The following is a 55,083-nucleotide window of genomic DNA, read 5'->3' as shown; positions in this document are numbered from 1 at the left end:
CGAACGCAGCGCCCAGGGCATCGCGCTCACGCCCGCGGGGCATGTGGCGATGCAGCATGCGATGCGGCTCTTCCAGGGCTTCGAGCAGTTCAGCAACGAGCTGGGCGACTACGCCAGCGGCGTGCGCGGCCATGTGCGGCTGTGGGCCAACATGTCGGCGCTGACGGAATTCCTGCCGACCACGCTGGCGGCCTTCCTCGGGCAGCATCCCGACATCCGCGTCGAGGTCGAGGAGCAGCTGAGCGGCGACATCGTCCGCGCGCTGGTCGACGGCCTTGCCGACGTCGGCGTGTTCGCCGAGAACACGCCTGCCTACGGCCTGGACGTCGCGCCCTTCCAGACCGACGAGCTCGTGGTGTTGTGCGCCAAAGCGCACCCGCTGGCACGCCTGCGCGTGAAGAAGATCGATTTCAAGACCTGCCTGGCGCACGAGTTCGTGGGGCTGAACCGCAGCAGCTCGCTGCTCGAGCTGACCTCGCGCGCGGCCGAACAAGCCGGCATTCCGATGCGCCTGCGCGTGCAGGTGCGCAGCTTCGATGCGATGTGCCACATGATCGCGGCCAACCTCGGCATCGGCGTGGTGCCGCTGGCCGCCTGCAAGGCGCAGGTGGCCGCGCTCGACCTGAAGGTGGTGCACCTGAAGGACGCCTGGGCCACGCGGCGCCTGCTGATGGCGACGAAGACCGGTGCGGCGCTGTCGCCGGCGGCGCAACTGCTGGTACGGCAGCTGCTCGCTTCGTCGAACTGAAACGCGATCAGCCCTGCTTCGCTGCCTCGGCCTCGAGCACCGCCCACTCCGCCTCCGTGAACAACCGCGAGCGCGTCAGGAAGCGCACGCCCAGCGGCCCCTCCAGCGAGAACATCCCGCCGCGCCCCGGCACCACGTCGATGATCAGCTGCGTGTGCTGCCAGTACTCGAACTGCGGCCCGCTGATGTAGAACGGCATGCCGCCGAGGTGCCCCAGCAACCGGTCGTGGTCGCCCACGATGAACTCGCCCTGCGCGTAGCACATGGGCGCGCTGCCGTCGCAGCAGCCGCCCGACTGATGGAACATCAGCGGGCCGTGCCTGGCGGCGAGGTCGTCGATGAGCGCAAGGGCCGCATCGGTCGCGGTGACGCGCAGGACCTCGCCGGTCATCAGAAGAAGCCCAGCTTGTTCTCGCTGTAGCTCACGAGCAGGTTCTTGGTCTGCTGGTAGTGGTCGAGCATCATCTTGTGGTTCTCGCGCCCGATGCCCGACTGCTTGTAGCCACCGAAGGCTGCATGCGCCGGGTACTGGTGGTAGCAGTTGGTCCACACGCGGCCGGCCTGGATGCCGCGGCCCATGCGGAAGGCGCGGTTCATGTCGCGGCTCCACACACCGGCGCCCAGGCCGTAGAGCGTGTCGTTGGCAATGGACAGTGCTTCTTCCTCGTCCTTGAAGGTGGTGACCGACACGACCGGGCCGAAGATTTCTTCCTGGAAGATGCGCATCTTGTTGTGGCCTCGGAACACGGTCGGCTTCACGTAATAGCCGTCGGCCAGGTCGCCGTCGAGCTGCTGGCGCTCACCGCCGATCAGCACCTGCGCGCCCTCCTGCCGGCCGATGTCGAGGTACGACAGGATCTTTTCCAGCTGTTCGCTCGAAGCCTGCGCGCCGATCATGGTGGCCGCGTCGAGCGGGCTGCCTTGCTTGATGGCGGCCACGCGCTTCAATGCGCGCTCCATGAAGCGGTCGTAGATCGACTCCTGAATGAGCGCGCGGCTCGGGCAGGTGCAGACCTCGCCCTGGTTCAGCGCGAACATCGTGAAGCCTTCCAGCGCCTTGTCGAAGAAGGCGTCGTCCTTGTCCATCACGTCGGCAAAGAAGACGTTGGGCGACTTGCCGCCCAGCTCCAGCGTGACCGGAATGAGGTTCTGGCTCGCGTACTGCGAGATCAGCCGGCCCGTGGTGGTTTCGCCGGTGAAGGCGATCTTGCCGATGCGGTTGCTCGATGCCAGCGGCTTGCCCGCTTCCACGCCGAAGCCGTTGACCACATTGAGCACGCCAGGCGGCAGCAGGTCGCCGATGACCTCCATCAGCACCAGGATCGACACCGGCGTCTGCTCGGCCGGCTTCAGCACCACGCAGTTGCCGGCCGCCAGCGCGGGCGCGAGCTTCCACACGGCCATGAGGATCGGAAAGTTCCACGGAATGATCTGTCCGACCACGCCGATGGGCTCATGAAAGTGGTACGCGAAAGTCTCGTGGTCGATCTCGCTGATGCCGCCTTCCTGCGAGCGGATGCACGAGGCGAAGTAGCGGAAGTGGTCGATGGCCAGCGGCAGGTCGGCGGCCATGGTCTCGCGGATCGGCTTGCCGTTGTCCCAGGTCTCGGCGGCGGCCAGCATGGCCAGGTTTTCCTGCATGCGGTCGGCGATGCGGTTCAGGATGTTGGCGCGCTCGGTGGTCGAAGTGCGGCCCCAGGCGGCCTTGGCCTTGTGGGCGGCGTCGAGCGCGCGGTCGATGTCGGCGGCGCTGGAGCGCGGCACTTCGCAGAAGACCTTGCCGGTGACGGGCGTGATGTTGCCGAAATACTGGTTCTCCACCGGCGCGACCCATTCGCCGCCGATGTAGTTGCCGTAGCGCGCCTTGAAAGGCACTGCGGTACCGAATTTGCCCGGTTCGAGCATGTCCATGGGTTGTCTCCGTTGGGTAAGGTGTGAACAGGCGGCACCGCGACATGCGGCGGCCCGCACAGGCACCGCAAGCGGCATACCCGTGCGGATCGGGACAATCCCCAAGCCCCGCGCCAGAGGGGAACGGCCCGCGCAGAGGGTTTCCATTCGCAATCTGCGACAGATGCGCGCGACGGCCGCGACTACGATGTCGCACAAGGCGAATCGCCGGCAATCCCGCCCACGGAGTTCCGCAAGATGAGTGAAGCTTCCGCACCATCAACCAGCATCGCGCAGGCCCGCGATCTGTTCTTTGCGCAGGGCCGCGACCCGGCGCCGTGGATCGCGCCGCACATCTCGCGCTCGTGGCAGCGCAGCCGGCCGGTCGACCCGCAATGCATCGACTCCACGCCGATGGCGCCGTCGCTGCTCAACGAACGGCGCGAACAGGCGATGCGCCTGCTCAGCTGCGCGCAGCCCGAACTCGACGGGCTCGCCGAGCATGCGGTGGGCAACGGCTGCATCGTCGCGCTGTCGGATGCGAGCGGCCTCATCCTCGAAGAAATCGGCAGCCCCGACTTCCTGCCCAAGGCGCAGCGCGTGGCACTGCAGCCCGGCGTGGAATGGTCGGAGCGCCACCGCGGCACCAACGCCATTGGCACCGCGCTGGCCGAGCGCGAGGCCGTGATGGTGCTGGGCGGCGAGCACTACCTGGCGCAGAACGGCCGGCTGGGCTGCGCGGCGGCGCCCATCTTCAGCGGACGCGGCGAACTGGCCGGCGCGCTCGACATCTCGGGCGAAACCGCGCGCGTGAACCACCACGCGCTCGGCCTCGTGCGCATGGCGGCGCAGCAGGTCGAGCACCGCATGCTGCTGGCCGAGGCCTCGGGCCACGTGCTGCGCTTCCATGCGCGGCCGGCGCTGATCGGCACGGCGCGCGAAGGGCTGATGGTCATCGAGGGCGGGCGCATCGTCGCGGCCAACCGCGTGGCGCTCGACCTGTTCGGCCGTTCGTGGGAGGGCCTGCTCGATCTCGATGCCGAAGAATTCCTGGGCGCGCAGTGGCCGCGCATGGAACACAAGCGCAGCCTGCTCACGCTGCCGGGCGGACGGCAGATCGCGACCGTCATGGAGCGCACCGGCACAGCCAACAGCGGCACGGGCCGATCCGGCGCGCGGCATGCAATGGCCGCCGCCCCGATCGACAACGACGACGTGGTGCGCCCGCTGCTGGCGCGCGCCGTGCGCGTGCTCAACGAAGGCGTGCCGGTGCTGGTGAACGGCGAGACCGGCAGCGGCAAGGAGGTGTTCTCGCGCCGCCTGCACGCCGCCAGCCGCCGCAGCGCGGGCCCCTTCGTGGCAGTCGATTGCGCCTCGCTGCCCGAGACGCTGATCGAGGCCGAGCTGTTCGGCTATGAAGAAGGCGCCTTCACCGGCGCGCGCCGCAAGGGCATGCCGGGCCGCATCCGCGAAGCGCACGGCGGCGTGCTGTTTCTGGACGAGATCGCCGAGATTCCGCTCGCGCTGCAGACGCGCCTGCTGCGCGTGCTCGAAGGCCGTGTGGTCACGCCGCTGGGCGGCGGCCAGGGCGTGGCGGTCGACTTCGATCTGGTCTGCGCCACGCACGCCGGCCTGCCCGCGTTGGTCGAGGCCGGGCGCTTTCGCGCCGACCTGATGTACCGCGTGGCCGGCTTCACCGTCGCCCTGCCCGCGCTGCACGAGCGTGCCGACCGGCGCGCGCTGATCGCGCGGCTGTTCCTCGAATCGGGCGGTGCCGCCAAGCACCTGTGCCTGGAAAACGACGCGCTCGAGCGCCTGGCCGCCTACCGCTGGCCCGGCAACGTGCGCGAACTGCGCAGCGTGCTGCGTGCACTCGTCGCGCTGGCCGACCCGGGCGATGCGCTGACCGCCGATGCATTGCCAGCCCATCTCCACGACGCCGCGCCCGTTGCCGACTTCAGCGAAGCCACGGCGTCGCAACCCAATGCGCCGCTGCAGACCATCACGCGCCACGCCATCGATGAAGCGTTGCGCGCCTGCGACCACGACGTGGCGCGCGCCGCCCGCCGGCTCGGCGTGCACCGCAGCACCGTGTACCGCCACCTCGCGCGCCAACGGCCGCCCACGGGCAACACCAAAGACTGACTTGCCCGCACGCGTGGGACCGGCCAGACTTTGCGCATGGCCCTGTTCCCGCCTCCATGACCACCGGCAAACCCGCGCGCAAGCTCTCGGCCGTGCCGTCCACCTTGCGGATTCCGCTGGCCGCGCGGGCCTCGGGCGATGCGCTCTTTCCGCAGATGGCCGTGCGCGACGCCTACGCCGCCGGCATCCTCGAGCAGATCCGCGACGACGACCACGCCCTGCCCGACGACCGCACGACCATCTTCGGCATCCTCGCGCGCACGCGGCGCTTTCGCAGCCTGGCGCAAGACTTCCTCAAGGCGAACCCGGGTGCGCGCGTCGTGAACATGGGCTGCGGCCTGAGCCATTACTTCCAATGGCTGGACGACGGCAAGTCGCGCATGACCGACGCCGACCTGCCCGAGGTGCTGGCCTTGCGCCGCGAACTGCTGCCCGACACCCATCCGCGCCACGACGTGCGCGAGCTCGACCTGAGTGCCCCCGACTGGTGGGAGCAGCTCGGCCTGCCGCGCAAGCGCCAGGCGCAGCCGGTCTTCCTGTTCACCGAGGGCGTGCTGATGTACCTCACGCCCGCGCAGGTGAATGCCGTGCTCGCCACCTTCGGCGAACGCGCGCCGCCGGGCTCGGTGCTGGCCTTCGATGCGATGTGCTGGCTCGCCGTGGGCCGCGCGCGCCAGCACCCGTCGGTGCGTGCAACGGGTGCGGAGTTCCAGTGGGGCCTGCGTCGCTGCGACGATCTCACGCGGCCGCATCCGCGCCTGCAGCTGGATGGCACCTACCGCGTGATGGAAGGCATCGGCTGGCCCTACACGCTGTTCGCGCCGGCGGTGCTGTTCTTTCTCGGCGTGCCGATCTATGCGGTGTACGCGCTGAGCGTGAAGGACTAGCTTCTTTTCAGGCGAAAGGCACGCTGCGGTACGGGCTGCGCGCGTCGCTCAGCAGCAGGCGGTTGGTGCGCAGCAGGTGCTCTTCGCGCGCATCGGCGTACTGCCAGATCAGGCCGCCCGCGATGTATGCCGCGCTCACCTGCGACCAGTCGGCATAGGCCGCACGCACCTGCGATTCGAGGCCGCCCGCGAAGCCCGTGAACTCCGCGCGATCGATGTAGCCCAGCTGCACCGCCCAGCGCGACAGGTTGGCCAGTCGCACTGCATCCCAGGCCACGAGGCTCGTCAGCTGTTCCGGCGCCACGCCGAAGTGCTTGCGTAAAGCCTTGACCCAGCTCTGGCTGCCCGTCATCAACTGGCCCAGCTCGGCGTTCGAATGCCCGGTCTGCGCGGACAGCGCACGCATGTCCAGGTGCTCGCGCGCCTTGATCTGGAAGAACGCGGGAAACCACGCGTCCATGACCAGGCGCAGCACGCCCGGCGTGGACTGCACCGCCTTGTCGATCGCGCCGATGGCCTTCCACGACGGCAGGTACTTCGCGCGCTGTCCTTCTTCGGTCAGCCAGCGCGCGGTCTGCTCGAAGCTCGCGCGGTCGGTCACGTTCCACACCTGCGCGACGCCTTCGCGCAGGGTGTCGTCGTCCTTGCCGGTGAGCACGGCATTCACACAGTCGCCGTTGAAGGCCGACAGCGGCGTGCTCAGCGTGACCAGCCATTGCTCCTGCGCGGAAAGCGCCGGCGCGGCGGCGTCGAACTTGAGCTTTTTGTTGTCGAGCATCGAGTGCGCGAGCGTGTCCTTGAACCCCATGAAAACTCCTCCCGAAGTGTTGACGTGTTGAAGTTGTTGACTGAAGCGCGAGCCGCTCAGGCCCGCGATTGCAGGCGCACGACTTCCTGCTGCAGGAACGCGAGGAACGGCGCGCGCAGCGCTTCCGTCATGTGCGCGGGCAGGGCCATCGGCGGCGTCGAGCCGGTCAGCAGCTGATCGCCCTTCTCTGCGATCTGCAGCGAGCGCGCCTCCACGCGCTCCAGCGCGATGCGCAGCGGCGACTCCATCAGGTCCTTGCCGTACAGCGCCTGCGCCGTGAGCGCCACGCCGTAGGGGCCGCCGAACAGCGGAAAGTCGGCCAGCGCGAACTGCAAGGTTTCGCCCGCGGAGATCTGGAACTTGTCGCTCACCTTGCCCAGCTTTTTGGCCAGCTTCGGGTTGGCGGGGTCGAGCAAGGTGTCGGCCGCGCCGTACTCGGCCACCAGCTCGGCCAGCGTCCAGACGCGCCGTTGCGCCTGCCGCTGGCTGCCGTTCTCCGCGTGGTACGAGACCACCGCCGCAACCGCTGGCGCCAGCAGCTCGCCGCAGCGCTTGAGCAGCACCGGCTCGGGTTCGTCGGCCACGCCCGACCAGTCCTTCCAGGCCTTGTAGCGCGCGAGCAGCGTCGAGACGAACGACGGCGCGTCGTCCGCGCGCGCGGGCAAGGCATGGCCCTGTGCCGGCGGCGGCGCGGCCAACAGCACAGTGAAGTCGTCCTGCACGTACATCGCCTGGTCGGTCAGCAGCAGCCCTTGCGATGTGCGCTTGCCGCTGAGCCGGTTCATCGCGTGGTAGCCGAGGAAGAACAGCGGGATCTCGTCGCCCAGCCAGGGCTTGGGCAGGTACATCTGCTCGACCGCTTGCGCGAACACCTGCGGCGCATCGTCGTGGTCGGGATGGTCGGACTGGTCGGGCAGGAAAGCGAAGGCCGACAGGTCGGCATGCAGCGGTGCCTGCACCTGCTGCTGAACGCGTGCGCGCAAGGCATCGCCGTGGCGCGAGCGTTCAGGCGGCAGCGCGCCCAGGTGATCGGTGAAGGACGAAAAAACGAATGACATGCTGAATCTCTCCCTGAAACCGTGGACTTGTGAATGGGTATGCGGTCGACCTCTGCTTCCGTTGGCCATGCACGGCAGATCGGTCGTGATCGCGGCGTGTCCTGCAAGGACACCGCCGCAATGCCAGCCCAAGGGAAGTGTTCCCCGGCGGCTCACGGACTGGATGATCACGCGCCCCTTGTTCAGAGGCGCAGCCATGCGACTTGGAAGCGTCGCTTGGCATTCTGACGAATTCTGCGAGGGCGCGCGATCACGCTGTCGGGTCGCTAGCATCACTGAATCTGCAAACCGTGGCCACGCCACACACGGGAGTCATACGAATGGGTACATGGTCGACAGCAGGCTTCGGCAACGACGAGGCTCTCGATTGGCTGGCTGAATTGCAGGAAGCGGATGACGCGCTCGCGTTCATCCGGGAGACATTGGCATCCGGCTCGACGGAAGGCACCGTTGCCGCCGCCGAAGTGCTGGCGCTGCTTGCCGGCCAAGGCAGTGCCGACGTGCACCCGGAGGCCGTCGACTGGTGCGCCGGCAAGGCCGCGCCACCTGCCGACTTGCGCCATGCCGCCGCCGACGCCCTGCAGGCCATCCTCGACGACCCCGATGCCGACGGGCACGACACCTGGGCCGAGCTGGGCGAGGACGACGAGGACTACCTCGCGTGGCTTGCGAACCTGAAAAGCCTGCAGGCGCGCCTGCGCAGCTGAGCATCGACGAACGCCCTCGACGTTCCGGCAAGAAATTGCGCCGTGTTACGTAACGAGTGGCGACAGCTGCCCGTTTTGCACGACTGCCCCGACCGCGCCCTTCGAAAAAAATCGTTTTGAATCAACGAGATAAGGCGTTTTCAGCCGGGCACTGACAGCCGAAAACGAAGGCGGCACGCATGTTGCCCTCTGTAGTCATTTATTTGACGAGGAGGCCGCATGACCACCACCGTATCGCCGATCGATTCGATCCCCGCAGCCGCCGAAAGTGGTGCTCCCGTGGTGCTTGCGCAGGCCAGCGTCACGCCCCTGGGCCCCGTCGGATCGGGCCCCGCCATGGCCGCGCCCGCCGCGCCGACCAGCCTGGGCACGCTGTCCAATGCCACGCCCGGCACGGTCGTCATGCGCGACGGATTTCGCATGCCGGTGGACGGCAACCAGAACCTCATTGCAGGCGACCGCGTGATCGTGCCCGACGGCGGGCAGGCCAACGTGCTCTTCCCCGGCTCGGCCACCAACAAGGCGCCGCTGGCCGGCGTGTTCGCGAGCGGCACCGACGCCACCATCACCTCGACCAAGCTGTCCAGCGGCCTGGAGCAGGTGAACGTCGACGTGGCCGCGGGCAACCTCGATGTCACCTCGCCCGACAGCGACGCGGAAGCCGCAGCACTCGCCGTCAGCAAGAAGACCGCGGCCGGCAGCGGCATCGGCCTGGGCGAATTCGCACTCGGCGCACTGGGCGCCATCGGCCTGGGCGCGGCGCTGGGCGGAGGGGGCGGCAGTGACGGCGGTGGGTTCCCCCTGTTCCTCTCGGGCGTCGGCGACGGTGACGCGGACGCCGACTCGGATGCCGATGCAGACGCCGACTCGGACTCGGATGCCGATGCGGACGCCGATGCCGATTCGGACGCGGACGCTGACTCGGATGCCGATGCCGATGCCGATGCCGATGCGGACGCGGACGCGGATGCGGATGCGGATGCAGATGCCGATGGCGACCACCTGCTCGATCCGGGCGACGGCCTTGCCGGCCAACTGGTCGAGGCCATCGACAAAGCGATCGGCCTGGGCGGCGGTGCGTCCGGTTCGTCGGGCACGCTGGCCTCGCTGATGCCCGTGGCCGATGGCCTCACCGACCTGGTCGACGACCTGCTCTCGCCGGTCACCGGCGAGGAGTTCACGGCCGACGACCCCAATGAATTCGAGCCCGTGGACAACGTGGTCGAAGACGTTGCCATTCACGTGGGCGGCGTGCTGACCCCCGTGGTCGACGGCGTGCTCGGCGAAGGCCTGACCGACGCCCTCGTCGGCTCGCTGATCGGCCAGGTCGACTACCTGACCGACGCGCTGGGCAACGTGCTCGAGAACGTGCTGGGCGGCGAAGGCCTGCTCGGCGGCCTCACAGCGCCTCTGGGCCTGGACGGCCTGGTGGACGACCTGCTCGGCACCGACGGCGTCGTCGGGCAGGTGCTCGAAGGACTGCTGGGCGAAGGCAGCCTGCTGGGCAGCGTGCTCGGAGAAGACGGCTTGATCGCGCAACTGCTGGGTGAAGACGGCTTGCTGGGTGGCGTGCTGGGTGACGACGGCTTGCTCGGTGGCGTGCTCGGCGGCGACGGCGGCCTGCTCGGCGGCGTGCTGGGTGACGACGGCTTGCTCGGTGGCGTCCTCGGCGGCGAAGGCGGCTTGCTGGGTGGTGTGCTGGGTGACGACGGCTTGCTCGGTGGCGTGCTCGGCGGCGAAGGCGGCTTGCTGAGCGGCGTGCTGGGTGACGACGGCTTGCTCGGTGGCGTGCTCGGCGGCGAAGGCGGCTTGCTGGGCGGCGTGCTGGGCGACGACGGCTTGCTGGGCGGCTTGCTCGGCGCAGAGGGCGGCCTGCTCGGAGGCGTCCTGGGCGACGACGGCCTGGTCAACGGCCTCCTCGGCGACGAAGGCATCCTGGGCGGCGTGCTCGGCGGCGACGGCGCACTGTCCGGCCTGCTCGGCAGCGAAGGCCTCACCGGCGGACTGCTCGGCTGCGACGGGCTCGTCGACAACCTGCTCGGTCCTGACGGCGCCGTCGGCTCCCTGCTGAACGCAACCCCGCTGGCCGGCCTGCTCGGCGGCGAGGGCGGTCTGCTCAGTGGCGTGCTGGGCGACGACGGACTCCTGGGCGGCGTGCTCGGCGACGACGGTCTGCTTGGCGGTGTGCTGGGCGACGACGGCATCCTCGGTGCCGAAGGCCCCGTCGGCGGCTTGCTGAATGGCGTTCTCGGCGGCGACGGTGATGGCCTGCTGGGCGGCTTGCTCGGTGACGACGGCCTGCTGGGCGGGTTGCTCGGCGGCGAGGGTGGACTGCTGGGCGGCGTCCTCGGCGGTGAAGGCGGCCTGCTCGGAGGCGTGCTGGGTGACGACGGCCTCCTGGGCGGTCTTCTCGGCACCGAAGACGGTCTGCTTGGCGGCCTGCTCGGCGATGAAGGCCTCTTGGGCAGCCTGCTCGGCGGCGGCGATGGCGGTTTGCTTGGTGGCGTGCTGGGTGAAGACGGCCTCCTGGGCGGCGTCCTCGGCGGGGACAGTGGTTTGCTCGGCGGCGTGCTGGGTGAAGACGGCCTCCTGGGCGGCGTCCTCGGCGGGGACGGTGGTTTGCTCGGCGGCGTGCTGGGTGAAGACGGCCTCCTGGGCGGCGTCCTCGGCGGGGACGGTGGCCTGCTCGGCGGCGTGCTGGGTGATGACGGCCTCCTGGGTGGCGTCCTCGGTGGCGACGGTGGCTTGCTTGGCGGCGTGCTCGGTGAAGACGGCCTGCTGGGCGGCGTCCTCGGCGGCGACGAAGGCGGTCTCCTTGGCGGCGTGCTCGGCGAAGACGGCCTGCTGGGCGGCGTCCTCGGCGGCGACGAAGGCGGTCTCCTTGGCGGCGTGCTCGGCGAAGACGGTCTGCTGGGCGGTGTCCTCGGCGGCGGCGAAGGCGGCTTGCTTGGCGGCATCGTCGGCGAAGACGGCCTCGTGGGCAGCCTGCTCGGCGGGCTGCTGGGCGGCTCGGGTCCGGCCGCGGCCATCCTCGAGCCGGTCTCGTCGGTGCTCGACCATGCCGTCGAACCCGTCGTGGCCGAAGCGACGCAGGCCGCATCCGGCGCCACGGCGCCTGCGAGCGACATCCTGGCTGGCGCAGGCGCAGCGGTCGCTCCGGTGCTCGCCGAGGTGGTGAACACTGTCGAACACGTGGTGTGCGAGGTCGTGGCCCCGATCACCAGCCTGCTCGATCAGGGCACCGGCGGCTCCACGCTGGCGCCCGTGACGAACATCCTGCACGGCCTGCTGGGCTGATCGAAGGCGGGAGGGGGCGGCAACGGCGCCCTCCCCTCTATTCCTTTTCACGCACGCAAAGGCGCAGCGCACCGGTCCCGGCGCGCTGCGCCTTCGCACGCCCGCCGTGCACAATCGGCGCTCCCGAGCCCTGAACCCTGAGCCCCTCTGCCCCGCGCCGCGCATGCGAATCCACGAACTGAAACGACGACTCCGCGAGGCCGGGGCCGGCCCCAGCCACGAGCAGCGCATCCTGCGGCTGTGGTCGCATGCGCTGCCGCGCAACAGCGGCCGGCGCCTGCCGGGCACATTCTTTCCGTCGTCGCTGATGGAGGCCCTGCCGGGCATCGAAGCCGATCTCGCGGGCCTGGCGCGCATCCATGCGATTCATCCCGGCGCCGACGGCTCAGAGCGACTGCTCGTTGCGCTGGCCGACGGCCAGACCGTCGAAAGCGTGCTGCTGCCGCGCGACGGGCTGTGCGTCTCGTCGCAGGTCGGTTGCGCGGTCGGCTGCCAGTTCTGCATGACCGGCCGCGACGGCCTGCTGCGGCAGGTCGAGAGCGCCGAGATCATTGCGCAGGTCGCGCTCGCGCGCTTGCGCCGGCCGGTGCGCAAAGTGGTGTTCATGGGCATGGGCGAGCCGGCCCACAACCTGGACAACGTGATCGAGGCCATCGAGCTGCTCGGCACGGTCGGCAACATCGGCCACAAGAACCTGGTGTTCTCGACCGTCGGCGACGTGCGCGTGTTCGAGCGCCTGCTGCAGGCGCGCGTGCGGCCCGCGCTGGCGCTCTCGCTGCACACGACCGATGCGGCGCTGCGCCGCAAGCTGCTTCCGCGCGCGCCGAACCTGACGCCCGAAGCCCTCATCGACGCGGGCGAACACTACGCCCGCACCACCGGCTACCCCATCCAGTACCAGTGGACGTTGCTCGAGGGCGTGAACGACGGGCCTGAAGAAATCGAAGGCATCGTGCGGCTGCTCTCCGGCAAGTACGGCGTGCTGAACATGATCCCGTTCAACACCGTGGAGGGCGTGGACTTCGGCCGCCCGTCGCGCGAGCGTTGCGAGCAGATGGCGCGCACGCTGCACGAGCGCGGCATCCTGACCAAGCTGCGCTATTCGGCCGGCCAGGATGTCGACGGCGGCTGCGGCCAGCTGCGGGCGCGCGCCGCCGAGGTGCGGGTGACCGTGCCAATTCGCCGCGCCGACGACCGCGTCAGCTGAGCGACGCCACCCAGTCCCACACCGCGTCGGGCGCCTCGACCATCACGTTGTGGCCGTGCGCGCCGAGGTCGCGTGCTTCGGGGTCGAGGGCGCGGGTCTGCTCGAGGGTGACCAGCGCATCGTGGCGGCCCTGGCCGAGGTGAACCGGGCAACGCGCCAAGCCGACCAGTTCGGAGAGCGGCGGCTTGCCCACGGCATTGGCGCGCGGGTCCATGGCGAGGCGCCATCCCTCGGCATCGTGCGCAACGCCGCGCGCGACAACGGGCGACGCCGCATCGACGATGCCCGCCAGGCCGGAAACCTTCAGGTAGCGGTCCCGCGCCTCTTCTTCCGTAGCGAATTTCTTTGCGGGCTGCGTCGCCAAAGTTTCCATGCGGCGGACCTCGTCATCACTCCACGCGACCTTGATGCCGGCCGCGAACACCCGGTGCGGCACGACACCGAACCATCCGGTTGCCAGCGCAAGACCGATCACACCGCCCAATGAATGTCCGAGCACCACGAGCCGGCCTTCGGGCTGCAGATGCGGCAGCACCGCACGCGCCACGGTGGCGGCGTGCTGACCGATGGCATACGAAGCCTGCCGGTCCGATGCACCGTGCCCGGGCAGGTCGAGCGCCAGCCAGCGACCGTTCCATCGCGCGCCCGCCGCTCCGCACAGCGGCGACCACACCGCGCCCGTCGCGCCCATGCCGTGCAGCAGCACCAGCAGGTCCGGGCCTTCGCCGCCTTGTTCCGTGTACATGTCCGTTGTCTCCAGGCACTTTCGATGGCGCGAGAATACCCGGCGATGCCCCGACACGGGCCTGAGCGGCGCGCCCCGCCGCGAGTCAACGCGGGGCCTTGTCCGGCCCCGTTTGCGCGGAATGGCTGACGCGCCGTACCCTGTGCCCGGGGCATGCTTGACGTTTTTCCGCGCCTCTCACCCGCCCTCTCAACCGCCGCTTCTTTTCCCTTCTCCTCCAAAGGCTTTCGCCGCCCCTCAAGAACACATGCTTGATCGCCGATCCTTCCTCGCCGCCGGCAGTGCCGCCGCCGCACTCGCCGCCCTGGGACTGCCCGAAGAGGCGCTGGCCGCCAACGGCCTGCAACTGAGCCAGCCGGCGCCCTTCTCTTTCGATGCGCTCGTCGCGCAGGCCAAGCGCCTCGCGGCCCGCCCCTACACCGCCGGCGCGCCGCTGGCGCCGCAGGTGCTGGAGCGCATCGACTACGACGCGCACGGCAAGATCCGCTTCGACCCCGCCAACGCCCTCTTCCGCGACGGGCCCGGCGCGTTTCCGGTCACCTTCTTTCACCTCGGCCGTTTCTTCCAGACACCCGTGCGCATGCACGTGCTGGAGACCGCCGGCGGCGACAGCTTTGCGCGCGAGGTGCTCTACAGCCCTTCGTACTTTTCGATGCCCACCGACAGCCCCGCGCGCTCGCTGCCCGAAGGCGCCGGCTTCGCAGGCTTTCGCCTGCAGGAAAGCCGCCTGGGCGACCAGGGCAAGCTCGACTGGCAGAAGAACGACTGGGTCGCCTTTCTCGGCGCTTCGTACTTCCGCGCCATCGGCGAGCTTTATCAGTACGGCCTGTCGGCACGCGGCATCGCGATCGATGTCGCCGTGCCCGACAAGCCCGAGGAGTTTCCGAACTTCACGCGCTTCTATTTCGAAACGCCCGCCGCGGGCAACACCACCTCGATGACCGTCTATGCGCTGCTCGAAGGACCGAGCGTCACGGGCGTGTTCAAGTTCATCATGCAGCGCGGCAAGGCCGTGATCATGGACATCGACGCGCGCGTGTTCCTGCGCCGCGACGTGTCGCGCCTGGGCCTGGTGCCGCTCACGTCGATGTACTGGTACTCGGAAACCATCAAGCCCACTGCCATCGACTGGCGCCCCGAGGTGCACGACTCCGACGGCCTCGCGATCTGGAACGGCGCGGGCGAGCGCATCTGGCGACCGCTCAACAACCCGACGCAGACACGCGCCTCCGCGTTCGCCGACACCCGACCGCGCGGCTTCGGCCTGCTGCAGCGCGACCGCAGCTTCGACCACTACCAGGACGGCGTCAACTACGAGAAGCGCCCGAGCCTGTGGATCGAACCGCTGGGCGACTGGAGCGAGGGCTCCGTGCAGCTCATCGAGATCCCGACCGACGACGAAATTCACGACAACACCGTCGCTTTCTGGGTGCCCAAGGCCGACGCCAAGGCCGGCTCGAGCTACAGCCTGCAATACCGGCTGCACTGGACCGACCAGGAGCCCTTTCCGTCACCGCTCGCACGCTGCGTGGCCACCCGCATCGGTCGCGGCGGCCAGCCGGGCCAGCCGCGTCCGCAAGGCGTGCGCAAGTTCATGGTGGAGTTCATCGGGCAACCGCTCACCACGGTGCCCTTCGGCGTGAAACCCCAACTGGTTCTCACCGCGCCGCGCGGCAAGTTCTCCTACGTCTTCGCCGAGGCCGTACCCAACGGCGTGCCGGGCCACTGGCGCGCCCAGTTCGACTTCACGCCCGAAGGCACGGAGCCGATCGACATGCGGCTGTATCTGAAGAACGGGGACCAGACGTTGACGGAGACCTGGCTGTACCAGTATCAGCCGGGGTGAGCGGAAGCGGCTGCATCTCGCAGCCTCCTCAGTTGATTCGCGCGTTGGTCAGTTGCATGTCTTCGAACTGACTGCCTGTGAAGTCAACCTGCTCGCCCTGCAGGCCGGTCGCGCTCACCTGCGTGCCCCTGCAGTCGAGCAACTTCAAACGCGACCACTGACTCGCATCGAAATTCAGTGCGGTCCAGTTGCACCGGGTGAAGGTGCAGTCACTGAGCGTGCTGGCCTTGAGCTGCGACGCGCTGAAAGTGCAATCCACGAAGGTGCATCCACTGATCGCGATCCGCTGCATGTCGCATTGGCTGAAGGAGCAACCGCTGAACTGGCATGCGGTCCAGACGGCGTTATGAAAAGTGGTCGATGTGAAGCTGCTGCCGTTGAAGGCGCTGGACGAGAAGGTGATCAGGTTGAGGTCGAGGCCGGCGTAGGCATTGCCGTCGCTCTGGCCGGAAAGACCCGCCGGCGCACCGCCTGCGCCTTTTCGCCATTTGTCGTGGTCTTCGATGATTTGTTTAGCGCTCATGGTGCACCTCGACAAATGCGACTGCACATGAGAGCACCGGGCGGCCCGGGAACAGCAGCGAGGCGGTGCTGTTGATTTGAAGCGTGCGCGTTGGCGCAGCACTGAATGCGGACATGTATTCCTCCCAGAAGCCGCTTCTGTGGATCAGGAGTCAGGCCGCGGATTGTGGGAGGCCCGTGCGCTCAAAAACGCGAGGAAAGAATCGGGCAACGATTGCGAAGCGGGCAGCGTGATGGACTGCACGCACCGCTCATTGCCCAGGCCGGCTCCAACCGGCCGCGATCGTTATTTCTTCGTGACGGACACCAGCTCGACCTCGAAATTCAGCGTCGCATTCGGCGGAATCACACCGCCCGCGCCGCGCGCGCCATAAGCAATAGCCGGCGGGCAGGTCAGCTTCGCCTTGCCGCCCGGCTTCATCTTCTGCACGCCTTCGGTCCAGCACGGGATCACGCCGTTGAGCGGGAACTCGGTGGGTTCACCGCGCTTGTACGAGCTGTCGAACTCCTTGCCGGTGTCGGGGAAGGTGCCGCGGTAGTGCACCTTGACCACGTCGGTTGCGGCGGGCGATGCGCCGGTGCCTTCCTTGAGCGACTGGTAGATCAGGCCGCTGGGCGTGGTCACGGCGGCGGATTGCGCAAAGGCGGCGGGGATGGCAAAGACGGACACGAGCGCAGCACAGACAAATGACTTCACGAAACACCTCGGTGGTTGAAAGAAGAAAGAAGAGCTGCCGATTATGGACAGCCCCCGTGAAGCCGCCTGTACGCCGATGTATCCGATGGAACGGCCCTTGCTTTGGGACAGACGCACTGTCACCATCCACAAAGAGAGGAAGCCCCCATGCGCTCCAACGACGCTTCGCCGGTCCCCGTCGCCGGCACCGGCCATCTCAAGAAAGTCCTCGGCCCCATCCAGTTGTGGGGCATCGCCGTCGGCCTCGTCATCTCGGGTGAGTACTTTGGTTGGAGCTACGGCTGGAACACGGCCGGCACGCTCGGCTTCCTGGTCGCCACGGTGCTGGTGGCGACGATGTACACCACCTTCATCTTCAGCTTCACCGAGCTCTCGACCGCCATCCCGCACGCCGGCGGCCCCTTCGCCTATGCGCGGCGTGCCTTCGGGCCGCGCGGCGGTTTCGTGGCGGGCTTTGCGACGCTGATCGAATTCGTCTTCGCGCCGCCGGCCATCGCGCTGGCCATCGGCGCCTACCTCAACGTGCAGTTCCCTGGCATCAACCCGAAGTGGTTCGCGGTGGGCGCGTATGTGATCTTCATCGGGCTCAACTGGATCGGCATCGGCATCGCGGCGGCGTTCGAGCTGTTCGTTACCGTGCTCGCGATCTTCGAGCTGCTGGTGTTCATGGGCGTGGTCGCACCGGGCTGGTCGATGGCGAACTTCGTGGCCAACGGATGGGCCGGCGGCAACGTGCTGAACGGCGCGGCCGTGTCGGGCATCTTCGCGTCGATCCCGTTCGCGATCTGGTTCTTCCTGGCCATCGAAGGCGCGGCCATGGCGGCCGAAGAGGCGCGCGACCCGCATCGCACGATTCCGCTGGCCTACACCACTGGCATCGTCACGCTCGTACTGCTGGCCTTCGGTGTCATGATCTTCGCGGGCGGCGTGGGCGACTGGCGCCAGCTCGCGAACATCAACGACCCGCTGCCGCAGGCCATGAAAGCGGTGGTGGGCGGCGACAGCGGCTGGCTGCACATGCTGGTGTGGATCGGGCTGTTCGGGCTCATTGCGTCGTTCCACGGCATCCTCATGGGCTACTCGCGCCAGATCTTCGCGCTCGCACGCGCCGGCTACCTGCCACGCTACTTCGCTGGCCTGAGCCCGCGCTTCGACACGCCGCACCGCGCGCTGCTGGCGGGCGGCGTGGTGGGCATCGTCGCCATCTTCAGCGACACGTGGGTGCAGTTCGGCGGCCAGACGCTCACCGCCAACATCGTCACGATGGCCGTGCTCGGCGCGATCGTGATGTACCTGATTTCGATGGCCGCGCTGTTCAAGCTGCGCCGCACCGAACCGAACCTGCTGCGCACCTACCGCGCGCCCTTCTACCCCGTGTTCCCGGCCGTCGCACTCGGCCTCGGCCTGGTGTGCCTGGGCGCGATGGTCTGGTTCAACACCATGCTGACGGTGCTCTTCCTCCTGCTGATGGCGGCCGCCTACGGCTACTTCCTGCTCACCTCGGCGCAGCGCGATGCCGCCGCGCCGGACGAGATGCTGTCTTCCAAACCCTGACCCCTTTCAAAGAGACGATGCGCTACCGCACCACCATTGCCGGCCAGGGGTTCGCCTTCGACGATCTGCGCCAGGTGCTCGCCTGTGCCAGCCCGGCGCGCTCGGGCGACTACCTCGCGGGCCTCGGCGCCGCCACCGCCCAGCAGCGCATGGCCGCACGCCACGTGCTGGCCGACACGCCGCTCAAGCAGTTCCTCACCGAGGCGCTGATTCCCTATGAGCAGGACAACATCACGCGGCTCATCATCGACACGCACGACGCGCAGGCCTTCGCACCGGTTGCGCATCTCACGGTCGGCGACTTCCGCAACTGGCTGCTGTCAGAACAAGCCACCACAGAGGCACTCGCCGCGCTGGCGCCGGGCCTCACGCCCGAGATGGTCGCGGCCGTGTCGAAGCTCATGCGCAACCAGGACCTCGTCGCGGTCGCGAAGAAGTGCCACGTGGTCACGCGCTTTCGCGACACCATCGGCCTGCCCGGCCACCTGGCCGTGCGCCTGCAACCCAACCACCCCACCGACGACTTGCGCGGCGTGGCCGCTTCCACACTCGACGGCCTGCTCTACGGCGCGGGCGACGCGGTGATCGGCATCAACCCCGTGTCCGACAGCCTGCCGGTGCTCGGGCGCCTGCTGCACATGCTCGACGAGGTGATCCAGCGCTTCGAGATTCCCACGCAGAGCTGCGTGCTCACGCACGTGACCAACACGCTGAAGCTCGCCGAGGCCGGCGCGCCAGTCGACCTGGTGTTCCAGTCGATCGCCGGCACCGAAAAGGCGAACCTGTCGTTCGGCGTGACGCCCGCGTTGCTCGACGAGGCCCACGCCGCAGCGCAATCGCTCGCGCGCGGCACCGTCGGCAACAACCTCATGTACTTCGAGACCGGCCAGGGCAGCGCGCTCTCGGCCAACGCCAACTTCGGCGTCGACCAGCAGACCTGCGAGGTGCGCGCCTATGCACTCGCGCGGCGCTATCGGCCGCTGCTCATCAACACCGTGGTCGGATTCATCGGCCCCGAGTATTTGTACGACGGCAAGCAGATCATCCGCGCCGGGCTCGAAGACCACTTCTGCGGCAAGCTGATGGGCCTGCCGATCGGCTGCGACATCTGCTACACCAACCACGCCGAAGCCGACCAGGACGACATGGACACGCTGCTCGTGCTGCTGGGCACCGCGGGCATCAACTTCATCATGGGCATCCCGGGCGCCGACGACGTGATGCTCAACTACCAGAGCACCTCGTTCCACGACGCGCTGTTCCTGCGCGAGACGCTGGGCCTGAAGCGCGCACCCGAGTTCGAAGCCTGGCTGCAGCGCATGCAGATCACCGACACCACCGGCCGGCTCGCACCACCCTCGGCCAACCGGCTGCTGAGCGACATGGGCGGGCTGTCCGCACTCGCGCCATGAGCGATTCGCCCGTCACCCCCAACCCCTGGACCCCATGGCGCGCCGCCACGCCCGCGCGGCTTGCACTCGGACGCGCCGGTGCCGGCATGCCCACCGACGAAACGCTGCGCTTCGGCTGGGCCCACGCGATGGCGCGCGACGCGATCCATGCGGCACTCGATGTCGACGCACTCGACGCCGCACTGCGCGCCGACCAATGGGACGTGAGCCGCGTGCGCAGCCAAGCCGCCGACCGCACCACCTACCTGAGCCGCCCCGACCTGGGCCGCCAACTCGACGCCGAAGACGCCGCGCGCCTGCGCAACGAGCGCCCTGCAGGCGGCTGCGACGTCTGCCTCGTGATCGGCGACGGCCTCTCCTCACTCGCCGTCGCGCGCCATGCCTTGCCGTTGCTTGCGGCGCTGCGCCCGCAGCTGCCACCCGGCACACGCCTGTCGCCCGTGTTCATCGCCACGCAGGCGCGCGTGGCACTGGCTGACGAACTGGGCGAAGCAGTCGGCGCGGGGCTGTCCGTCATGCTGATCGGCGAACGCCCGGGCCTCAGCTCCCCCGACAGTCTCGGCATCTACCTGACCCACGCGCCACGACGCGGCCGGCACGATGCCGAGCGCAATTGCATCTCGAACGTGCGGCCCGAGGGGCTGTCGTATGCGCATGCGGCCTTCAAGCTGGCGTGGCTGGTGCGCGAATCGCTGCGGCGAGGGCTGAGCGGCGTGGAGCTCAAGGACGAGAGCGACCTGGCGGTGCTGGAGCCGCCCGAAGCAAAGCCGCCAGGCCTGACCGGATGAGACGGGCTTCCCCAATGAGACAATACGCAATAAAATGACTTTTAAACCGCTTAACAGTCACTTTATTGATGCCGAAGAGCAGCCGCAGCCTCTCAGCCCTGCCGTCGCAGACCGTCAAACCCCTTGAGGGCCTGGGCCTGCGCCTGCGCGCGCACAGGGTGCACCGCGCATGGACGGTCGCCGAAATGGCCGAACGGCTGATGTGCTCCCCCAACACGCTGCGAGCCCTCGAATCCGGCAAGCCCGGCACCAGCATCGGCCTGCTCGCCCATGCGCTGTGGCTGCTGGGGCAGATCGATTCGCTCGACGGCGTGGCACCGGCTCCCGCAGAACTGGCGGCGAAGCGCCGTGTGCGCCGATCGGCCGCACAAGGCGCTGCGGGCGTGATCGCGGAAGGTGAGCGTGACTTCTGATCAGCTCGACGCCGAGCGGCGCATCTACGTCGGCCTCGCGCACCGCACGGGCGAGTCGGTGCAGCCCGCCGGCCTGATGAAGGTGGTCCGCCGCGGGGTCGTGGAGTCCGGCGAGTTCGCTTACGGCCGGCGCTACCTCGAAGACCCGGCGGCCGCGCCGCTGAACCCCGAGACCCTGCCGCTGCGCGACGCCGCGTTCGTGCTGGCCGAGCAACGCATCCGCGACGGCGGCGCCATGCCACTCACGCTGCGCGATGCGCTGCCCGACAGCTGGGGCCGCAAGGTGCTCGAAATCCGCCAGGGCCGCCCGCTGTCCGACATCGACGCGCTGCTGCTGACCAACGAGGACCGCGTCGGCGCGATGGTGTTCGCCGAAGCGCTGCCCATCCGCAGCGACGAGCCGCCCGTCACGCTCTGGTCGCTGCAGGAACTTGCGGAGGCTTCGCGCCGGATCGAGGACGGCCTGGACATCGGCCCCGACATGCACCTGCTGCTGCGCGGCGGGAGCCTGGGCGGTGCGCGCCCCAAGGCCGCCTTCGTGCACGAAGGCCGGCGCTGCATCGCCAAGTTCGCGTCGCGCGGCGACGACCATGACGTGGAGGTGATCGAAGCGGCCACGCTCTGGCTGGCCGATGCCTGCGGCATCACGGTGCCTCCGTTCCTGCTCCAACCTCTCGCCGCCGGGCACGCCTTGCTGGTCGAGCGCTTCGACCGGTCCGGGCCGGTGACCGACGAGCGGCGCTTTCACTACCTCTCGGCCTCGGCACTGCTCGACGTTCCCTACGAATCCAGCCGGGGCAGCTACGTCGAGCTGGCGCAACTGCTGCGCCGCATCTCCCGGCAGCCGCAGGAAGACTTGGCCGAGCTATTCCGGCGCCTGGTGTTCAACCTGGCGGTGGGCAACAGCGACGATCACGTCAAGAACCATGGCGCGCTGCGAGGCGAGGATGGCCTCTGGCAGCTGGCCCCGGCCTTCGATCTCGTCATGCAGTTGGGCGGCCATACCGGCTACCAGGAGCTCGCCATCCTTCCGGGACAGCACGCGTCGAGCCTCGAATTGGCGCGCGCTGCAGCGCCGCATTTCGGCCTGTCCGCTGCGCAGGCGGACGAAGTCATCCACACCATCGAAGAAACCGTCGGCGTGCAAGCCGCGGCCAGCGTCGAGGCGGCTGGAGGCAACCGCGACCTCGTGCGCCGGGTGGCAATGTTCATCGCGCAGCAGCACGAACGCATCCGCACCTAGGCGCAGGGGCGGACGCTTGCCTATGATCTTGTCATTCCACCCAGGAGACAAAGACATGACCGCCGCCCGCTACCCCCTCGCCGAACTGAAAGACCTGCCCGACGACATCCGCACCGCGATCCTCGCCGTGCAGGAAAAGGCCGGCTTCGTGCCCAACGTGTTCCTCGGCCTTGCGCGCCGCCCCGCCGAATGGCGCGCCTTCTTCGCGTACCACGACGCGCTGATGCTGAAGGAAGAAGGCTCGCTCACCAAGGGCGACCGCGAGATGATCGTCACGGTCACCAGCGCGGCCAACCAATGCCTGTACTGCGTGGTGGCACATGGCGCGCTGCTGCGAATCTACGAGAAGAAACCGCTGGTGGCCGACCAGGTGGCGGTGAACTACCGCAAGGCCGACATCACGCAGCGTCAGCGCGCGATGCTCGACTTTGCGATGAAGGTCTGCGAGCGCTCGCACGAGATCGACGACCGCGACTTCGGGCCGCTGCACGCGCACGGCTTCGACGACGAGGACATCTGGGACATCGCGGCCATCACGGCCTTCTTCGGCCTGAGCAACCGGCTGGCCAGCTTCAGCGGCATGCAGCCGAACCCGGAGTTCTTCCTGATGGGCCGGCTGCCGCGCGAGAAGAAATAAGACGACGACGGTTGCCGCAGCGGACTCAGGCCTTGCCGCGGCACGAGGCCAGCGCGTCAAGCGCGGGCCTGTAGGTGGGCGTGGTCACGTCCATGAGGCCCAGCACCGTGTGATAGAGGTTGTCGTGCGTGAGCGGTGCGTCCAGGCCCGCTTCCATACATGCGCGCGAGAGCTTGCGGCGTTCGCTCATGCCGTCGCCGAACCACGTGACCAGGGGCACGTGCTTCTGCGCGTCGGGCGCGAAGCTGTACGGCACGCCGTGCAGGAACAGCCCGTACTCGCCCAGTGACTCGCCGTGGTCGCTCATGTAGAGCAGCGCCGGGTCGTACTGCTTCGACTGGGCCTGGAGCCAGTCGATGGTCTGGCCGAGGAAGTGGTCGGTCTGGGCGATCGAGTTGTCGTAGACGTTCATCAGCTCGGCATGCGCGCACTCGGCCAGCGCGTTGGTCTTGCACTCCGGTGCGAAGCGTTTCAGCTCGGGCGCCGAGCGCTTGTAGTAGGCCGGGCCGTGGCTGCCCATCTGGTGCATCACGAGCACGATGCCCTTGGCGCGGCGCTCCGCCGGCAGTGCGGCGATGCGCGCGTCGAGGCCCTTGAGCATCACGTCGTCGAGGCACTCTTCGCCGTCGCACAGCGACTTCTTCGTGGCGGCGTCGAGGCCGTCGAAGGCCGACGCATTCGGAACGCGCTCACACACGCCCTTGCAGCCGGCCTGGTTGTCGAGCCAGAACACCGCCAGGCCCGAGGCCTGCAGCACGTCCATGAGGTTCTCGTACTCGTCCTTGCGCGACTCGTAGCCGCTCTTGCCCAGGGGCGAGAACATGCAGGGCACCGAGGCCAGCGTGTTGGTGCCGCACGAGCGCACCTCGCGGTAGCTCAGCACGTTGCGCTTCGCAAGCTCGGGCGTGGTGTCATGGGCGTAGCCGTTCAGGCCGAAGTGATCGGCGCGCGCGGTCTCGCCCACCACCACCACGAACAGCGGCGGCCGCTTCTGCGCCGCGTAGCTCGGCCCCAGCGCGGTGCCGGCGGTGATCGGGATCAGCTTGCTGCTGCGCTTGAACATCGGCTTGAGCACCACGGCGCCGGCCGAGTAGAGGCTGGCGATCGGGTTCATCATGTAGCGCAGGTGCACGTTGTTGCGCATCAGCGGCGCGAGCTGCCGGTTCATGGCCACGCCCGTTCCCACGGCCACGACCGCGGCCAGCACCAGCAGCAACGCGTTGCGCCAGGCGTGCGACAGCAGCCCCATCGGCACGATGCGCACACGCCACAAGGCCCAGGCCGCGGGCAGCACCACCACGAGCACATTGAAGGCCATGCGCCCGCTCAGCAGGTCGCGCGCTTCATTGGGGTCGGTCTGGAATGCGTTGGCGATCATGCTCGGGTCCATCACCACGCGGTACTGGAGCATGTAGTGCTGCGCCACCGCGGCGATCACGACCACGGCCAGCCACAGCGGCTTCATCCAGCGCGACCAGGCCGTGAGCGAGAGCATCGCGACGGTGCCGCAGAAGGTGAGCAGCCCCAGGGCGACGACGGTCGGCAGGTAGGTGCTGGGCGCGCCGCCCAGGCGGGCCAGGTCGTTCAACAGCGGCCAGTTGGCCGCGAGGCCAAGGTACAGGCTCAGCCAGACGATCACCTGCCGGGTCGAGCGGGGCTGCGAGATCCGGCGGTCGATGCGTTGCCACAGGGTGGCGTCGGCGCCGGCATCCGACAGCGGCGCGGGACCGGATTCAGAGCGGTGGATGGCACGCGCAAACAGCGCGGTGTCGAGACGCGAAACAGACATGTCGCCACTGTAGGCAACGTGTCTGAAGAGAGCCTGAATACTTCATTCAGCGCGCGTTCAGGCTCGGCCGATGCGCGCGCGGCGCAGCAGCCGCAGGCGCGGGCTGCGCGACACCGCACGGCCGGCGGGGCGGCTGATGCCACGCTCCACCACGATCGCGACCAGCGCCGCCAGGATCGCGGCGGCCGTCACGTCGGTCGGAAAGTGCAGGCCCAGGTACAGCCGGCTCCAGGCCACCACCACCGCCGCCACGAGCGCCAGCCGCATGGGCGTGCGCCACGGCAGGCACCACAGCGAGAAGGCCGCGGCAAAGGTGCCAGCCGCATGCAGGCTCGGAAAGCCCGGGCGCGCGCCCTGCGGCACCCACTGGATGCCCAGGCCGTAGAACGCGGGCCGCGGAAACGGCAGCAGCGAACGGAACACGTTCACCACCAGCCACACCACGATCACGCTGACGAGCGCGGTGAAAAAGGCATGGCGCCAGCGGCGGTCGAAGGCCGCGGCAGCGGTGATCGACAGTGCCAGCAGCGTCGGCAATACATCGGACGCGAAGACCGCGAAGCGGATGCTCCACGCCGGCGCGGAGGCCGAGGCGTTGATCCAGCTGAACAGGGCGAAATCAAGGGCTTGCATGCAGGGGCGCAGTGCGTTCGGTGGGAAGAGGTTTCCGGCGGCGCGTCACCGCCAGCTCGATGGCAAAGCCGACCGTCCAGCAGACCCAGGCGGTCCACAGCGTGTGGCTCATGTAGTGCGCGCCGCGCAGCTGTTGCGCCACGCCGAGCACGAGGCCGGCGACCAGCGCCGTGCCGAGCCACGCGAGGGCCGCGCGCGGCGCCACGTGCCGCAGCACGAAGTAGCCGCCGATGAAGGCGAAGGCCGCCGAGGCATGGCCGGCCGGGAAGCAGCCGCCCGGTCCGCCGTCGCGCAGGCCCCAGGCCCAGTGCGATACGTGGCGCGCCACGCCGCCGAATTCCTTCAGGTCCCAGGGGCAGCTGGTGTCGCTCGCGTGCTTGAGCAGGCTCACGGCCAGCACCGAGGCCAGCACGCTCAGCGCCAGCTGCACGCGCGCGGCGGTGGGCAGCCGGCGCAGCACGCCCACGGGCCAGCGGATGGCGGCGAACAGGCCGACGAGCAGCAGCCAGCTCAGGTTCTTGGCGCCCTCGTGCATCACGTGGACCAGGAAGGGGTTGTCGCGCCACGGAAAGCCCATCGGCGTGCCGGCCAGGCGGGCCAGCGGCAGGTCGCCGCCGAGCGCATCCCAGGTCATCAACAAGGCCAGAGCAAGCAAGGTCAGGACTCCGGGACGGAGGTTCGGGAAACGACGGAACATGAAGAAACAGGCCTCGGAACAGACTGGGCGCGAGCCTACGCACGCAGGATGAACCCCGTCTGAAGCAACCTGAACGATTCCTGACGCAACGGCCAGGGAGGCGACGCTAGACTTCGAGTTTTTGTAAGGCCACCGCGTGCGAATCTTGCTGGTCGAAGATGACAGTTCGTTGGCAGACGCGGTCTGCAGCTACCTGGTCGCCAAGGCGTTCGTCGTCGATGTGGCCCCCAGCCTGGCCGAAGCGCGCGGTGCGCTGCTGTCGGTGCAGTACGCAGCGGTGCTGCTCGACCTGCACCTGGGCGACGGCGACGGCCTCTCGCTGCTGCCCCAGGTGCGTGCGCTGCGCGAGCCACCGATCGTCATCGTGCTCACGGCGCGCGACCAGGTCACCGACCGCATCCGCGGCCTCGATGCCGGCGCCGACGACTACCTCATCAAGCCCTACGACCCGGCCGAGCTGCTCGCGCGGCTGCGCGCCGTGGAGCGCCGGCGCAGCGCCAACACCTCGCCGGTGCTGCAGCTGGGCACGCTGGAGATCGACCTGGCCCACGACCGCGTGCGCAAGGACGGCATACCTGTCGTGCTCACGCAGAAGGAATGGGCGCTGCTGCGCGTGATGGCCACGCGGCCCGAACGCATCCACACGCGCGACAACCTGGCCGATGCGCTCTATGGCTTCGGCGACGAGGCCGACAGCAACACGCTCGAGGTGTTCATCAGCCGGCTGCGGCGCAAGCTTGGGCGCAGCCACATCCAGACGCTGCGCGGCCTGGGCTACCGGCTGTCGTTCTCGGCGGACGACGAGGAATGAGCGGCGCCCTCCTTCGCGACCGCCGCGATTCGCTCGCCGGGCGCCTCACGCGCACGCTGATCCTGTGGGTCGGCGGCGTGTGGCTGCTGTGCGTGTTCGCCGTGGTCTGGTACGTGGACCGCGAGATCAACCACAACTTCGACAACGAGCTGGTGGAGGTGTCGCACCGCATGTTCGACATGGCGGTGCAGGAACTCGACAAGCTGAAGCAGCATCGCGAGAACGGCACGCGGGACGCACCGCTCATTGCGCCCAAGCAGCTGTTCTCCGAAGACGCCGTGCTGTACCAGGTGGTCGACGTGCACGAGCACGTGCTGCTGCGCTCGGCCGAGGCGCCCAACGACGCCTTCGACGTGCCGCTGGCCGCCGGCTTCGCCAACAACCAGACCTGGCGCATCTACACCGTGCGGCACCCCACGCTCGGCCTGTACTTCCAGGTGGCCGATCCGCTCGACGAGCGCCGCCGCGCGCTGAACCGCACTTTGTTCGGTCTGATCATCCCGCTGGGCGCGGTGCTGCCGCTGCTGGCACTGGTGCTGCGGCGCGTGGCGCGCACCGAACTGCGCGTGCTGCAGCAGCTGGCCGCCGAGATCGAGAAGCGCAGCGGCACCGACCTGCGCCCGATCACCCTGCCCGGCCTGCCGCAGGAACTGCGCGCGGTGGGCGACCATGTCAACCGCCTGCTCGAGCGGCTGTCGCAGTCGCTCGACGTGGAGCGCGCGCTGGCCGCCAACGCCGCGCACGAGCTGCGCACGCCGCTGGCCGCCGCGCGCCTGCGGCTGCAGACCGCGCTCGACCACGACCTGAAGCGCACCGACGTCGAAGGCGCGCTGCAGGCGCTGCAGATGCTCAGCCACCGCACCGAGAAGCTGCTGCAGCTGTCGCGCGCCGAATCGGGCGCCTCGCTCACGCGGGCGCGGGTCGACCTCGTGCAGCTGGCGGGCACGGTGGCGCAGGAGTTCTGGCAAGACCCGCAGACCAACGAACGCCTGAAGCTCAGGGTGCCCGACAGCGCGGCGCCCGTGGCCTTCGGCGACGTCGACGCGCTGGCGATCGCGCTGCGCAACCTCGTCGAGAACGCGCTGCGCTACAGCGGCGACGGCCGCGTGACGATCGAAGTGGCGGCGCCCTGCGTGCTCGTGGTGCGCGATGCGGGCCCGGGTGTCAGCGCCGAACAGCTGGAGTCGCTGCACCAGCGCCATGTGCGCCATGGCTCGGACCGCGCCGGCTACGGCCTGGGCATGTCGATCGTGGGCACCATCGTCGAGAAGCACAACGCGACACTGGAGCTGGCCTCGCCGCCGCCCGGCATGGCGCGCGGCTTCGAGGCGCGCATCGTGCTGCAGCCGGCCTGAGCCTGTTTCGCCAGGCTCAGTCGCTGACGATCTCGCGCAGCCAGTCGGGCAGCGGCAGCGCCTTCTGCTTCGGGAAGTCGACCCAGATGGTGGTGGCGCCGCCGGCCGCGCAGAGCACGTCGGGCGCGTCTTCGCGGACCATGGTGGCCCAGCTTTCGAACGTAGTGCGTCCCGGGTCGCTCACGTACATCTTGATTCGCACGTTGCCCGGGTACTCGATCTGCCGGTAGAAGTTGCAGAAGGCGTTGACGATCACCATGCCCTCGCCGCCCGGCGTGGGCTCCACGCCGAGCGAGCGGATCCAGTCGATGCGCGCGGTCTCGAGGTAGCGAAAGTAGGTGCCGTTGTTCAGGTGGCCCATGGCGTCCATGTCGCCCCAGCGGATGGGGATCGACATTTCGAACACGAGCTTCTTCTTTTCGGGGATTTCGATTCTCATCGGTGGGCCTTGATGGATGCGAGGATGCCCAGGACAAACAGCGCCGCCGCCAGCCACTCGGTGGCCTGCGGCCAGCGGCCGTCCCAGAGGAAAGAGTAGAACAAGGCGAACAGCGTCTCGCTCACGATCAGTTGGCCGCACAGGCTGGCCGAGAGGCGCTGGCTGGCGACGTTCCAGAGGATGGTTGCGAGCCACGACGAGCCGAAGCCGCTCGCCAATGCAACCCAGATGAAGAGCATGCCCTCGGGCTGAGACTGCAGCGTGGCGACATCGCTGCCCGCCACCGCCCACAGCAGCAAGGCGCCGAGGCCGGTCGCAATGCCGAGCCAGTTGGCCCAGTCGGCCGCGTGCACCTCGCGGTGCCGTTGCAGCCAGGCGGCGTTGAGCAGGCCGTAGACCGTCCAGCTCACCATCGCGGCCAGCGCCAGCGCGATGCCCCAGCCGAAGCGCGCACCGCCGCCGCCACCGCCATGCTGCGTCGACCACGCGCCCCAGATCATCAGTGCGATGCCCGCGCCCGTGAGCAGCAGGCCGGGCAGCAAGGCCCGCATGTGCAGGCCCGCGGGCCGGCCCAGCAGCATCATCCAGACGGGAATCGTGCCGATGATGAGGCTGGGCACCTCGGTGCCCGCCGCTGCGATGCCAAAGGCCAGCAGCAGGTAGTACCCGCTGAAGCCCAGCACGCTGAGGCCAAGCGCCGCCAGCGCCTGCCGGCCCGTGGGCCAGCGCATCGCCGCAGGCCGCGCGAACACCGCCAGCGCCGACACCGCACCGAACACCGCGAAGCGCGCCGCTGTGATGTCGACCATGCCGAAGTGCCCGACCATGCGCGGCGCCACGAACACCAGGCCCCAGAGCGCGCCCGCAGCCAGCCCGGCCGCAATGCCGATCCACGCCCGCGGGCTCAGAGTGCGAACCCGTCGTCGGCCGCGATGACCGCGCCGTTCACGAAATGGCTCTCGCCGCTGGCCAGCAGCACGATCAGGCCATCGAGGTCTTCAGGCTTGCCCACGCGCTTGCGCGGCAGCATGCCGACCAGCTTGGCGCCGCGCTCGGTGCTCCAGTGCTCCTCGTTGAGCTCGGTCGTGATGTAGCCCGGGCACAGCGCGTTCACGTTGATGCCGAAGCGGCCCCATTCGAGCGCCATGGCCTTGGTCATCTGCACCACCGCGGCCTTGCTCATGCAGTACGCGCCGATCTGCGGCATGACCTTGAGCGCCGCCGACGACGCGATGTTGATGATGCGTCCGCCGATGTAGGTGCCCGGCGCGGTGCCCTGGGCGCGCGCCAGCATGCGCTTGCCGACCTCTTGCGCGACGAAGAAGGAACCCTTCACGTTGGTGTCGAAGATGTAGTCGTAGTCCTCGGGCGTGACGTCCTGCAGGCGCTGCGTGGTGCTCACGCCCGAGTTGTTGACCAGGACGTCGATGGGCCCGACTTCGGTTTCGGCGCGCGCCACGGCGGCCTTGATGCTGCCGATGTCGGTCACGTCGAGCTCGACCACGTGGGCGTCGTGGCCCTCGCCTTCGATGCGCGCGCGCAGCTCCTTGAGCTTCTCGACGCGGCGGCTGGCCAGCACCACGGCGGCGCCGGCACGGGCCAGCGTTTTCGCGAACTGGGCGCCCAGTCCGCTGGAGGCGCCGGTGACGAAGGCCACGCGGCCGGAGAGATCGATGCTGTAAGCCATGGGCAGAATCCTGTGGAGTCGCGCAGGTGACGCAGGGCGCCTCGCCTGCGGGCGACAAGGAGCACCGCCGGACGCCGCATAAAATGCCCGGCGAACCGGGACGCCCCCGCGCCTCTAAAAATCATTATCGACCCAACCCACATGACGCACGACGAAATCCTCGCCCAGTTCGGCCCTCGCGAAGCCATGGAATACGACGTGGTCGTGGTCGGCGGCGGCCCCGCCGGCCTCTCGACCGCGATCCGCCTCAAGCAGCTCGCCGCCCAGCAGGAGAAGGAAATCTCCGTCGTGGTGCTCGAGAAGGGTTCCGAGCCCGGCGCGCACATCCTGTCGGGCGCCATCATGGACCCGCGCGCGCTCAACGAACTGCTGCCCGATTGGCAGGAACTCGGCGCGCCGCTGAACCAGCCCGTGACCGACGACGCCATGGTGTTCCTCGGCGAGAAGTCGGGCCTGCGCACGCCCAACGCGTTCCTGCCGGCCTGCTTCCAGAACCACGGCAACTACATCATCAGCCTGGGTGCGTTCACCAAGTGGCTGGCGCAGCAGGCCGAGAACCTCGGCGTGGAAATCTTCCCGGGCTTCCCGGCCGCCGAAGTGCTCTACAACGAGAACGGCTCGGTGCGCGGCGTCGCCACCGGCAACATGGGCGTCGGCAAGGACGGCGAGCCCACCGAGAACTTCCAGCTCGGCATGGAGCTGCTGGGCAAGTACACAGTGTTTGCCGAAGGCGCGCGCGGCCACCTGGGCCGCCAGCTCATCGCGAAGTTCAAGCTCGACGAAGGCCGCGACCCGCAGACCTACGGCCTGGGCGTCAAGGAAGTCTGGGAAATCGATCCCAAGCGCCACCAGCCCGGCTTCGTGCTGCACACGGCCGGCTGGCCGATGAAGAGCGACACCTACGGCGGCGCGTTCCTCTATCACATGGAGGACAACAAGGTCACGATGGGCTTCATCACGGGCCTGGACTACAGCAACCCGTACCTGAGCCCGTTCGAGGAAATGCAGCGCTGGAAGCTGCACCCCAACATCCGCTGGTACCTCGAGGGCGACGAAGCCAAGGGCATCAAGCCCGCCAAGCGCATCGGCTACGGCGCGCGCGCCATCACGGCCGGCGGCCTGATGTCGCTGCCCAAGACGGTGTTCCCGGGCGGCGCGCTGGTCGGCTGCGAAGCCGGTTACCTCAACGTGAGCCGCATCAAGGGCAGCCACGCCGCCATCAAGACCGGCATGCTGTGCGCCGAGGCCGCGTTCGACGCGGTCATGGCCGGCCGCCAGCACGACGAACTCACGGCCTACCCCGCCGCGTTCGAGAAGAGCTGGCTCTACACCGAGCTGAACAAGGCGCGCAACTTCAAGGCCTGGTTCAAGAAGGGCCTGGGCATCGCGACGCTCATGAACGGCGTCGAGCAGTGGCTGCTCAAGGGCCACATTCCATGGACCCTGCGCCGCAACAAGCCCGATCACCAGTACCTGAAGCCGGCCGCCGAGTGCAAGCCCATCGTCTATCCGAAGCCGGACGGCAAGCTCACCTTCGACCGCCTGTCGAGCGTGTTCATCAGCAACACGAACCATGAAGAGCAGCAGCCCGCCCACCTGACGCTGAAAGACGCGTCGGTGCCGGTCAACATCAACCTCGCCAAGTTCGCCGGCCCCGAAAGCCGCTACTGCCCGGCCGGCGTGTACGAGTTCGTGCCCGACGAAGCCAGCGCCGGCAAGGAGCGCCTGCAGATCAACGCGCAGAACTGCGTGCACTGCAAGACCTGCGACATCAAGGACCCGACGCAGAACATCGTCTGGGTCACGCCCGAAGGCGGCGGCGGTCCGAACTACGTGGGCATGTAAGCCCCGCCGCATCGATGCATGCAAGCCCTCTTCGGAGGGCTTTTTTCATGGCGCGTCAGGCGAGGTACGCGGCGACCTCGTCGGGCGTGAGGAAGTGCACCAGCGACACCTGCGGGTTCTGCTCGGCGTGCAGCACGTGGGTGAACCCGTTCCAGCCGCGCGCGGGCTTGTCGTCCGTCTCCAGCGCGACGAGCACCAGCCGGCCCTGCCTGCGCGCGTTCTCGCGCAGCGTGCCTTCCCCCCAGGACCACGCCATGCGGTCCACCAGCTCGCCCTTGGCGTAGGCGGTCGCCTGCAGCCAGAGGAACGAGGCGGCATCGCTGTCGCCGTCGCGGCGCGTGCGCGGCGGCTGCCGGATGCCCAGCGTCTGGGCGTGCGTTTCCATCAGGTCCTGCAGCAGGGTGAAGGCGTGGAAGTTGTTGTTGAGGCCCTGGGCGCGAACGACCATGCCCGCGCGCGACGCCGGCAGCAAAACCACCAGCTCGTCCTCGTACGACAGCAGAGCTGCAGCGCGCAGGAAGTGCAAGGCCTCGAAGGGCAGCGAGTCGTTGGCGTACATCGCCTCGACGTGCGCGAGCAGGCCTTCGTCCGCCACCAGCGACTGGTGGTTGCGCACATCGCGCACCACCATGGTCATGAGCGGCAGCACCAGCAGGTCGACCGCGCGCTGGCGCGCATCGACCTCGAAACGCGCCGGCGGCGACAGCGACGCGAGCGCCGCTTCGGCGGCCTGCCAGGCGGCGAGTGCTTGCCCGTCCTGCGGTTCGCCCTCCTCCCCCTCGTCGTCCTCGTCGGGTTCGTCCGGCTGCGCCGCGCAGTACGGCGCCAGCGACGCCAGCAGGCGCCCCGCCAGCTGCCGCACGGCGTCGAACATGAGCTGCGGATCGGCGCCGTTCTCGACCAGCGCGCCGCAGAACACCGCCAGCAACGCGGCCCGGTGCGGATGCAGGTCGCCGAACTGCGCGACGGCGGCCCGCAGCACCTCGTCCTTCGCCGCGCCCTCCACCACCTCGAAGTAGAGCCCGCGGACCTCCGGCCGCTTGAAGAAGGAAGCCTGGGTGTCGAGGTCGGCGTCCTGCAGCACAGGCAAACGCAGGGTGGCAAGGAGATCGGGAGGCAGCATGGGCATGCGCAAATTGTGCGACACCCGCCGACGCTATCCTCGCGAGGCAAGGACACAAGGAGACAGGAACTCATGCACATCGTCATCACCGGCGGCGCCGGCTTCCTCGGCGCGCGCCTGGCGCGCACCCTGCTGGCGCGCGGCCGGCTTTCGCTCGCGGGCGCGACCGAACGGGACATCGAACGCATCACCCTCGTGGACCGCGTGGCGCCGCCCGCAGACCTCGTGGCCGATGCGCGCATCGCAGCCGCCACGGGCGATCTCAACGCCCAGCTGGCCGACGACGGCGCCACCTTCTGGCGCGAGGCCGACGCGGTGTTCCATCTCGCAGCCGCCGTCAGCGGCGAATGTGAGGCCGACTTCGACCTCGGCATGCGCAGCAACTTCGCCGCCACGCACGGCCTGCTCGAGAAGCTGCGCGCGCTCGGCACGCGGCCGGTGCTGGTGTTCTCCAGTTCGCTCGCCGTGTTCGGCGATTCGCCCGAGCAGCCGCTGCCCGCGCTCATCGACGACCACACGCTGCCCACGCCGCAGACCAGCTACGGCATCCAGAAATTCATCGGCGAGCAGCTGGTGGCCGACTACACGCGCAAGGGCTTCGTGCAGGGGCGCAGCGTGCGCCTCATGACGGTGAGCGTGCGGCCCGGCCAGCCCAACGGCGCGGCCTCGGGCTTCTTCAGCGGCATGATCCGCGAGCCGCTCGCCGGCCTGCGCGCGGCCTGCCCGGTGCCCGACGAGACGCCCGTGGCCATCGCCTCGCCGGCCCGCACCATCGAAGGCATCGTGCGCGCCGCGGAGGCCGGCGATGCCGACTGGGGCCCGCGCACCGCGCTCAACCTGCCGTCGCTGGCCACCACCGTGGGCGAGATGGCCGCTGCGCTCGAACGCGTGGCCGGCCGCGCCGCCACGGACTTGCTCGACCGCACACCCGACGCCACCATCGGCCGCATCGTGAAGACCTGGCCGGGCCGCTTCGACACCCCGCGCGCCCGGGCCCTGGGCCTGGCGTCCGACGAGAGCTTCGACGCGGTAATTCGCGCCTACGTCCGTGAAAGTCCCGACGCGGTGAAACTGCTTATTCGTGCATAGTCAATTCTTTGCGTGAAACCGGTCTCAGGCTGTTTTGCGCGCCCCCTTTTTTCACCCGAGGAGACAGACAAATGAAGTTGACCCGACTGGCCGCCGGCCTGGTTCTGGGCATGGGCATGGCCTGCGCCGCTTTTGCGCAGACGACCATGAAGATCAGCATTTCCACCGCGCAGAACTCGCACCAGGGCGTGGCCATCGACACCTTCGCCAAGGAAGTCGAAAAGCGCACGGGCGGCCGCTACAAGGTCCAGACCTTCTACAACGGCGCGCTCGGCGGTGAACGCGAGTCGATCGAAGCGGTGCAGCTGGGCACCCAGGAACTGGCCTTCTCCTCGACCGGCCCGATCCCGAACTTCGTGCCCGAGACCAAGATTCTCGACGTGCCCTTCCTGTTCCGCGACAAGGCGCATGCGCGCGCCGTGCTCGACGGCCCCATCGGCCAGGAGATGCTGACCAAGTTCGACGCCAAGGGCTTCAAGGCGCTGGCGTGGGCCGAAAACGGCTTCCGCCACATGACCAACAGCAAGCGCGACGTGAAGGGCCCCGAAGACCTCAAGGGCCTGAAGATGCGCACGATGGAAAACCCGGTGCACATCGCCGCCTACAAGGGCTTCGGCATCGTGACCACGCCGATGGCCTTCCCCGAGGTGTTCACGGCGCTGCAGCAGGGCACGGTCGACGGCCAGGAGAACCCGCTGCCGGTGATCATCTCGGCCAAGTTCGACCAGGTGCAAAAGCACCTCTCGCTGACCGGCCACGTCTACTCGCCCTGCATCTTCGTGATGAACAAGGGCACCTTCGACAAGCTCAGCGCGGCCGACAAGCAGGCTTTCCTCGACGCCGCCAAGGAAGGCACCAAGGCCAACCGTGCGCGCGTGGACGAAGACGACGCCAAGGGCGTGGCTGACCTGCGCGCCAAGGGCATGACCGTGATCGACAACGTCGACAAGGCCAAGTTCGTGGCGGCGCTGACGCCAGTCAATGCCCAGTTCGAAAAGGACTTCGGCAAGGCCAACCTGGACAAGATCCGCAACTTCAAGTAACTCCCCGGCGGCTGTCCTCCTGACAGCGTCGATGCCCGCCCAGCTTTGTCTGGCGGGCTTTTTTCGTTGAGAACCCGAAGAAACCGAAAAAACCGAACCATGCGAGCTGTTGTGTATGAAAGATAAATTCCTCGGCATCGAGCGCTGGACCACCGGCGTGTCGATGGTCGCAGCCTGCCTGATGCTGGTGATCGCCTCGGCGCTGGGCGTGTTCCAGATCGTCACCCGCTTCGTGCTGGAGCAACCCGCCGAATGGAGCGAGATCCTGATCCGCGTGAGCCTGATCTGGATGGTGTTCCTGGGCATTCCGATGGCCTTCCGCCAAGGCGCGATGGTCAGCGTCGACGTGCTCTACCGCTGGAGTTCGCCGCGCGTGCGCCGCGTGCTCGACGCCGTGGTGGCGCTGGCCGCACTGGCGCTGATGCTGGTCATTCTGTGGTGGGGCTGGGACTACGCGATGCGCGGGCGCGTGCAGTCGATGGCCGGCCTCGAAAGCCTGTCGATGGTGTGGGCCTACCTGGCGCTGCCCGTCGGTTCCGTGTTCTGTCTGTTCGGCATTGCCGGCAATTTTCTCGATCCCAAGCGGCTTGAGCTGGAGACCGCGCAATGAGCGTCGTGATGGTTGCAACGATGGTGCTTTGCTTCGCACTGTCGGTTTCCGTGGCCGTGTCCATCGGTCTGGCGTCGATCCTGGGCATCCAGGTCACCAACGCCAACATGCTGATCTCCGTGAAGGAGATGTTCAATTCGATCAACAAGTTTCCGCTGGCGGCCATTCCGTTCTTCATCCTGGCCGGCAACCTGATGGAAACCGGTGGCATCTCGCGCCGACTGGTCGAGTTCGCCAAGAGCATCGTGGGCGGCGTGCAGGGCGGCCTGCCGATGACCTGCGTGCTGACCTGCATGATCTTCGCGGCGGTGTCGGGCTCGTCGGTGGCCACCACCTTCGCCATTGGCGCCATCCTGATCCCGGCGCTCATCAAGCACGGCTACCCGACGTCGTACGCGGCGGCGCTGCAGGCCACGAGCGCCGAGCTGGGCGTGATCATTCCGCCGTCGATTCCGATGATCCTGTACGGCGTGAGCGCCGAAGTCTCGATCGGCGAGCTGTTCATCGCGGGCTTCGGCCCCGGCATCCTGATCAGCGGGGCGCTCATGCTCTTCGTGTGGGTCTACTGCAAGTGGAAGGGCTGGGGCAAGACCGACGGCGACGGCCGCATGCCTTTCGGGCGTGCGCTGTGGCAGGCCGGCTGGGCACTGCTGATGCCGGTGATCATCCTGGGTGGCATCTACGGCGGCATCTTCACGCCGACCGAAGCCTCGGCGGTGGCGGTGTTCTACGCGCTCGTCGTGGGCATGGTGATCTACCGCGAGATCAAGATCACCGACCTGTTCGCGATCCTGCGCAAGTCGGTGCTGTCGTCGGCGGTGATCATGTTCATCATCGCCAACGCCGGCCTGTTCGCGTTCCTGATCACGCGCGCCGGCGTGCCCGACGCCATCGGCCACTGGCTGCAGGACGTGCTGAAGTCGCCCGCGATGTTCCTGCTGGGCGTGAACGCGGCGCTGTTCGTGATCGGCATGTTCATCGAGACCAGCGCGGCCATCATCGTGCTGGCGCCGATCCTTGCGCCGGTGGCGGTGCATTTCGGCGTCGACCCGGTGCACTTCGGCCTGATCATGGTGGTGAACCTGGCGCTGGGCATGATCACCCCGCCCTTCGGCGTGAACCTGTTCGCGGCCTGTACGGTGGCGCGCATCTCGCTCGACCGGATCGTGAGGCACCTGATCCCGTTCGTGCTGGTGATCCTGGGCTGCCTGCTCATCATCACGTACGTGCCCTGGGTCTCGCTGTCGCTGCGCGACCTGGTCTACAGCCGGTAGACACAGGCACCACGCCCACCCGCACACGGCGGGCGGCCTTCGCGGGCCGCCCGCCGTGTCGTTTCAGCGCTTCGGCTCCTGCTGCAGGTACTGGCTCGGCGGCACGCCGAGCGTGCGGCGGAACATCGCGGTGAAGGCGCTCGGGCTCTCGTAGCCGTGCGCCAGCGCCACCTCCAGGATCGACGCGCCCGCGGCCAGCCGCGGCAGGCTCAGCAGCAGCCGCGCCTGGCGGCACCACGCACCGAAGGTCATGCCGGTCTCGCGTTCGAACAGCCGCGCCAGCGTGCGCGCGTTCATGTGCAACCGCACCGCCCAGCCGTCGAGCGTGGCGGGCTGCGCGGGGTCGCGGATGAGCGCTTCGCACAGCGCGGCCAGGCGCGCGTGGCGCGGCATCGGCACATGCAGCGACAGCGCGGGCGCAGCCTCGATCTCGTCGAGGATCAGCTCCATCACGCGCTCGTCGCGCCCGCCCGGCGCGTAGTCGAGCGGCAGCGACACGGCCGCGACGATCAGCTCGCGCAACAGCGCCCCCACATGGATCACGCGGCAGTCGGTGCCCGGGTCGGCGCGCGTGCCGGGCTCGACGAAGACGGTGCGCATCTTGACCTCGCCCGCCATGCGCAGCTGGTGCGTCATGCCGGGCGGCACCCAGACGCCGCGCCCCGGCGGCACCACCCAGCTGCCGGCCGCGGCGCTGACCATCATCACGCCCGAGATCGCGTGGATGAGCTGGCCGCGACGGTGTGCGTGCGGCGGAATGAAGGCGTCGCCCGCCGGATCGGTGGCGAGCACGGCCACGGCGCGCGGGGTCGATTCGCCTTCTTCGGGGCGCAAGTTCAGTTTGTCCATTTCACGACGATGTTTGCACATTCATAGCGAGAACATCTTTCCGTGTCTTTCTACGATGGCTTTTCACCCTCTTTTTCTCCCATCGGACATCGAAGAAAGAAGCCATCGAATGAACACGTGCCGACTCGGGCTGCTCACCGGCACCCACGCCGTCAACGACCTCTACCAGGGCCTCGTGCCCGCGCTGCTGCCCTTCATGGTGCTGGAGCGTGGCTACAGCTACACGGCCGTGAGCGGCCTGATGCTGGCGGCCACCGGGCTGTCGAGCGTGGTGCAGCCGCTGTTCGGCCTGTACGCCGACCGCCACCCGCGCGCCTGGCTGGTGCCCGTGGGCTTCCTGGTGGCGGCGCTGGGCGTGGTGCTGGCGGGCCTGAGCCAGAGCTACCTGCTGACCTGGATCGCGGTCGCGCTGTGCGGGCTGGGCATCGCGGCCTACCACCCGCCCGCCACCGTGGCGGCGCGCGCGGCCGGCGGCGCGTCGCAGAAAGCGATGAGCGTGTTCTCGGTGGGCGGCACCATCGGCGCCTCGTTCGCGCCCGTGCTGGCGGCCACGGTGGTCGGCGGCGGCAGCCTGTCGCGCAGCTACCTGCTGGGCATTCCTGCGGTGGCGATGGGCGTGGTGTGGATCGCGGTGAACGCGCGGCGCGGTGCCGTCGCCAGCCACGCGGCAGCCGCGGCGGCGCGCGTCGCACAGGCCCGCGCCCAGGTGCTGAAACCGCACAACGACTGGCGCGCCTTCAGCCTGCTGGTCGCGACCATCGTGGGCTGGTCGATCCCGTACGTCACGGTGCTGTCGATGCTCTCGCTGCGCATCACGCGCGACCTGCACGGCACCACCTTCCAGGGCGCCGCGGCGCTCACCGCCTTCACTGCAGCGGGTGCCGTGGGCACGCTGGCCGGCGGCTGGCTCGGGGATCGCGTCGGGCGCATGGGCACGATTCGCTGCGGCTATCTGCTCGCGCTGCCGGCGATGGCGGGCCTCGTGCTCGCGTCGACCCCGGGCGCAGCGCTGGCCTGCACCGCGTGGCTCGGCATGAGCATGTTCCTGCCCTTCGCCGCGCAGGTGACGCTCGCGCAGGACTACCTGCCGCGCAACCCGGCCACCGCCAGCGGCATCACGCTCGGCCTCGCGCTCTCGGTCGGCGGGCTGGTGTCGCCGCTGTTCGGCCTGCTGTCGGACGCACGCGGGCTCGGCGTGACGCTCACGGTGGTGTTGTGCGTGCTGTGCGTTGCGACCGTGCTGGCCTTGCGGCTTCGCAACCGCACGGTGCAGGTGATGGCGGGCGAGGCTGCTGCGGCCTGACCCCAACCCCGCGCCTCTCGTGCGCAGGACACTGGGTGCTTCTCGCAGCGAAATCAAGGAGGAGCCGAAGGCGGGGGACATTCGCGGAGAGAAGTACCCGGTGTCCTGTGCACACGCCTGAACAACGGACCACCGAAATCCGTGGGCCATTCAACGCCGCGCGCGCCCTCTTTCACTGCCAGAATCGACGCAAGCTTCGACGTCGAGCCTGACAGACAAGAAGAAGGAAAGAGGAAGGAGAAGGACGCCATGCATCGAATCGCCGCCCAAGGTTGCAGCCTCGCAGCCATCGGCCTGCTGGCCACGGCCGGTCTCGCGGCCCCACCGGCCGCCGCGCCTGTGCCGTCGTCGGCGGCAGCACCCGTCGTCGCCGCGAGCCCCGTCGCCCATCTCGCTGAAGTGGAAGCCGCGGTGCGCGCCTGGGCGGCGGCCTGGTCCGCGCGCGATGTCGAGCGCTACCTCGCCGCCTATGCGCCCGACTTCACCCCCGCGCGCGGCCAGACCCGCGAACGCTGGGAGGCCGACCGGCGCGCCCGCATCACGGGCAAGTCGCGCATCAGCGTGGGCATCGAGGGGCTGGTGATCAGCATCCAGGGCACGTCGGCCAGCGCGGAGTTCCGGCAGGTCTATCGCGCCGATGCGCTGACCGAAACCGACCGCAAGACGCTCGAGCTGCAACGCATGGGCACGCGCTGGCTGATCCGCAAGGAAAACAGCGCGGGCAACTGATCCGCGCCGCCATTTCCCTGTAAGGCAAATGGTTCACGAAGGTGTCACCACTTGCAACGATGCTGCAGCCTTCGACCTCCGAAAGCTGTGGCTGCCATGTTCCCCACCAAGACCGAGAAGGCCCGCGACGAACTCCAGGCCGGGCAGCGCACGCTCAGCCAGCGTGAGCGCGCCCTGCTGCTCATGGCCGACGGGCGGCGCTCGCTGACCGACTTCAGTCCGCTCTTCCCGAGCCGCGGCGAGGCCGAGCAGGCGATCCAGGGCCTGATGCAGCGCGGCTACCTCCAGGACGCGCGGCCGGTGCCGGTCCAACCGCCGCCCGTTCCCACGTCCGCTCCGACCGCCGAGCCGATCCAGGTCGCCACCTCGGCCGACAGCTTCGACGGCAAGCGCTCGCTGGCCACCACGCGCATGTTCCTGTTCGACATCTGCGAGCGCATGTTCGTGCGCCGCGACCCGCGCTTCGCCAACCAGATGCGCGACGCCCTGCGCGAGGCGCGCGACCGCGAGGCCATGCTGACCATCGCTGCGCTGATGCTCTCCGAGATCGAGAAGGCCGCCGGCCCCGAGCGCGCCGACTCGCTGCGCGAGCGCATCGACAAGCTGCTGCCGCTGGCCGAAACCGTGCACTGAACCTGGCGGCTGCGGGTCGCCATCCCTCAACCAGGGGACGCGGGCCCCCAGGGCTGCTTGCTAGAACCCAACTCCCAAAACAAGGAGGTTCAGCATGCCGAGTCCGAAGAGCTATCACTTCACGCTTCCCAAGTCGAAACGACCGGGCGAAGTCTCCCTCAACGAGCCGTGGTACCCCGGCGTGCAGCCCTACTGGCCGACGTGCACGACGAAGCGATCGGTCGATCCGATCATGGGCATCACCACGGTGGTCATTCACGCAACGGCCGGTGGGTCGTCTGCCGGCGCCATCTCGGTGATGAAAAAGCCGACCGATGCCGCCTCGTTCCACTGGCTGGTTCCCGATGAAGATGAGGACCAGCACGGCGAACTCGTCTGGGCCTGCGTGCCGGAGGCGCTCGCGGCATGGCACGTGCGCAATGCGGCCTCGCATCCCGATGTGAACGACGGCGCCAAGCGCGTCAACCACTGGTCGCTTGGCATCGAGGTCGTGAACAAGCAGGAGCTCGACCCGTTCTCCCCTTGGCAAGTCGAAATCACGGCCCGCATCGTTCGCCATTGCTGGGCCAAGTACCCCAACCTCGCCCACGTGGTCTCGCATGCCAAGCTGGACCCGGACCGCCGCACCGACCCCGGCACCTTGTTCGATTGGGAGCGCTTCAAGCATCTGGTGCTGAATGGCGAGGCCGATGCCATTCCCGTGGCGGTCGCTTCCGCCAAGCCGCTCTCTGAACTGCCGGCGTCCGAGGCGCTGGGGTGCTGCCACACCTGAGGCCCCCACGAGCACTTCGACACCAGCCCCGGCCCCGCGATCCACTACACTCGCCGGGTCAGGAGAGAGCCCCGCATGACGGGGCCGCCGAAGGCGCAGGGGATCCCCGAACGCTCAGGCAAAAGGACTGACAAGACGCCGGCCACCACCGGCGTTTCCTTGCTGGAGAGAGGCCGTGGCATTGCATGCGGCCCACCGAAGGAGCAAACCCCGATCGTGGGGCGAATCTCTCAGGTAAAGCGGACAGCAGGGGTGGCCCGTGGCGTTGCAGCCATGGATTTCGACTGCCCCTTTGGAGTGCCCCGTGGCTGCTTCTTCCGCTTCCTCCGACGCCCAACTTCTCAAGACACCGCTGTACGACCTCCACGTGGAGCTCGGCGCGCGCATGGTGCCTTTCGCCGGCTATTCGATGCCGGTCCAGTACCCCGCCGGCCTGATGGCCGAGCACAAGCACACGCGCGATGCGGCCGGCCTGTTCGACATCTCGCACATGGGCCAGCTGCGCCTCGTCGGCCCCGACGCCGCCGCCGCCTTCGAAACCCTGATGCCCGTCGACGTGGTCGACCTGCCGGCCGGCAAGCAGCGCTACGGTCTGCTGCTGAACGACGAGGGCGGCATCCTCGACGACCTGATGTTCTTCAACGAAGGCCACGGTTCGCTCTTCGTGATCGTCAACGGCGCCTGCAAGGTGGCCGACATCGCCCACATCCAGCAGAAGATCGGCGCGCGCTGCGAGGTGCAGCCCCTGCCCGACCACGCCTTGCTCGCGCTGCAGGGCCCGCAGGCTGCGGCCACGCTGGCGCGCCTGTCGCCCGGCATCGAGCGCTTCGTGTTCATGACGGGCGGCGCGGTGCAGATCGGCGGCATCCCCGCCTTCGTCACCCGCAGCGGCTACACCGGCGAAGACGGCTTCGAGATCTCGGTGGCCGGCAAGGACGCCGACGCCCTCGCCCGCCTGCTGCTCGCGCAGCCCGAAGTGAAGCCTGTCGGCCTGGGCGCGCGCAACTCGCTGCGGCTCGAAGCCGGCCTGTGCCTGTACGGCAACGACATCGACACCACCACCACCCCGGTCGAAGCCTCGCTTAACTGGGCGATCCAGAAGGTGCGCCGCGCCGGCGGTGCGCGCGAAGGCGGCTTTCCGGGCGCGGCCAAGGTGCTGGCCCAACTGGCCGCCGTCGCCTCGGGTGCGGCCGGCCACACCGACCACGAGACGCTCACGCGCAAGCGCGTCGGCCTCGTGGCGCTGGAGCGCATTCCGGTGCGCGACGGCACGCTGCTGCAATCGCTCGAAGGCCAGGACATCGGCACCGTCACCAGCGGCCTGCTCGGCCCCACAGCCGACCGCTGCGTCGCCATGGGCTACGTGGCTGCTGCCTTTGCCGAGCCCGGCACGCGCGTGCAGGCCATCGTGCGCGGCAAGCCGGTGCCGATGGAGGTGTCGACGATGCCTTTCGTGCCGACGCGCTACTACCGCGGCTGACCGCCACTGAACACCGCAGACCCGGCTAGGCTCTGCACCCCGATTCCATTTTTTCCACGAGGAGTTTTTTCATGAGCATCAAATACACCAAGGACCACGAATGGGTGGCGGCTGAAGGCGGCGCCGCCACCGTCGGCATCACCGTGCATGCGCAGGACGCGCTGGGCGACGTGGTGTTCGTCGACCTGCCCGAAGTCGGCAAGACCTTCGCACAGGGCGAGGTCGCCGGTGTGGTCGAGTCGGTGAAGGCCGCCGCCGATGTGTTCATGCCCGTGTCGGGCGAGATCACCGAAGTGAACGAAGCGCTGCGCGCCGACCCGTCGCTGGCCAACAGCGACCCGCTGGCCTCCGGCTGGTTCTTCAAGGTCAAGCTGAGCGAGCCCGCGCAGCTCGACGCCCTGCTCGACGCGGCCACCTACGACAAGTTCGCCGCCGAATCCTGATCCGCTGAACCGCAGCAGTTTCTTCGCACCTTCGTTCCTTCCCCCCGAGCCTTCACCGCCATGCCGATTCCCGCCCTTCCCTCTTTGCAAGAACTAGAGAACGCCGAAGAATTTCTCGCCCGCCACATCGGCATCGATGCAGCGGACGAGGCGCGCATGCTGCCGGTGATCGGCTCGGAAACGCGTGCGGAGCTCATCGACGGCATCGTGCCGGCGGCCATCCGCCGCGCGAAGCCGATGCGCCTGCCCGCGCCGGTGACCGAAGCCGACGCGCTGGCCGAGCTGAAGACGCTGGCGTCGAAGAACAAGGTGTTCAAGAGCTTCATCGGCCAGGGCTACTACGGCACGCACACGCCGGGCGTGATCCTGCGCAACATCCTGGAGAACCCCGCCTGGTACACGGCCTACACGCCCTACCAGGCCGAAATCTCGCAGGGCCGCATGGAAGCCCTGCTCAACTTCCAGACGATGGTGTGCGACCTCACGGGCATGGCCATCGCCAACGCCTCGATGCTCGACGAGGCCACGGCAGCCGCCGAGGCCATGACGCTCGCCAAGCGCAGCGTGAAAAGCAAGAGCAACGTGTTCCTGGTGTCGGGTGATTGCCACCCGCAGACCATCGAGGTCATCAAGACGCGCGCCGCGCCGCTGGGCATCGAAGTCAAGGTGAGCACCGTGTCGGAAACGCTGCCGCACCTGATGGTGAGCGGCGAGTTCTTCGGCGTGCTCGCACAGTACCCCGCCACCACCGGCCACGTGCACGACCTGCGCCCGCTCGCGGGCCACGCACACCAGTGCGACGCCGCCTTCATCGTCGCGGCCGACCTGCTGGCGCTGACTCTCTTGGTCGCCCCCGGCGAGTTCGATGCCGACATCGTCTGCGGCACCACGCAGCGCTTCGGCATGCCGCTGTGCAACGGCGGCCCGCACGCCGCCTACCTGGCCTGCCGCGATTCGTTCAAGCGCTCACTGCCCGGCCGCCTCGTCGGCGTGAGCGTCGACACGCACGGCCAGCCCGCCTACCGCCTCGCGCTGCAGACGCGCGAGCAGCACATCCGCCGCGAGAAAGCCACCTCCAACATCTGCACCGCGCAGGTGCTGCCGGCCGTGGTCGCCAGCATGTACGCCGTGTACCACGGCCCCGACGGCCTCACGCGCATTGCCCAGCGCGTGGCCGTGCTCACCGCCATCCTCGCCAGGGGCCTGTCGCAGATGGGCCGCGAGCCGGTGAACACCACCGCCTTCGACTCGCTGACGATCCGCACCGGCGACGACACGGCCGCGATCATCGAGCGTGCGCAGGCCGGCGGCGTCAACCTGCGCCAGCGCCTGCAGCAGCACCTGGGCATCTCGCTGGACGAAACCACCACGCGCGCCGACATCGAAACCCTGTGGGCGCTGTTCGTGCCCGCCGGCACCGCGATGCCGCGCTTCGACGAACTGGCCGAGAGCACCACGCCGCTGATTCCCGACGACCTGCGTCGCACCAGCGCCTTCCTCACGCACCCGGTGTTCAACACCCACAAGAGCGAAACCGCGATGCTGCGCTACATCCGCAGCCTGTCGGACAAGGACCTCGCACTCGACCGCAGCATGATCCCGCTGGGCAGCTGCACCATGAAGCTCAACGCGACCAGCGAGATGATCCCCATCACCTGGCCCGAGTTCGCGAACATCCACCCCTTTGCGCCCGCCGAGCAGCTGCAGGGCTACGCCCAGCTCGACGCGCAACTGCGCGCCTGGCTGTGCGAGGCCACGGGCTACGCGGGCATCAGCCTGCAGCCCAATGCGGGCTCGCAGGGCGAGTACGCGGGCCTGCTGGCCATCAAATCGTTCCACGAAGCCAAGGGCCAGGGCCACCGCAACATCTGCCTGATTCCCTCGTCGGCGCACGGCACCAACCCGGCCAGCGCCCAGATGGTGGGCCTGCAGGTGGTGGTGACGGCCTGCGACGCGCAAGGCAACGTCGACATGGACGACCTGAAGCGCGCCTGCGAAAAACACAGCGCCCACCTGGCCGCCGTGATGATCACCTACCCGAGCACGCACGGCGTGTTCGAAACGCGCGTGAAGGAACTCTGCGAACTCGTGCATGAACACGGCGGCCGCGTGTACGTCGACGGCGCCAACATGAACGCGCTGGTCGGTGTGGCCGCGCCGGGTGAATTCGGCGGCGACGTGAGCCACCTGAACCTGCACAAGACCTTCTGCATTCCGCACGGCGGCGGCGGCCCGGGCGTCGGCCCGGTCTGCGTGGTCGAAGACCTCGTGCCGTACCTGCCGGGCCATGCGACGGCCGGCGTGCCCTCGAACGGCGTGGGCGCCGTGTCGGCCGCGCCGCTGGGCAATGCGGCCGTGCTGCCGATCAGCTGGATGTACTGCCGCATGATGGGCGCCAAGGGCCTGCAGGCCGCGACCGAAACGGCCATCCTGAGCGCCAACTACATCAGTGCGCGCCTGAAGGACCACTACCCCACGCTGTACGCGAGCCCCAACGGCCACGTCGCGCACGAGTGCATCCTGGACCTGCGCCCGCTCAAGGACACCAGCGGCGTCACCGCGGAAGACGTGGCCAAGCGCCTCATCGACTACGGCTTCCACGCGCCCACGCTGAGCTTCCCCGTGCCGGGCACGCTGATGGTCGAACCCACCGAAAGCGAACCGCTGGCCGAGCTCGACCGCTTTGTCGACGCGATGATCGCCATCCGCGGCGAGATCCGCCGCGTCGAAGAAGGCGTCTGGTCGAAGGACGACAACCCGCTCAAGCACGCGCCGCACACCGCCGCGAGCCTGCTCGGCAGCGAGTGGAGCCACCCCTACTCGCGCGAACTCGGCGCGTTCCCGCTGGCCGAACTCAAGCAGGCCAAGTACTGGCCGCCGATCGGCCGCGTCGACAACGTCTACGGCGACCGCAACCTGTTCTGCAGCTGCGTGCCGGTGGGCGACTACCAGGAAGCCGAAGAGGCCTGACGAAGGTGCAGGCGGCGGCGCCTGGCCGCCGTCAGCCTTCGCGGCGGTACATCGCCCACTTCACGGTGAGCAGGTCCGCGGCGATCTTCGCGGCGTTCACGCCGGCATAGGCTTCGGACGGATCGAACTCGAAGCCCGCCTGGTAGCGCTTGATGTGCGCGTAGTCCCGGTCGAAAGTCATCGGGCCCATGAGTTCGGTGGGGTCGGTGCCGGCGGGAAGCGCCAGGAATTTTTCGGGGTCGGTGGTGCTCTGGTAGAGATCGACGCTCATCAGGTTCATGGCTTGCCCTCGGAGTCTGGAGCACAAATCATCTCGGCCCTTTGCTGCGCATGCAATCGGCCTGCGCCTACACGGCGTGCAGGCGCGCAGCACGCGCGCTGCACGCCCTCTCGCGTCAAGGCTGCTTCTTCTTCGCGAGGTCGCCCGTGGCGATCCGCTCGCGAAAGCCGCGCAGGCTGGCCTTCATCTTGCGCTCGTTCTCGGGGCCCATGCGCACCAGGATCTTCTGGCCGGCCGAGAGCGATTCGAGCTTCGGATCGGCGTATTCGTAACGCACCCAGGGCCGCTGCGAGGGAATGTCGCCCTTCACCTCGACCAGCTTCACCTGCACCGGCCCGGTGGGCTCGGGCGCCTGCAGCAGGTGGTCGATCACGGCGATGAAGCGGTCGTTGAAGTAGCGCCCCGGATAGCCCAGCTCTTCGTACGCCTGCTGGAACAGCGGGTACAGCCGCGCATACACCGCCGCCGCCTTGGCCGGATCGACCGACCCGGCCAGCATCACGATGCCGTTGTAGCGCGCCGCGTTGTTCGCCGCGATGGTCTGCACGCCGCCCTGCGGCGGCCCTTCGGTGATGAAGCGCTGCGGCGCGGGCCGCACCGGCCACTTGCTCGCGGGCGCCTGCTCGCGCGGCAGGTTGTCGACCGTGGCAACGAAGCGCCGCACCACGCCGTCAGGCTGCAGATAGGCCGCCACGGCCTTGCCGCCCAGCAACTCGGTGATCGCCTTGATCACGCGCGCATCGGAACCGGGCAGCGCGGGCAATGCGGCGTCGGGCGGTGCGAGCACCTCGACTGGGTTCTGCGGGCCCGTCAGTTCCGCAGCCTTGAGCGGCTCGGGGGGCGGCGCGTCGTTCGGAGCGATGGCCACGGGCGCGGTCGGCAGCGGCGCCAGTTGCTGCTGCTGGTACCAACGCCAGCCGAAATAAGCGGCCACCAACACGACGAGCGCGAGGCCGATGATGGTGCCCATCGGCGCTTCTTTGCGGGGTCGGAATTCGGGGGTGTCGCGGGGCGACTCGGCGTCGGACATGGGCGGTTCCTTTTGCGGGATGGCAGTGGGGAGACGAAAGGCAATGGTGCATCAGGATGGCCCGCAAGGGCCGCACGATCGCCACGTTCTCGTAACCCCCTGTGACGCCCCGATCGCGCCGAAGTTCAGTCGGTCAGCACGCCCGCATCACGCGGCGCACGCGCGCGGATCAGCGCGCCGTGGCGTGCGGGGTTGCGCCCGCGCTGAGCGCCTGCAGCCACGCCAGCGTGCCCTGCAGCTCGGCCGGGCGGATTTCGTGCGCGCCCGGAAAGTCCGAGCCCGACAGCGCCAGCGGCAGCCCGCGCGCCAGTTCGCGCGTGGCCTGCGCGGCGCTCGGCGGAATCACGTTGTCGGCGCTGCCATGGCTCACCCACAGCGCCTTGCCCGCGAAGGCCTCGGGCGAAGCGATGTGCGGCACCACCTCGGGCAGCAGCCGGCTGTGCCACACCAGCGCGGCGCGCAGCTTCTCGGGCTGCGTGAGCAGCAGCGACAGCGACATGATCCCGCCCTGGCTGAAGCCGCCGACCACCACGCGCTCGGGCGGAATGCCCAATTGCTGCGACGCCGACGCGACCATCTCGCCGATGAGGAAGCGGCTTTCGCGCTCCTGTTCCTCGTCGATGCGGCGCCCGCCGTCGGCCAGCACCTGGAACTCGAACCACGCATAGGAACCAGGCGACAGCACGTACGGCGCGCGCAGGCTCAGCACATGGAACTGCGGCGGCATCATGCGCGCGAGGCCAAACAGGTCTTGCTCGTTGCTGCCCACGCCGTGCATCAGCACGAGCAGCCAGGGTTCAGGGCCACCCGAGGGTGCGGGATGGTGCAGGAACTGCAGAGGCAGATGGAGCGATGTCATGGGTGAGAAGTGGCTCGAAAAAATGACGGGCGGCGCGGCTCAGCGAAAGCCCTGGGCCAGCGCCCGCGTGACCTCGGCCGAGGACACCTCGCGGCAGCCGGTGGCGTTCTGCCCCGACCACAGCGGAGAAAAATCGCCGCTGCCCTGCGCCTCGGCCTTGGCGCGCAGCGGCGCGATGCCCGAGGTGGCGAGCGGAAACTCCGGTGCCGGCCCGATGGGCCCGAGCTCGCGCATCACGCGGTTGACGATGCCGCGCGCGGGCCGGCCCGTGAACAGGTTGGTGAGCGCCGTGTGGCGCGCGGCCTCGCTCTTGAGCGCCGCGCGGTGCAGCGCGCCGGTCGTGGCCTCGGGTGTCAGCAGATAGGCCGTGCCCACCTGCACGCCCGCCGCGCCCAGCGCCATGGCCGCAGCCACGCCGTCGGCGTCCGCGATGCCGCCGGCCGCGATCACCGGCACCTTCAGGGCGCGCACCAGCTGCGGCAACAGCGCAAAAGTGCCGAGCTGCTTCGTGAGGTCGTGCGACAGGAAGTGCCCGCGGTGCCCGCCGGCCTCGAGCCCCTGTGCGATGACCGCGTCGGCGCCGTTCGCCTCGAGCCACAACGCCTCTTCGACGGTAGTGGCCGAGGCCAGCACCTTCGCGCCCCAGCCGCGCACCTGCGCCAGCAACGCCTCGGGCGGCAGGCCGAAATGGAAGCTCACCACCGGCGGCTTGAACTCGGCGAGCAGGTGGGCCACGTCGGCGCTGAACGGGTTGCGCCCCGGCCCGGTCGGAATGGCGGCAGGATCGATGCCGAACTCCGCGTAGTACGGTGCCAGCGCGCCGCGCCACGTGGCTTCGCGCGCATCGCTCGGCACCGGCGGCGTGTGGCAGAAGAAGTTGACGTTGTAGGGCTTGTCGGTGCCGGCGCGGATCGCTGCAAGTTCGCTGCGCATCGCATCGGGCGCGAGCATCGCGCACGGCAGCGACCCGAGGGCGCCGGCGTTGCTGACCGCGATGGCCATCGCGCTGCCCTGCACGCCGGCCATCGGCGCCTGGATCAATGGAAGTTCGGTGCCGAGGATCTGTTGCAAGGTCGTCATTCGGGGGCGCTCCTGTGTCCGTGTGTCGAATGGCGGCATTCTCCGGCGAAGCCGGTGGGCGCCGTGGCTGCGGGGTCATCGCGGGCGCAGCGGCCCGTCGGCTCAGCGCTTTACTCCTCGCTGGTCCACTCCACCTGCACGCCCAGGCTGCGCAGGTTTTCCACGAAGCGCGGGTGCGCGCGCCGGATCGGCGTGGCGTTGCGGATCTCGGACTTGCCCTCGATGCTCGCGGCCACCATGAAGAGCGCGATCGCCACGCGAATGATGTAGGGGCTCTCGACCACCGCCGGCGTGAGCGCGTGGCCGCCGAAGGTGATGAGCCGGTGCGGGTCGGACGAGAACACGTGCGCGCCGAACTTCGACAGCTCGCCGGTCCAGCCCAAGGCACCGTCGTACACCTTGTTCCAGAACATGGCGTTGCCCTGCGCGCGCACGCCCAGTGCAATGAAGATCGGCAGCAGGTCGACCGGGAAGTACGGCCACGGTGCGGCCTCCACCTTGGTGAGCACGTTGCTCGTGAAGGGCGTCTGCACCTTCAGCGGGCCGGTGCGGATGGCGCGCGACCAGCCGTCGGCATGCTCGATCTGCACGCCGAACTTGGCGAAGGTGCGGTCGATGAGCGGAAAGTTGCCGGGCGCGGTGTTGCGCACCACGACGTCGCCGCCCGTGATCGCGCCCAGGGCCAGGAAGGTGGTGATCTCGTGGAAGTCTTCGTCGAAGCGAAACTCGCCGCCGCCCAGCGTGGCGCCGCCATGCACCGTGAGCCGCGAGGTGCCCATGCCCTCGATGCGCACGCCGATCATGGCCATGAAGCGGCAGAACTCCTGCACGTGCGGCTCCGAGGCTGCGTTGGTGAGCGTCGAGGTGCCGCCCGCGGCGGCCGCGCACAGCACGAAGTTCTCGGTGGTCGTCACCGAGGCGTAGTCGAGCCAGTGGTCGGTGGGCGTGAGGCGGCCGGGCGCATACACCAGCAGCGAGCCCTCGGTGCGCTCCACCTCGCCGCCGAAGCGCTGGAACACCTCGACGTGCGGATCGATCTCGCGCACGCCCAGCGTGCAGCCCTTGACGTTGTCTTCCAGCCGCGCCACGCCGAAACGCGCCAGCAGCGGCGGCACCAGCATGATCGACGAGCGCATTTCCTCGGGCAGCCGGTGGCGGGCCGCGTCGAAGGCGGTTTCGCGGTGGTGCAGCTCGAGCGTGCCGCTCTCGTGGTCCATGCGGACCTCGCTGCCCAGCGTGCGGAAGATGTCGAGGATCTTGCGCACGTCGGTGATGTCGGGCACCCCGAGCAGCCGCAGCGGTTCGCCGGTGAGCAAGGTGGCGCAAAGCACCGGCAGCACCGCGTTCTTGTTGGCGGAGGGAATGATGCGGCCGCGAAGGGGCGTACCGCCGTGCACGATGAGGTTGGACATGAAGGGGGCGAACAGAGGGGGCGAAGGCACGAACTGTTCGCGCCGGACGGCGGAACTTTACCGTTGGAAACGACGGGTTTCCGGGGGCTCAGTTGTAAGAATTTGGATACGCACGCGGCGCACAGGTGCAGCCGCGGCGTGGCCTGGGAGGCCCCGGGAGGCCGGTCAGGCCTTGCGCTGGAAGCCCGGCGCCTGGTCGACTTCGGTCGGCTTGTAGATCTTGTGCGCCGCCGTCGCGGTGCCCGCGTCGGCCACCACCAGCAGGCGCCACAGCGGCTCGCGCACGGCGCACAGGCTTTCCTCGGGCGTGAGCGCGAAGGTCGGCAGCGCCGGGGCGGTGCCCTTCACGACCACCTTGAGCAGCATCGCGCCCTTGGCGTTCGACACCTCGATGTCGTAGCCCAGCGCCTTGCTGGTCACGTCTTCGGCGTTGTAGCCATAGCCCTTGAAATGGCCCATGACATAGGCCATGGCAGCGGCCTGGACGGCGTCCGTCGTGGTCGGGCCGGCCGGGGCGGCGTCTGCGTCGTCATCCGCCGCCACGCTGCCACGGGCCTTCGCGGCCGCGATGTCGGCCTCGGTGGGCACCCAGCCGCGCGCACCGCGCACCAGCACCGCGAGCTGCTGCTCGGGTTCCCAGCTCGCCACATGCCATTCGGCGTCGTCGCGCACGCGGGTCGACACCTTGGCGCTCTTGTTGCTCTCGAGTTCGGCAATCGCGACGCGGTTGGTCTGCAGCACGGCACGGAAGCCCTGGCCGGCGTCGAAGGTGCGCTTGAGCAGGGCCAGGCGGTCCTTGGCGCGCTGCGCCTGCTGGGCGCTGCGCACGCCGCCGCCGGGGCGGCGCTGGGCGTCGAGCGATTCCAGGTAGAACCAGCGGCCACCGGCCGCCACGCTCACGTACTCGCCCCAGATGGTGGCGATGACGTTGTCGCCCGTGGCAAGCCAGGCGTGCTCGAACGGCTTGTCGCGTGCGTCGAACACCCCCATCTTGGCGACGATTTCGACCGGCGTGAGGCGCGGTCCGGAGAGCCGCATCTCATCGATGGCGGCGAGCACGGAGGGGTCGACTTCCTTGTCCATTCAGCGGAATTCTGGCGAGTTGGGAGGGGGTGGGAGTATGCCGCATCGGGCATGCCCCCCGGGCGTGGCGCGCCCCGGCGCGTGTACCCTGCGTGCCTGGAAAGCCCCCGCATGCACGACCTGCTGACCTCCTATTTCTGGCACGGCGACACGCTGCGCAGCCGCAGCGTGGGCGGCGTCGTGCACGCGGCCCTGCTCGACGTGCCCGAGCCCCCGGCCCGCCTCGTGGCCGATTGGCAGCGGGAGATCGCCACGAACGTGCTGCTCGAACCCGGCGATGTCGAACCCATGCCGCTGGCCCGCGCGCGCACGCGCTGGCCCGACTACGCGCGATGCGTAGGCGCGATGTCCGACTGGCTGGCCACGCTCGGCCTGCCCGCGACGCTGCTGCCCGCCAGCGACGTCGCCCTGATGGCCTGCCGCGGCGCCCGCTACCACCATGACGGCGCGCAGTACGGCGGCGCGGCCTTCTGCAACCTGTTCCTCAGCGACGACAAGGGCCTGGACGTGCATTTCCCCGTCACGGGCCAGCGCATTGCGCTCACCCGAGGCACTGCCCTGCTGTTCGACACGGGCCAGCCCCACGCCGTCGTGCCGCGCGGCAGCGACCACGGTTTCGATGCGACCGATTTCCCGGACAGCCAGGACCTCACGCAGCTGTTCCTGACCTGGGAGCTGCCGATCGAAGACGCGCAGGTGGCGCAGCTGCTCGGCATCAACTTCGATGTCGATCCGGTCACCGCATCGCGGCTCGAGGAAGAACAGGTCCGGGTGAACGGCGAACCGGCCGAGGTCTGCGCGAGCTCCGGCCGCTGGCGCAGCGCCCCGTAGCAGTCAATCGCCCTGGCGGTAGTGAGTCCCCGGCCGCGATGCCGAATCGATGATGTCCCGCCACGACTTTCCCGCGCTTCGCAGTTGCGCGATCGACGGGCCCAGCGTGTTGCCGTAGCGGCTGTGCGATCTGGCTTCGAGGGCCTGCAGTTCGGCGGAAGGCGTCAGCGTGCGGTAGTGCAGCTTGAGGTCGTCCCGCTGCGCGAAGATCCAGCGCGCCACCTGTTCTTCATCCACACCATCGGCCAGCATCTGCGCGGCCGCGGGCCCGAGCGCGGCGACGGCCGCTTCGTAGGTCTTGCGCACATCGGGGTCTGTCATGCGGATTCGGGGAGGGATGCGAGGGCGATTCGCCTCATTGTGCATACGACGGGGCGCTACAGTGGCCGTTCCCTCCTCCCTTTTCGTGCATGCCCGGAGTCGACGATGCGCTACCTCTTCAATGTGTTCGGCCACACCCTGCGCGTCGAAATGACCGATGCCCGCTGGCGCAGCCACTGGGTCGGCGCCGACGGCAAACTGGGCCCCGCCCAGCTCGCGATTCCACCCGACGTGGCGCCGGCCGACCTCGCGCAATACCTCTACGACATCTATCACGAGAACGCGACGCCGACGAACGGCGATGTCTTCGAGATCGTCGCGAAGTGAGCCCGGCGTTGCTATCGCTGCGTCGTCACCTTCGATGACGCACGAAACGCCAGCCAGGCCACACCACCAAACGCCAGCACGAACACCAGCAGCGGCCACACCTCTCTCGCCCTGAAGCCCTCGTTCACGAGGTTGGCCAGCAAGGTCCACGGCACCAGCGGAAACGCGAGCAGCACCACCACCGCAGGCACATGCGCGTGCGACGGGAAAAGAACCAGCGCAAGACCTGTTGCCAGGAAGCTCGCCACCAGGTACGCGAGCAGAAGCTTGAAGACCACTTTCATGCGGAGATTCTGACCGCCCTTCTCGCCCGGTCGGGGTGACAGATGACACGGCAATCTGCTACACCTCGCGGTACTCGTCCACGCCCTGTGCGCAAGGAGATTCGACCGATGGCCCCAGCCAAGAAGCGCGTCGCCGCGAAGAAGCAATCGCCCGCTGATACGAAAGTCCCCAAGATGCCGCACGGGATGCTGACGCCGGCGCTGTCGTCGGGCAACGTGCGGCTTCATGTGACCGGGCAGATCAAGCTGCTCAACAGCTGGGTCGACCTTCCGCCCGAGATGGCCGCGGCCATGGTGGCGCAGTCGGCACAGGCCGACGCCCCCGCCGCAGGCCACCTGCCGGGCGAAGCCTCCCCCGCCCTCACTGCCGCGCTCGCCGGCACGGCCGACGCGCTGTGCACGCGGCTCTCGCCGGTGTCGACCTTCGGGCTCGCACAACTGCAGCGCCTGCCGATGGACGTTGAAACCTCGATGGACCCGCGCCTGCAGCTGGCGGTGGTAAACCGCCGCGCGGGCAAGCAGAGCATGCCGATCTCGTCCGCCGACGGCGACTCGGTGCCGGTGGTGGCGCGCGTGACCAGCCATGCCGAGTGGGCGGACATTCCGGACGTCGATGCGGGCTCCGACATCGGCACCGCGGACGACGGCACGGTGCTGGTCACGGGCCGCATTCCGCTCGGCAAGGCAGAAGCCATTCGCCAGCATCCGGCCGTGCTCAGCATGAAGGCCTCGCAGCCCGTGCTGCCGGCCTTGAACAACACGATTGCCTCGATGGGCGTGCAGGCCGACAACCCCGCGCTCGCCGGCACGGCCGGCGGCAGCGGCGTGGTGATCGGCGTGGTCGATTCAGGCGGTGACTTCGCGCACCAGAACTTCGTCAAGGCCAACGGCAAGACGCGCCTGCTCGCACTGTGGCAACAAGGCGCACCGGCCAAGGCCAACAGCCCCTACGGCTACGGCCGACTCTTCGAAGCGGCCGACATCGACAAGGCGCTGAAGAAGGCCGACCCGTACAAGGCGCTCGGCTACGACCCCGGCGCGGGCAGCCCGGGCAGCCCTGGCTCGCACGGCACGCATGTGATGGACATTGCCGGCGGCAACGGCCGCGGGTCGCTGCAACCCGGCGTGGCGCCCAAGGCCGACCTGATCTTCGTCGAGATGTCGGCCCGCGACATTGCCTGGACCGGCCACAACGCCGTGTTCAGCTCCTTCGGCGATTCGGTGCAGATGCTCGAAGCGGTGAAGTTCATCTTCGACCGGGCCGGCGACAAGCCCTGCGTCGTCAACCTGAGTCTGGGCACGAACGGCGGACCGCACGACGGCACCTCGCTGGTCGAGCAGGGCTTTGACGCGCTGGTCTCGCAAAAGCCCAACCGCGCGATCGTCCTGGCGGCCGGC

Annotated in this window: 53 protein-coding genes and 2 riboswitches (2 of these 55 running past the window's edge); of the genes, 30 read left to right on the top strand and 23 right to left on the bottom strand. The window is 68.7% G+C overall.

What is annotated here, in order from left to right; translation table 11 throughout:
• Positions 1-748 carry the 3' portion of a LysR family transcriptional regulator gene (locus RZE79_RS12180; RefSeq protein ID WP_319360606.1) on the top strand. Its footprint begins 170 nt before the window's first position, so only the last 748 of its 918 coding nucleotides appear in the window; its start codon lies beyond the left edge, outside the window; the stop codon is at positions 746-748.
• Positions 749-755: 7 nt separating this feature from the next.
• Here RZE79_RS12180 and RZE79_RS12175 read toward each other — a convergent pair whose 3' ends face one another.
• Positions 756-1,139 carry a DUF779 domain-containing protein gene (locus RZE79_RS12175; RefSeq protein ID WP_319360605.1) on the bottom strand — a complete coding sequence of 128 codons (384 nt, stop codon included), beginning with the start codon at positions 1,137-1,139 and terminating at the stop codon, positions 756-758.
• Positions 1,139-2,659 carry an aldehyde dehydrogenase gene (adh, locus tag RZE79_RS12170; protein ID WP_319360604.1) on the bottom strand — a complete coding sequence of 507 codons (1,521 nt, stop codon included), beginning with the start codon at positions 2,657-2,659 and terminating at the stop codon, positions 1,139-1,141. Before adh ends, RZE79_RS12175 begins: the two co-directional genes overlap by 1 nt.
• A 237-nt stretch (positions 2,660-2,896) precedes the next feature.
• Here adh and RZE79_RS12165 point away from each other — a divergent pair, with 237 nt between their 5' ends.
• Both RZE79_RS12165 and RZE79_RS12160 read left to right on the top strand, forming a co-directional pair.
• Complete coding sequence (locus RZE79_RS12165; RefSeq protein ID WP_319360603.1) at positions 2,897-4,783, top strand: sigma-54-dependent Fis family transcriptional regulator; 1,887 nt, start codon at positions 2,897-2,899, stop codon at positions 4,781-4,783.
• Positions 4,784-4,839: 56 nt separating this feature from the next.
• Positions 4,840-5,670, top strand: coding sequence for a class I SAM-dependent methyltransferase (locus tag RZE79_RS12160; RefSeq protein WP_319360602.1), 831 nt, complete (start codon positions 4,840-4,842; stop codon positions 5,668-5,670).
• Positions 5,671-5,677: 7 nt separating this feature from the next.
• On the opposite strand, the gene RZE79_RS12155 is transcribed toward RZE79_RS12160, so the two are convergent.
• On the bottom strand, positions 5,678-6,478 hold the full coding sequence (locus RZE79_RS12155; RefSeq protein ID WP_319360601.1) for a DUF1266 domain-containing protein: 801 nt from the start codon (positions 6,476-6,478) through the stop codon (positions 5,678-5,680).
• A gap of 56 nt (positions 6,479-6,534) precedes the next feature.
• Positions 6,535-7,536 carry a hypothetical protein gene (locus RZE79_RS12150; protein ID WP_319360600.1) on the bottom strand — a complete coding sequence of 334 codons (1,002 nt, stop codon included), beginning with the start codon at positions 7,534-7,536 and terminating at the stop codon, positions 6,535-6,537.
• A gap of 320 nt (positions 7,537-7,856) precedes the next feature.
• Here RZE79_RS12150 and RZE79_RS12145 point away from each other — a divergent pair, with 320 nt between their 5' ends.
• The 3 genes from RZE79_RS12145 (at position 7,857) to RZE79_RS12135 (ending at position 12,747) form a co-directional block, all read left to right on the top strand.
• The gene (locus RZE79_RS12145) at positions 7,857-8,243 is read left to right on the top strand and encodes a DUF4259 domain-containing protein (protein ID WP_319360599.1); all 387 of its coding nucleotides are present in this window, start codon (positions 7,857-7,859) and stop codon (positions 8,241-8,243) included.
• Positions 8,244-8,462: 219 nt separating this feature from the next.
• The gene (locus RZE79_RS12140) at positions 8,463-11,540 is read left to right on the top strand and encodes a hypothetical protein (protein ID WP_319360598.1); all 3,078 of its coding nucleotides are present in this window, start codon (positions 8,463-8,465) and stop codon (positions 11,538-11,540) included.
• A 163-nt stretch (positions 11,541-11,703) separates the two neighbouring features.
• Positions 11,704-12,747 (top strand): RNA methyltransferase, encoded by a 1,044-nt coding sequence (locus RZE79_RS12135; protein WP_319360597.1) that lies wholly within the window; start codon positions 11,704-11,706, stop codon positions 12,745-12,747.
• Here the strand turns inward: RZE79_RS12135 and RZE79_RS12130 are convergent.
• On the bottom strand, positions 12,740-13,492 hold the full coding sequence (locus tag RZE79_RS12130) for an alpha/beta hydrolase (protein ID WP_319360596.1): 753 nt from the start codon (positions 13,490-13,492) through the stop codon (positions 12,740-12,742). The genes RZE79_RS12135 and RZE79_RS12130 overlap by 8 nt on opposite strands.
• Positions 13,493-13,739: 247 nt before the next feature.
• On the opposite strand from RZE79_RS12130, the gene RZE79_RS12125 reads away from it, so the two are divergent.
• Positions 13,740-15,338 carry a glucan biosynthesis protein D gene (locus RZE79_RS12125; RefSeq protein WP_319360595.1) on the top strand — a complete coding sequence of 533 codons (1,599 nt, stop codon included), beginning with the start codon at positions 13,740-13,742 and terminating at the stop codon, positions 15,336-15,338.
• A gap of 28 nt (positions 15,339-15,366) precedes the next feature.
• On the opposite strand, the gene RZE79_RS12120 is transcribed toward RZE79_RS12125, so the two are convergent.
• Together RZE79_RS12120 and RZE79_RS12115 are read right to left on the bottom strand one after the other, a co-directional pair.
• A complete protein-coding gene (locus RZE79_RS12120; protein ID WP_319360594.1) occupies positions 15,367-15,861 on the bottom strand; it encodes a pentapeptide repeat-containing protein in 495 nt (164 codons plus the stop codon).
• A gap of 285 nt (positions 15,862-16,146) precedes the next feature.
• Positions 16,147-16,557, bottom strand: coding sequence for an FKBP-type peptidyl-prolyl cis-trans isomerase (locus RZE79_RS12115; protein ID WP_319360593.1), 411 nt, complete (start codon positions 16,555-16,557; stop codon positions 16,147-16,149).
• A 147-nt stretch (positions 16,558-16,704) separates the two neighbouring features.
• Here RZE79_RS12115 and eat point away from each other — a divergent pair, with 147 nt between their 5' ends.
• The 6 genes from eat to RZE79_RS12085 all read left to right on the top strand — a co-directional run bounded on the left by eat (position 16,705) and on the right by RZE79_RS12085 (position 22,604).
• Positions 16,705-18,111 carry an ethanolamine permease gene (eat, locus tag RZE79_RS12110; protein ID WP_319360592.1) on the top strand — a complete coding sequence of 469 codons (1,407 nt, stop codon included), beginning with the start codon at positions 16,705-16,707 and terminating at the stop codon, positions 18,109-18,111.
• A 17-nt stretch (positions 18,112-18,128) separates the two neighbouring features.
• Positions 18,129-19,523: an ethanolamine ammonia-lyase subunit EutB gene (locus RZE79_RS12105; RefSeq protein ID WP_319360591.1), complete on the top strand. Its 1,395-nt coding sequence runs from the start codon at positions 18,129-18,131 to the stop codon at positions 19,521-19,523.
• Entirely contained in the window at positions 19,520-20,311 is a 792-nt protein-coding gene (gene eutC, locus RZE79_RS12100; RefSeq protein WP_319360590.1) for an ethanolamine ammonia-lyase subunit EutC, read from the top strand. Before RZE79_RS12105 ends, eutC begins: the two co-directional genes overlap by 4 nt.
• A gap of 68 nt (positions 20,312-20,379) precedes the next feature.
• A complete protein-coding gene (locus tag RZE79_RS12095) occupies positions 20,380-20,724 on the top strand; it encodes a helix-turn-helix transcriptional regulator (RefSeq protein ID WP_319360589.1) in 345 nt (114 codons plus the stop codon).
• On the top strand, positions 20,714-21,967 hold the full coding sequence (locus RZE79_RS12090; protein WP_319360588.1) for a HipA domain-containing protein: 1,254 nt from the start codon (positions 20,714-20,716) through the stop codon (positions 21,965-21,967). Before RZE79_RS12095 ends, RZE79_RS12090 begins: the two co-directional genes overlap by 11 nt.
• 55 nt (positions 21,968-22,022) lie before the next feature.
• Positions 22,023-22,604, top strand: coding sequence for a peroxidase-related enzyme (locus tag RZE79_RS12085; protein ID WP_319360587.1), 582 nt, complete (start codon positions 22,023-22,025; stop codon positions 22,602-22,604).
• 25 nt (positions 22,605-22,629) lie between these two features.
• On the opposite strand, the gene RZE79_RS12080 is transcribed toward RZE79_RS12085, so the two are convergent.
• Genes RZE79_RS12080 through RZE79_RS12070 form a run of 3 tightly spaced genes read right to left on the bottom strand, consistent with a single transcriptional unit; the run spans position 22,630 to position 25,681 of the window.
• The gene (locus RZE79_RS12080; protein ID WP_319360586.1) at positions 22,630-24,393 is read right to left on the bottom strand and encodes a phosphoethanolamine--lipid A transferase; all 1,764 of its coding nucleotides are present in this window, start codon (positions 24,391-24,393) and stop codon (positions 22,630-22,632) included.
• A 57-nt stretch (positions 24,394-24,450) separates the two neighbouring features.
• On the bottom strand, positions 24,451-25,026 hold the full coding sequence (locus RZE79_RS12075; protein WP_319360585.1) for a phosphatase PAP2 family protein: 576 nt from the start codon (positions 25,024-25,026) through the stop codon (positions 24,451-24,453).
• Entirely contained in the window at positions 25,013-25,681 is a 669-nt protein-coding gene (locus RZE79_RS12070) for a phosphatase PAP2 family protein (protein ID WP_319360584.1), read from the bottom strand. Before RZE79_RS12070 ends, RZE79_RS12075 begins: the two co-directional genes overlap by 14 nt.
• A gap of 178 nt (positions 25,682-25,859) precedes the next feature.
• On the opposite strand from RZE79_RS12070, the gene RZE79_RS12065 reads away from it, so the two are divergent.
• A complete protein-coding gene (locus RZE79_RS12065) occupies positions 25,860-26,534 on the top strand; it encodes a response regulator transcription factor (protein WP_056573854.1) in 675 nt (224 codons plus the stop codon).
• Positions 26,531-27,889, top strand: a complete 1,359-nt coding sequence (locus RZE79_RS12060) for a HAMP domain-containing sensor histidine kinase (protein WP_319360583.1) — start codon at positions 26,531-26,533, stop codon at positions 27,887-27,889. Before RZE79_RS12065 ends, RZE79_RS12060 begins: the two co-directional genes overlap by 4 nt.
• 16 nt (positions 27,890-27,905) lie before the next feature.
• On the opposite strand, the gene RZE79_RS12055 is transcribed toward RZE79_RS12060, so the two are convergent.
• The 3 genes from RZE79_RS12055 to RZE79_RS12045 are packed head-to-tail and all read right to left on the bottom strand — an operon-like array spanning position 27,906 to position 30,015.
• Positions 27,906-28,328, bottom strand: a complete 423-nt coding sequence (locus tag RZE79_RS12055) for an acyl-CoA thioesterase (RefSeq protein WP_319360582.1) — start codon at positions 28,326-28,328, stop codon at positions 27,906-27,908.
• Positions 28,325-29,173 (bottom strand): DMT family transporter, encoded by an 849-nt coding sequence (locus RZE79_RS12050; RefSeq protein WP_319360581.1) that lies wholly within the window; start codon positions 29,171-29,173, stop codon positions 28,325-28,327. The genes RZE79_RS12055 and RZE79_RS12050 overlap by 4 nt, the downstream gene beginning before the upstream one ends.
• Before the next feature lie 59 nt (positions 29,174-29,232).
• Positions 29,233-30,015: an SDR family oxidoreductase gene (locus RZE79_RS12045; protein WP_319360580.1), complete on the bottom strand. Its 783-nt coding sequence runs from the start codon at positions 30,013-30,015 to the stop codon at positions 29,233-29,235.
• A 141-nt stretch (positions 30,016-30,156) separates the two neighbouring features.
• On the opposite strand from RZE79_RS12045, the gene RZE79_RS12040 reads away from it, so the two are divergent.
• On the top strand, positions 30,157-31,860 hold the full coding sequence (locus RZE79_RS12040; protein ID WP_319360579.1) for an electron transfer flavoprotein-ubiquinone oxidoreductase: 1,704 nt from the start codon (positions 30,157-30,159) through the stop codon (positions 31,858-31,860).
• A gap of 55 nt (positions 31,861-31,915) precedes the next feature.
• Here RZE79_RS12040 and RZE79_RS12035 read toward each other — a convergent pair whose 3' ends face one another.
• Positions 31,916-32,989: a hypothetical protein gene (locus RZE79_RS12035; RefSeq protein WP_319360578.1), complete on the bottom strand. Its 1,074-nt coding sequence runs from the start codon at positions 32,987-32,989 to the stop codon at positions 31,916-31,918.
• A gap of 66 nt (positions 32,990-33,055) precedes the next feature.
• Here RZE79_RS12035 and denD point away from each other — a divergent pair, with 66 nt between their 5' ends.
• The 4 genes from denD to RZE79_RS12015 all read left to right on the top strand — a co-directional run bounded on the left by denD (position 33,056) and on the right by RZE79_RS12015 (position 36,999).
• Positions 33,056-34,072, top strand: a complete 1,017-nt coding sequence (gene denD, locus RZE79_RS12030; protein ID WP_319360577.1) for a D-erythronate dehydrogenase — start codon at positions 33,056-33,058, stop codon at positions 34,070-34,072.
• A 71-nt stretch (positions 34,073-34,143) separates the two neighbouring features.
• A complete protein-coding gene (locus tag RZE79_RS12025) occupies positions 34,144-35,115 on the top strand; it encodes a TRAP transporter substrate-binding protein (RefSeq protein ID WP_319360576.1) in 972 nt (323 codons plus the stop codon).
• A gap of 115 nt (positions 35,116-35,230) precedes the next feature.
• Complete coding sequence (locus tag RZE79_RS12020) at positions 35,231-35,725, top strand: TRAP transporter small permease (RefSeq protein ID WP_056573882.1); 495 nt, start codon at positions 35,231-35,233, stop codon at positions 35,723-35,725.
• Positions 35,722-36,999 carry a TRAP transporter large permease gene (locus tag RZE79_RS12015; protein WP_153284856.1) on the top strand — a complete coding sequence of 426 codons (1,278 nt, stop codon included), beginning with the start codon at positions 35,722-35,724 and terminating at the stop codon, positions 36,997-36,999. The genes RZE79_RS12020 and RZE79_RS12015 overlap by 4 nt, the downstream gene beginning before the upstream one ends.
• A 63-nt stretch (positions 37,000-37,062) precedes the next feature.
• On the opposite strand, the gene RZE79_RS12010 is transcribed toward RZE79_RS12015, so the two are convergent.
• Positions 37,063-37,848 (bottom strand): helix-turn-helix transcriptional regulator, encoded by a 786-nt coding sequence (locus RZE79_RS12010; RefSeq protein WP_319360575.1) that lies wholly within the window; start codon positions 37,846-37,848, stop codon positions 37,063-37,065.
• 109 nt (positions 37,849-37,957) lie between these two features.
• On the opposite strand from RZE79_RS12010, the gene RZE79_RS12005 reads away from it, so the two are divergent.
• The 7 genes from RZE79_RS12005 (at position 37,958) to gcvP (ending at position 46,178) form a co-directional block, all read left to right on the top strand.
• On the top strand, positions 37,958-39,151 hold the full coding sequence (locus RZE79_RS12005) for an MFS transporter (RefSeq protein WP_319360574.1): 1,194 nt from the start codon (positions 37,958-37,960) through the stop codon (positions 39,149-39,151).
• Positions 39,152-39,400: 249 nt separating this feature from the next.
• Positions 39,401-39,880: a hypothetical protein gene (locus tag RZE79_RS12000; protein WP_319360573.1), complete on the top strand. Its 480-nt coding sequence runs from the start codon at positions 39,401-39,403 to the stop codon at positions 39,878-39,880.
• A gap of 96 nt (positions 39,881-39,976) precedes the next feature.
• Positions 39,977-40,513 carry a hypothetical protein gene (locus tag RZE79_RS11995; protein WP_319360572.1) on the top strand — a complete coding sequence of 179 codons (537 nt, stop codon included), beginning with the start codon at positions 39,977-39,979 and terminating at the stop codon, positions 40,511-40,513.
• A gap of 94 nt (positions 40,514-40,607) precedes the next feature.
• The gene (locus RZE79_RS11990) at positions 40,608-41,285 is read left to right on the top strand and encodes an N-acetylmuramoyl-L-alanine amidase (RefSeq protein WP_319360571.1); all 678 of its coding nucleotides are present in this window, start codon (positions 40,608-40,610) and stop codon (positions 41,283-41,285) included.
• A gap of 49 nt (positions 41,286-41,334) precedes the next feature.
• Positions 41,335-41,425, top strand: a riboswitch (glycine riboswitch).
• Between the two features lie 12 nt (positions 41,426-41,437).
• Positions 41,438-41,542, top strand: a riboswitch (glycine riboswitch).
• A gap of 47 nt (positions 41,543-41,589) precedes the next feature.
• Positions 41,590-42,765, top strand: coding sequence for a glycine cleavage system aminomethyltransferase GcvT (gcvT, locus tag RZE79_RS11985; protein WP_319360570.1), 1,176 nt, complete (start codon positions 41,590-41,592; stop codon positions 42,763-42,765).
• A 71-nt stretch (positions 42,766-42,836) separates the two neighbouring features.
• Positions 42,837-43,208: a glycine cleavage system protein GcvH gene (gcvH, locus tag RZE79_RS11980; RefSeq protein ID WP_153284863.1), complete on the top strand. Its 372-nt coding sequence runs from the start codon at positions 42,837-42,839 to the stop codon at positions 43,206-43,208.
• Between the two features lie 60 nt (positions 43,209-43,268).
• On the top strand, positions 43,269-46,178 hold the full coding sequence (gcvP, locus tag RZE79_RS11975) for an aminomethyl-transferring glycine dehydrogenase (protein ID WP_319360569.1): 2,910 nt from the start codon (positions 43,269-43,271) through the stop codon (positions 46,176-46,178).
• 31 nt (positions 46,179-46,209) lie between these two features.
• Here gcvP and RZE79_RS11970 read toward each other — a convergent pair whose 3' ends face one another.
• The 6 genes from RZE79_RS11970 to RZE79_RS11945 form a co-directional block, all read right to left on the bottom strand.
• Positions 46,210-46,458, bottom strand: coding sequence for a hypothetical protein (locus RZE79_RS11970; protein WP_153284865.1), 249 nt, complete (start codon positions 46,456-46,458; stop codon positions 46,210-46,212).
• Between the two features lie 115 nt (positions 46,459-46,573).
• Complete coding sequence (locus RZE79_RS11965) at positions 46,574-47,488, bottom strand: DUF3014 domain-containing protein (protein WP_153284866.1); 915 nt, start codon at positions 47,486-47,488, stop codon at positions 46,574-46,576.
• A 169-nt stretch (positions 47,489-47,657) separates the two neighbouring features.
• On the bottom strand, positions 47,658-48,347 hold the full coding sequence (locus RZE79_RS11960) for an alpha/beta hydrolase (protein WP_153284867.1): 690 nt from the start codon (positions 48,345-48,347) through the stop codon (positions 47,658-47,660).
• 39 nt (positions 48,348-48,386) lie between these two features.
• Positions 48,387-49,427, bottom strand: coding sequence for a nitronate monooxygenase (locus tag RZE79_RS11955; RefSeq protein WP_319360568.1), 1,041 nt, complete (start codon positions 49,425-49,427; stop codon positions 48,387-48,389).
• Positions 49,428-49,537: 110 nt separating this feature from the next.
• Positions 49,538-50,839 carry a UDP-N-acetylglucosamine 1-carboxyvinyltransferase gene (locus RZE79_RS11950; protein ID WP_153284869.1) on the bottom strand — a complete coding sequence of 434 codons (1,302 nt, stop codon included), beginning with the start codon at positions 50,837-50,839 and terminating at the stop codon, positions 49,538-49,540.
• A 165-nt stretch (positions 50,840-51,004) separates the two neighbouring features.
• Positions 51,005-51,922 (bottom strand): protein NO VEIN domain-containing protein, encoded by a 918-nt coding sequence (locus RZE79_RS11945; protein ID WP_153284870.1) that lies wholly within the window; start codon positions 51,920-51,922, stop codon positions 51,005-51,007.
• 111 nt (positions 51,923-52,033) lie between these two features.
• Between RZE79_RS11945 and RZE79_RS11940 the strand changes: the two genes are divergently transcribed.
• A complete protein-coding gene (locus tag RZE79_RS11940) occupies positions 52,034-52,753 on the top strand; it encodes a hypothetical protein (RefSeq protein WP_319360567.1) in 720 nt (239 codons plus the stop codon).
• Positions 52,754-52,756: 3 nt separating this feature from the next.
• Here the strand turns inward: RZE79_RS11940 and RZE79_RS11935 are convergent, their stop codons facing one another.
• A complete protein-coding gene (locus tag RZE79_RS11935) occupies positions 52,757-53,074 on the bottom strand; it encodes a hemagglutinin (protein WP_319360566.1) in 318 nt (105 codons plus the stop codon).
• Between the two features lie 105 nt (positions 53,075-53,179).
• Between RZE79_RS11935 and RZE79_RS11930 the strand changes: the two genes are divergently transcribed.
• Positions 53,180-53,401 (top strand): hypothetical protein, encoded by a 222-nt coding sequence (locus RZE79_RS11930; protein WP_056573934.1) that lies wholly within the window; start codon positions 53,180-53,182, stop codon positions 53,399-53,401.
• Between the two features lie 11 nt (positions 53,402-53,412).
• Here RZE79_RS11930 and RZE79_RS11925 read toward each other — a convergent pair whose 3' ends face one another.
• Complete coding sequence (locus RZE79_RS11925) at positions 53,413-53,685, bottom strand: hypothetical protein (RefSeq protein WP_319360565.1); 273 nt, start codon at positions 53,683-53,685, stop codon at positions 53,413-53,415.
• Positions 53,686-53,793: 108 nt separating this feature from the next.
• Here RZE79_RS11925 and RZE79_RS11920 point away from each other — a divergent pair, with 108 nt between their 5' ends.
• Positions 53,794-55,083 carry the 5' portion of a S8 family serine peptidase gene (locus RZE79_RS11920; RefSeq protein ID WP_319360564.1) on the top strand. 807 nt of this gene lie beyond the right edge of the window, so only the first 1,290 of its 2,097 coding nucleotides appear in the window; its start codon is at positions 53,794-53,796; its stop codon lies beyond the right edge, outside the window.

It is taken from the genome of Variovorax sp. EBFNA2, from assembly GCF_033802765.1.
Classification (GTDB): Bacteria; Pseudomonadota; Gammaproteobacteria; order Burkholderiales; family Burkholderiaceae_C; genus Variovorax; species Variovorax paradoxus_H.
Note: the sequence above shows the minus strand (reverse complement) of the source record. Positions and strands in the feature narration are given on the sequence as shown.

Bases quoted from the DNA above. Each gene is read 5' to 3' on its own strand.
- RZE79_RS12175 (WP_319360605.1), bottom strand. From the start codon at position 1,139: ATGACCGGCGAGGTCCTGCGCGTCACCGCGACCGATGCGGCCCTTGCG.
- adh (WP_319360604.1), bottom strand. From the start codon at position 2,659: ATGGACATGCTCGAACCGGGCAAATTCGGTACCGCAGTGCCTTTCAAG.
- RZE79_RS12165 (WP_319360603.1), top strand. From the start codon at position 2,897: ATGAGTGAAGCTTCCGCACCATCAACCAGCATCGCGCAGGCCCGCGAT.
- RZE79_RS12160 (WP_319360602.1), top strand. From the start codon at position 4,840: ATGACCACCGGCAAACCCGCGCGCAAGCTCTCGGCCGTGCCGTCCACC.
- RZE79_RS12155 (WP_319360601.1), bottom strand. From the start codon at position 6,478: ATGGGGTTCAAGGACACGCTCGCGCACTCGATGCTCGACAACAAAAAG.
- RZE79_RS12150 (WP_319360600.1), bottom strand. From the start codon at position 7,536: ATGTCATTCGTTTTTTCGTCCTTCACCGATCACCTGGGCGCGCTGCCG.
- RZE79_RS12145 (WP_319360599.1), top strand. From the start codon at position 7,857: ATGGGTACATGGTCGACAGCAGGCTTCGGCAACGACGAGGCTCTCGAT.
- RZE79_RS12140 (WP_319360598.1), top strand. From the start codon at position 8,463: ATGACCACCACCGTATCGCCGATCGATTCGATCCCCGCAGCCGCCGAA.
- RZE79_RS12135 (WP_319360597.1), top strand. From the start codon at position 11,704: ATGCGAATCCACGAACTGAAACGACGACTCCGCGAGGCCGGGGCCGGC.
- RZE79_RS12130 (WP_319360596.1), bottom strand. From the start codon at position 13,492: ATGTACACGGAACAAGGCGGCGAAGGCCCGGACCTGCTGGTGCTGCTG.
- RZE79_RS12125 (WP_319360595.1), top strand. From the start codon at position 13,740: ATGCTTGATCGCCGATCCTTCCTCGCCGCCGGCAGTGCCGCCGCCGCA.
- RZE79_RS12120 (WP_319360594.1), bottom strand. From the start codon at position 15,861: ATGAGCGCTAAACAAATCATCGAAGACCACGACAAATGGCGAAAAGGC.
- eat (WP_319360592.1), top strand. From the start codon at position 16,705: ATGCGCTCCAACGACGCTTCGCCGGTCCCCGTCGCCGGCACCGGCCAT.
- RZE79_RS12105 (WP_319360591.1), top strand. From the start codon at position 18,129: ATGCGCTACCGCACCACCATTGCCGGCCAGGGGTTCGCCTTCGACGAT.
- eutC (WP_319360590.1), top strand. From the start codon at position 19,520: ATGAGCGATTCGCCCGTCACCCCCAACCCCTGGACCCCATGGCGCGCC.
- RZE79_RS12095 (WP_319360589.1), top strand. From the start codon at position 20,380: ATGCCGAAGAGCAGCCGCAGCCTCTCAGCCCTGCCGTCGCAGACCGTC.
- RZE79_RS12085 (WP_319360587.1), top strand. From the start codon at position 22,023: ATGACCGCCGCCCGCTACCCCCTCGCCGAACTGAAAGACCTGCCCGAC.
- RZE79_RS12080 (WP_319360586.1), bottom strand. From the start codon at position 24,393: ATGTCTGTTTCGCGTCTCGACACCGCGCTGTTTGCGCGTGCCATCCAC.
- RZE79_RS12075 (WP_319360585.1), bottom strand. From the start codon at position 25,026: ATGCAAGCCCTTGATTTCGCCCTGTTCAGCTGGATCAACGCCTCGGCC.
- RZE79_RS12060 (WP_319360583.1), top strand. From the start codon at position 26,531: ATGAGCGGCGCCCTCCTTCGCGACCGCCGCGATTCGCTCGCCGGGCGC.
- RZE79_RS12055 (WP_319360582.1), bottom strand. From the start codon at position 28,328: ATGAGAATCGAAATCCCCGAAAAGAAGAAGCTCGTGTTCGAAATGTCG.
- RZE79_RS12045 (WP_319360580.1), bottom strand. From the start codon at position 30,015: ATGGCTTACAGCATCGATCTCTCCGGCCGCGTGGCCTTCGTCACCGGC.
- RZE79_RS12040 (WP_319360579.1), top strand. From the start codon at position 30,157: ATGACGCACGACGAAATCCTCGCCCAGTTCGGCCCTCGCGAAGCCATG.
- RZE79_RS12035 (WP_319360578.1), bottom strand. From the start codon at position 32,989: ATGCCCATGCTGCCTCCCGATCTCCTTGCCACCCTGCGTTTGCCTGTG.
- denD (WP_319360577.1), top strand. From the start codon at position 33,056: ATGCACATCGTCATCACCGGCGGCGCCGGCTTCCTCGGCGCGCGCCTG.
- RZE79_RS12025 (WP_319360576.1), top strand. From the start codon at position 34,144: ATGAAGTTGACCCGACTGGCCGCCGGCCTGGTTCTGGGCATGGGCATG.
- RZE79_RS12020 (WP_056573882.1), top strand. From the start codon at position 35,231: ATGAAAGATAAATTCCTCGGCATCGAGCGCTGGACCACCGGCGTGTCG.
- RZE79_RS12015 (WP_153284856.1), top strand. From the start codon at position 35,722: ATGAGCGTCGTGATGGTTGCAACGATGGTGCTTTGCTTCGCACTGTCG.
- RZE79_RS12010 (WP_319360575.1), bottom strand. From the start codon at position 37,848: ATGGACAAACTGAACTTGCGCCCCGAAGAAGGCGAATCGACCCCGCGC.
- RZE79_RS12005 (WP_319360574.1), top strand. From the start codon at position 37,958: ATGAACACGTGCCGACTCGGGCTGCTCACCGGCACCCACGCCGTCAAC.
- RZE79_RS12000 (WP_319360573.1), top strand. From the start codon at position 39,401: ATGCATCGAATCGCCGCCCAAGGTTGCAGCCTCGCAGCCATCGGCCTG.
- RZE79_RS11995 (WP_319360572.1), top strand. From the start codon at position 39,977: ATGTTCCCCACCAAGACCGAGAAGGCCCGCGACGAACTCCAGGCCGGG.
- RZE79_RS11990 (WP_319360571.1), top strand. From the start codon at position 40,608: ATGCCGAGTCCGAAGAGCTATCACTTCACGCTTCCCAAGTCGAAACGA.
- gcvH (WP_153284863.1), top strand. From the start codon at position 42,837: ATGAGCATCAAATACACCAAGGACCACGAATGGGTGGCGGCTGAAGGC.
- gcvP (WP_319360569.1), top strand. From the start codon at position 43,269: ATGCCGATTCCCGCCCTTCCCTCTTTGCAAGAACTAGAGAACGCCGAA.
- RZE79_RS11970 (WP_153284865.1), bottom strand. From the start codon at position 46,458: ATGAACCTGATGAGCGTCGATCTCTACCAGAGCACCACCGACCCCGAA.
- RZE79_RS11965 (WP_153284866.1), bottom strand. From the start codon at position 47,488: ATGTCCGACGCCGAGTCGCCCCGCGACACCCCCGAATTCCGACCCCGC.
- RZE79_RS11960 (WP_153284867.1), bottom strand. From the start codon at position 48,347: ATGACATCGCTCCATCTGCCTCTGCAGTTCCTGCACCATCCCGCACCC.
- RZE79_RS11955 (WP_319360568.1), bottom strand. From the start codon at position 49,427: ATGACGACCTTGCAACAGATCCTCGGCACCGAACTTCCATTGATCCAG.
- RZE79_RS11950 (WP_153284869.1), bottom strand. From the start codon at position 50,839: ATGTCCAACCTCATCGTGCACGGCGGTACGCCCCTTCGCGGCCGCATC.
- RZE79_RS11945 (WP_153284870.1), bottom strand. From the start codon at position 51,922: ATGGACAAGGAAGTCGACCCCTCCGTGCTCGCCGCCATCGATGAGATG.
- RZE79_RS11940 (WP_319360567.1), top strand. From the start codon at position 52,034: ATGCACGACCTGCTGACCTCCTATTTCTGGCACGGCGACACGCTGCGC.
- RZE79_RS11935 (WP_319360566.1), bottom strand. From the start codon at position 53,074: ATGACAGACCCCGATGTGCGCAAGACCTACGAAGCGGCCGTCGCCGCG.
- RZE79_RS11930 (WP_056573934.1), top strand. From the start codon at position 53,180: ATGCGCTACCTCTTCAATGTGTTCGGCCACACCCTGCGCGTCGAAATG.
- RZE79_RS11925 (WP_319360565.1), bottom strand. From the start codon at position 53,685: ATGAAAGTGGTCTTCAAGCTTCTGCTCGCGTACCTGGTGGCGAGCTTC.